We start from the raw sequence: 57,671 nt of genomic DNA on the forward strand, positions 1-57,671 counted from the left end.
CGTCACTTCGTGATGGCCTACGGCCACCCTTGACGGAACCCGTCCGCCGCTAAGTGCAGGTCTCGTCGGGGTCGGGGGGAGGAAGGTGGGGGAAGAACAGCGGCTACGCCGCACGCCCCAGCCGGTCACGGGGACCGCGCACCACGCGACCGCGGCCCAGCGCGCACGAGCCAAGATCCGGAGCATACGCGGAATCCGCCCGAGGTACGGCGAACGCTACCCGAGATCTTGTGCAGGTCAGCAGAGAAGTGGTGTCAGGATCCATGGCGGGCTGTAAATCCGTCGGCTTCGCCTACCCAGGTTCGAATCCTGGACCCGCCACCAGCAGCAAGGGGCCTTCCTACCAGGCAGAACATGCCGGAGGAAGGCCCTTCGCTTCTTGCCGCGAGCCCCCGTGAATGTCTTTGATTCACCGCCCTTACGGGCATGCGTTGGGCACGGCTGGGGCACGCCTAAGAGGCAGTGAGAAGCTCGCGTGGTTGGGCACGACGACCTGAGGGCCGCGGCTTCCCCATGCGCTAACAGGGCGGGGCCTGCCATGGGCCGGCCCCGTGGGCAGATTCCAGCTCAAGTGCCATCCCACGTAGAAGCCGCTGCCCGGCACTTGCCCACCCTGCCGGGGGTGTACCGGGCGTTGCGCTGCCGCGCCTGGCAGTACGGTCCGGAGTGCTCATCCGCGCGAACGGCGCGTCGTTGTGACAGACAGATTCGCGCGGATGAGTGCTCCGGTTCGCGGGGGGCTGGGGGCCGCGAGGCCCCCGCTTCGGGCACGTCCAACCCCGCCAGCGCGCAGGGCTGGCACCTGCGTGACCTGCCCCGGGGTGCTGAAACAGGGGCCCGGGCTCGTCGCCCTGGTGGTGCTTGTCGTACGGCCTTCATGGCGTTCCCTGCTGCTGGCGGGGCGGGCGCGCGGCGCGGCGCGGCGGGACCGGACCGAAGAGGCCGCACGCCCGGCGCCCCGCGGCGGGCGGCCGCCCGGTGGCCCGCGCAGCGGGGCGCCCTTGAAGACGTAGAGAAAGTTCTCATCCGGCAGCTTGAACATGTGGTGTCCTGCGGGCTCTGTGCACCTGCTTGCCCTGTCGGCTGGGCTGGGGGTGGTAGAACGCTCGGTTATGGGCGAGGAGCGGTTGCGGGAGATCGGCCGGGAGCTGCGGCGGCTGCGGGCTGCTGCGGGGCTGTCGGGTGCGCGGCTGGCTGCGCGGGCTGGTGTCCCTCAGCCGACGGTGTCTCGGGTGGAGACGGGGCGGCGGGTCTCTGATCCTGAGGTGGTGCTGCGGCTGTTCGCGGCGTTGGGGCTGGAGGGCGCGGAGGCTGAGCGGCTGGCGGCCTTGGTGCGGGAAGCGTATGCGGCGACGGCGGCTCGGCGGGTGGATGCGGGTGTCTCCTTCCGGCCTGGGGCCGCGCTGGAGTTCGCGCGGAATGTGGCGGCGGTTCGGGTGTTCGGGGCGTTGGTCATGCCGGGGCCGTTGCGGACGGCGGAGTACGCGGCTGAGTCCGGGTTGCCCGCCGGAGGTGCGGCGGACTGGGCTGCGGTCCTGGACGACGAGGGTCGGCAGTTCACGTTCGTGCTGGCTGAATCGGTGTTGCGGACGTGGCCGGGGTCGGGGGCGTGCATGGCCGGCCAACTCGCGCACATGCTGACGGTGGCCGGGCGGCCGAACGTGCGGTTGGGGGTCGTGCCGGGCTCGGTGCGTGGGTGGCCGCGGGTGCCGTTGCACGGCTTCACGGTGTTCGGGGATGCAGCCGCGGCGGTGGAGACGTTCACACGCGAGCTGACCGTGACCGATGCGGCCGAGGTGCGCCGGTATTCGGGGCTCTTCGCACAGTACGAGCGGGTTGCCGTATTCGGGGATGAGGCGCGCGGTTTGGTAGAGCGGGCCGCGCGTGAGGTTGCGGAGATCCTCGAATCTATTCAGTGAGCTGATTGAATCGACCATGGCGTCTGGCATACGCTGCGTGTCCCGCGTGCCGTATAGCCCCCTAGACGCATGGGTGGTGGTCGATGTGAGGCGTCTGTCTCGCCTGTTCGAGGGCCGACCGGAAGCAATCAGCGAGGCTCGGGCATTCGCTTGCGCGTTCATGGTCGGCCGGGTCCCTGAGGAGCTGGCCGAACAGGCCGCGCTGGTGGTGAGTGAACTGTGCACCAACGCTGTTGAGCACACGGCCAGTGGGGAGGTGGGCGGCACGTTCGTCTTGGAACTGGAGCTGTTCGCCGAACACGTGCGAGTGAGCGTCGTCGACATGGGCGCGCCATCTGTGCCGCAGCTGTCCTGCGAGGAAGCCGACCTGGAGGCGGTGAACGGTCGCGGGCTGTTCATCGTCGACGCCGTCTCGAAGGCATGGGGCTCGCAGGAGCTAAGGGTCGGGCGTCGGGTGTGGGCGGACGTCGTCGGGGTGTCGGTTTGAGCGGGCCGCCGATTCCGCGTCGTCGTCGGCGCCTGCGTACTGTGAGCTCCTCGACCGGCCGTGAGCTTTCTGTCTCGCTGTCTAGGGTCCTAGACTCGCTGGGAGGCACCGGAGGAGACGTCATGCCAGGCGAGTTGGAGCGGATCGCGCAAATCAAGGACCCCTTTGAACTGCTGCGTGCCGCTACTCAACGCCTGGCGGAGGCTCAGCAGGAGGTCACCGAGCTTGCTCGGCTGCGTCGGCGCCTGATTCAGGATCTACATGCGCAGGGCATGTCGTATGCGCAGATCGCGCAGGCCGCTGGGCTGAGCCGGGGGCGTATCCATCAGATCCGGCACACGGGGCCGGCGCCTGAGGGGGCGTTCCTCGGTTCGGGCGAGGTCATCGTTGTCACGCCGCTGCGTCCGGACCCGGCGAGTGATCGGACGTATGTCGCGTTGGACGACCTGACGACCGGTAAGCGGCTGGAAGAGCTGGCCCGGACGTTTGATCTGTCGGTCAGCTACGACCATGTGACGCTTGACGGCGAGATCGACCTGAACCGGCCGGGGATGCTGGTGATCTGCGGTCCTCGGATGTCCCCTGCGATGCGGGACGCCTACGGCAAAGACCCTGTGATCGCTTGGGATCGCGACGAGCGGGGTTGGCTGCTGCGCGACACTCGCACCGGGGCCGAGTATCGGTCGGGCCAGGAAGAGGAGCCGCAGCGCCCGTACGACGTGGGATACCTGGGCCGTCTGCCCCGGCCGGACGGCAAGGGCCACTTCTTGGCGATCGCGGGCATCCATCCTGAGGGCTCCTTGGGCGTGGTCCATCTGCTGACGACCGATATCGGCAGCCTGTGGGGGCAGGTGGGGGCCGACCGGTTCTCGGTCGTGATCGGTACCGAGTACGACCCGGACACCCATGAGCCCTTGCGGACGGAGTTGCTGACGCCGGTCTACCGGCATGACGAGGACAGCTAAGAGGAGGCCGTATGCGTGTGCTGCTCGCCAGCGAGCCAGGGAACCCGGAGCGGGCCAACGAGGACTTCGCGGCGGCGGCACCGGGCCTCCTGGTCGTCGTGGACGGTGCGGGCGCTCCGGCCGGTATCGCCTCGGGATGTTCGCACTCGGTGTCGTGGTACGCGCACAACCTCGGCGGCCTGCTGGTGGGCGCGGCCGTAGATCCGAGCGTCTCCCTGGCTGAGGCGTTGGCGGTGAGCATCGAACGCGTCAACGCATTGCACGGGGACGCGTGCGACCTTCGGCACCCCGGCTCTCCCTCGGCGACGGTCGCTCTCGCTCGGGTGCGCGCAGACCGCCTTGAGTACCTGGTGTTGTCAGACTCGGTCCTCATCCTCGACCAGGCCGACGAAGAGCCGACCGTCGTCACAGACGATCGGTTGGCCGAGGTGTACCGCAAAGTGAACGACCCGGGCGAGCGGCCGCCGCTGGGGACGCGGGAACACGCGGCCGACCAGCGCAACCGGGTGGAGCGGCTAGCCGCCTACCGCAACCAGCCCGGCGGCTTCTGGGTCGCCAGCACCAAGCCTGAGGCGGCCGACGAAGCGCTCGTAGGTGCGGTGCCGCTGGATGACCTGGACGCGGTCGCCGTGCTCAGTGACGGCGCGTCTCGCCTCGTCGACCGATTCGGCCTGATGAGCTGGCCTGACCTGCTGGCCGTCCTCCGCAAGGAGGGTCCGGCCGACTTGATCGCCCGGACCCGCGAGGCGGAAGCCTCGGACCCGGACGGCGCACGCTGGCCACGAGGTAAGGCGTCCGATGACGCCAGCGCCGTCTACTGGGCGCTTCGGGGATAGCCCGTCATCCTGTAGACCCCCCTAGACAGTCGAAGGGGTGGCGGTTACCTTTGGTTGTACACCCCCCTAGACAGTCGGTCTGCAAGGTGATCGACAGCGCTGTCTAGGGGGATCGACAGTCGGAGGTCTTCATGCGGAGCATCCCGGTGGATGTGTCGGCGCTGACGTTCGTGTGCGTGTCGGCGCCGCGTCCGAAGCTGAGTCGGGAGACGGGGGAGGTGAAGGTGGACCGTGACGGCAACACGGTGTTCACGGTGGGGTTGTCGGCGGCCGGCGAGTCGGGGCGGGTGGAGCTGCTGAACGTGGCGGTGTCGGGGGACCCGGGGGTCACGGTGGGTCAGGTGGTCCGGCCGGTGGGGCTGGTGGCCTTCCCGTGGGAGTGGCAGACGGGCGGGCGGGTGCGGTGGGGCATCGCCTACCGGGCCGCGCAGATCGTTCCTGTGGTCGCGGGGGCGGTGCCGGTGGCCGGTGAGGCGGGCGAGGCCCCGGCCGCGGTCGCCTGAGGGCAGGCAGTGATGGGCGACACGCTGACCCTTGCGCTCGGGGTCCTGACCGTTGGTGCGGTCGGGCTGGGGGCGTGGCGGCGGTGGCATCCCGCCTCGTTCTGGTACGGGGTGGGTTTCCCGTCGCGTGCGGCGCTGGTGTACCTGACGTGGCGTCATGTGGCGTCGGGATGCGGGCTGACGCGGCACCGTCGGCGGTGGCGGTGGACCCTGGACGCCGTCCCCATCGTCGGCCCTGCCGCCCGGGGCGCGGCGACGGTGGTCGAACAGAAGCGGCGGGTGCGCCGGGTGGATGTGGAGCGGGCGCCCCGGCTGGGGGTGCTGCGTCCGACCCGGCTGGGGTGGCGGATGCGGGTCCGCCTGCATGACGGCCAGGTGCCCGCCGACTATGAACGTGCGGCCGAGGGGATCGCACACGCCTGGCGGGTGCACTCGGTGCGGGTGGTGGACGTGCGGCCGGGCGTGGTGACGCTGTGGGCCACCATGCGCGACCCGCTCACCACCGTGACCGTCACCCCTGAGACGGGGGAGTTGCTGACGGTGCGGCCGGGGAAGCTGGAGAACGGCGCCGACTGGGTCATCAACCTGCGCACCGTGCCGCACTGGCTGATCGCCGGCGCCACGCAGTCAGGCAAGAGCAACCTTGCCAACGCCGTGATCAAGGGTTTGGCGCCGCAACCGGTCGCGCTGGTGGGGTTCGACCTCAAGGGCGGGGTGGAGTTCACCCCCTACGCCCCCCGGCTGTCGGCGCTGGCGACCACCCGTGCCGAATGCGTCGCGCTGCTCGGCGACTTGGTGGCCGAACTGGAAGAGCGCATGGTGCTGTGCCGCGAGGCGGGGGCGCGGAACGTGTGGACGCTGCCCGAAGGTTTGCGGCCGGTGCCGGTGGTGCTGCTGGTGGACGAGGTGGCCGAACTGTTCCTCATGGCCGACAAGAGCGAGAAAGACCAGGTCGCCAAGACCGCAACCGCTCTGCTGCGGGTGGCGCAGCTCGGCCGGGCCTTCGGCGTCCACCTGATCGTGTGCGGGCAGCGCATCGGCTCCGACCTGGGGCCGGGGGTGACGGCGTTGCGGGCGCAGCTGTCCGGGCGGGTGTGCCATCGGGTCAACGATCCGGAGACGGCGTCCATGACGCTGGGCGACCTGAACCCGGCCGCCCTGGAGGCCGCCCGCGCCATCCCCGCCGAGACACCGGGTGTGTGCGTGACGGCCGGTCAGGACGGCACCTGGCACCGCGCCCGGTCGGTGTACGTGAGCGAGGCCCAGGCCGAACAAGCCGCCCGTGACCATGCCCATCTGACCCCTGACTGGTCGGCCGTGGTCGGCTCCGCCCCGGTTACACGCCCGGCGGTCCCGGAAGCCGCATAACCGGCCCTCCTGCTCTCCCTGTGGCCTGGCGTGAGCCCTGATCACGCCAGGTCCCTACCCGATCCATGCCCGAAACCCCTTGGAGGCTGCCCGATGACCACTCGCCTGGTCGTCCTTCGTCCCCGGTCCGTCCCGTCCTCCCGTCCCCGCCCGGCCGTCCGTCCCGCCCCGTCCTCCCGGTCGTCCTCGTCCCGCCCATCGGCCTGGTCGTCGTCCTCGTTGTCCTGGTGGTCGTGGGTGCCGGTGGCGGTGGAGTGGGACGCCGTCCGGGGCCTGCACGTCGCCCGGTGCGGCAGGTGCGCGGAATGCTTCACCTCGTCCCGCGTGGACGAGGTGGAGGACTGGGCCGCCGCGCACCGGTGCGACGCCGAGTTGGCGGCGCTGCTGGCTGAGGTCTCCGGGCGGGCGGCGTGAGTCGGCTGCTGGGCCTGCTGGCCGACTCGGGGCCGGTCGTGGTGCTCGCCTCCATCGCGGCGGCCGGGTCGTTCACCCACATCCGCGACACGGCCGCCGAGCACGGGCAAGGCGGGTGGATGGCCTGGGCGATCGCGGTGTGCATCGATCTGACCTGCGTCATGGCCGCGCGGGAGCGGCAGCGGGACAAGCGGACCGGCCGCCGCACGGGGCGCCTGTCGTGGCCGACGCTGGTGCTGGTCGGCGGGATCCTGCTGTCGCTGGCGGCGAACCTGGCACAGGCCGAACCGTCCGCCTGGGGCTGGATCACCGCGGCCACACCGGCCGGAGCCTTCCTGGTCGCGGTGTCCATGCTCGAACGCCGCGCCACCGGGGCCGGCGCGCGGGCCCGTACGGCTGCGGCCGTCCTGACCGCCCCGCCGTCCTTCGGCAACCCGTCTTCGTCTGCTCCGTCCTCGTCCCCGTCCGGCGCGTCCTCGTCCCCGTCTGGCGCGTTGTCGGAACCGTCCGCGCCGCCGTCCTCGGCACCGCCGGTCCCGTCGTCCCCGGCGTCCTCGTCGTCTTCGGGCTCGACGGGGGACGAAACGGCTCGTCCCGGGCTGGCCCTCGTCGACGCGCCCCGTCCCCACGGCGACGAGCAGGACGACCAGGACGGCGACCAGGACGACGGCGGCCGCAGCGGTGGGCAGACGGTGCTTCCGGTGCCGTCCGCCGACCGGCGCGGCCGGTCGGCATCCCCGGCGGGGCCGCTGCTTGAGTTCGCCCGGCAGGTAGCGGCCGAACACCAGGCCACGCACGGACGCCCGATCACCCGTGACGCACTGCGCGCCCGGCTGGGCGTGTCCAACCAGCTCGCCTCAAACCTGCTCCGCCAAATCCGCAACCAGAACGCTGCGTGACACCAACGGAGGACACCATGACCACCCCCACCACCCCCGCCAACCCGGCCGACCCGGCCGCCTCGGACGTCCCGGCCGACCGGGGGGCGGCCCTGAACGGCCCCCTCCGACAGGACGAGGGCGGCCGCGCGCCCCTGGCGCCGCCGGTGCAGCGGTGGCGGTGCTGCCACTGCGGCGGGACCGGTGTCACCTCCGACGGCGGCACCTGCGCCCACTGCGACGGCTTTGGCCACAGCTGACAGGGAGCAAACCCGCCGTGTTCCTTCGCTGCTGCGCCTTCGCCGCCTGCTGGCTGGTGCTGGTGCTGTTCGTCGTGCGCCACCCGGGCGAGGCCGCCGACGCGGCCGGTGCCCTCGTTCACGCCCTGGCCGTGCTCGCCGACGCGGTCGCCCTGATCACCACCGCCCTCTAACCCCCCGGCCGCCCCCGGGCGTGGCACCTCTGCCAAGCACACGGCGCGCTACGCCCGGGGGCCATCCCCCGAACCGTCCCGCAACGGAGAGGAGACGCGCTCTACCGTGCCCGACACCCCCGCGTGGTTGACTCCGCTGGCGGTCCGCGACATGGCCGCTGTGCTCGACCGGCCGGACTTCCGCCGGTGGGCCGCCCGCACCCGAGCAACCGGCGGGTGCGCACAGCCGATCCACCTGCGCGGCTCGGTCGAATACCGCGACGCCCTGACCGGCGAGATCCTGCACCGGTACTCCACGGCGCGGGAGCCGGGCGGGGTGCTGCGGGTGGCGTGCAAGACACGCCGCGCCTCCCGCTGCCCCGCCTGCGCCGAGACCTACCGCGCCGACACCTACCAACTCGTGCGCGCGGGCCTGACCGGCGGCAAAGGCGTCCCCGAGACGGTGGCCGGGCACCCGGCCGCGTTCGTCACCCTCACCGCACCCTCGTTCGGCCCTGTCCACGCACACCGCCTCACCCTCGGCGGGGGCGTGGCGGCCTGCCACCCTCGACGCGACGCGCCCCGGTGCCCACACGGGCGGCCCCTGTCGTGCACCGCCCGGCATGCGGCCGACGATCCGCGTCTGGGGGAGCCGCTGTGCGCCGAGTGTTACGACTATGCGGGGTCGGTGCTGTTCAACGCGCTGGCGCCGGAACTGTGGCGCCGGTTCACCATGGCGCTGCGCCGCAGGATCGCCAAAGCCGCGGGCCTGACCCTGCGCGAACTGTCTGAGACGCTCACCGTCTCCTTCGCCAAGGTCGCCGAGTACCAGCGGCGCGGCGTGGTGCACTTCCACGCCGTGATCCGCCTCGACGGGCCCCAGGGGCCGGCGACGCCCCCGCCCGCCTGGGCGTCGTATGACCTGCTCGCCGACGCCGTCGGTCAGGCTGCTCGCGCGGTCACCGTGACCACCCCCGCCGCGCCCGGCGTCCCGTCCCGCCAGCTGGCCTGGGGGACGCAACTGGATGTGCGCCCGATCACCACGACCGGGGAGCTGACCGATTCGGCGGTGGCGGGCTACATCGCCAAGTACGCCACCAAAGCCGCCGAATGCACCGGAACCCTCGACCGGCGCATACGCGCCACCGACGACCTCGACACCCTCCCCGTCTCCCCGCACGCCCGGCGGCTGATCACCACATGCCTGGACCTGGGGCGCATGGCCGAGATGGCCGAACTCCGGCTCGCCGAGTGGGCGCACATGCTCGGCTTCCGCGGCCACTTCTCCACCAAGTCCCGCCGCTACTCGACCACCCTCGGCGCACTCCGCCAAGCCCGCATCGACCACAACCGGGACCACCACGACATCACAACCGGGCGCCTGCCGCTGACCGACGACGACCAAGTGCTCGTCATCTCGCACTGGCGCTACCTCGGCCAGGGCCTCACCCCCGGAGAAGCACTGCTGACCGCCGCCCTGACCGGCAAGCCACTACCGCCCATCACCCCCTACGAAGGGAGTACTGCATGAGCAATAAGCGCACGGAACCGATCCCCTTCGCCGCTGGTGACCGGCTGCTGACCGTCGCTGAAGCGGCCGAACTCCTGAACACGACCGAACGGTTCCCTCGGCGATTGATCGAAGAACGGCGCATCCGCTTCGTTCGCCTGGGAGAGCCGGGAAAGCGCGGCCTGGTCCGCATCCCCGAGTCTGCGCTTCGTGACTACGTTGCGGCCGGGATCGTCGAGCCCGTTACCGCCACTGGCGTTCGGAGGGCTGCGTGATGGCCAAGCGTGACTTCGGCAGTGTTCGGAAGTTGCCTTCTGGACGTTGGCAGGCAAGGTATCGCGGACCGGACGGGGTTCGTCGTAACGCTCCGAGTACCTTCGCGACCAAGACGGATGCCAATAGATGGCTGAGGCTCAAGGAAGCGGAGATCCTCAAGGGTGAGTGGGTGAATCCTGATGCAGGGAAGATCACTGTAAGCGAATGGGGGGCGCGTTGGCTGGAATCGGTCCGTCCGAGTCTCAAGCCCAAGACTTTTGCCTCCTACGTCTCGCTGTTTCGGACACAGATTGAACCGCGCTTCGGCGCAATGGCTCTCGCGACTGTCCGGCCGATCAGCGTGAGTGAGTGGGTGGCCGACATGCACTCGCGCGGTCTCAGTGCGTCCCGGATCCGACAGGCTCACGTCGTCCTCGCCCTGATGATGGAGACAGCAGTAACCAACGAACTCATTCGCGTCTCACCGTGCGTCGGGACCAAGCTGCCCCGCCTCGTGGTGCGCGAACCGGTGATTCTCACCCGGGACCAGGTCGAAAGCCTGGTTCGGGCGGCGGTGCCTCCGCATGACCTCCTTATCGAGATCATGGCCTACGCGGGGCTGCGCGTCGGTGAAGCGTTCGCGCTGCGGCGCAAGAGCGTCGATCTCGCTGCGGGGGCCATCCGCGTCACTGAGACCCTGGTTGAGATCTCGGGCAAGACCTCCTTCGGCACCCCCAAGAGTCACCAGGTCCGCGACGTACAGCTTCCGGCGTTCCTGCTGCGTCGCCTCCGGGCTCACCTCGACGAGATGGCGGATAAGTCGCCGGATGCCCTCCTGTTCGTGAACAAACGGGGGAACCCCCTGCACTACAACGCGTGGCGTACCTGGAGGTTCGACCCAGCGGTAGAGAAGGCTGGCCTGGACGGTGTAACGCCTCACGATCTGCGGGCGACTCATGCGTCGTGGGTGGCCGACGCGTTCGGCGTCCTTGCGGCTGGGCGCCGTCTCGGGCACTCCAACACCACGATCACAACCCGACACTACGCGCGAAGGCTGGAAGGCAAGGACAACGAGGTGGCGCGGGGCCTGGACGCGTTCCGAGACGGCAAGATCGGGCCTGGGGCACGTACGGGGCACGACCAGGACGACGACGACTCTCCGGGGGCCATGAACCCGGTGTGACCTGCGGTGGAACCGGTCCAGAACTTGAACCAGGCGTAGGACTGTAAATCCGTCGGCTTCGCCTACCCAGGTTCGAATCCTGGACCCGCCACCAGCAGCCGAGGGGCCTTTCTACCAGGCAAAACATGCCGGAGGAAGGCTCCTCGCTTTTTTATCGCCAGTCCCCGGGATTCCCTCGGGTGCGGTGCCTTCGCGGGTACGCCAAAAGAGGCCGCGAGGAGCTCGCTCCTCCCTTTCGCGCACTGCTGTCGGTGTTCGGTCCCGACGACCCGAGGGCCGCGGCTTCCCCGCGGGCCTCTCCCTTCAGCGCCTTCGCATGGACGAGCGCTTCCGCTCGCGGCGATGGGGGCCGCTGGACGTTCGCATGCTGCGGGCTTGTGCGGCTGCCTCGGCGGGGAGAGTGTTCGGGGTGGCATCCGTCGCGGGTTGAGCCCAGCGGCCGGTGGGAGGTGTGCCGCGTAGCGTTGGGCCGTGTCCGAGATGCCGTCACGAGTCGCACTGCGCCCCCTCACCCTCTCCGACCAGAACGAGTTCTGCTCGCTTGTGCGGGCCAGCGCCGAACTGCACCGGCCCTGGATACAGCTGCCCGCAACCGCGCAGGAGTTCCGGACCTGGATGCGCCGGTTCGAGGACGGCGCCAACCGGGGGTTCCTGGTCCGTGTCCGCGAGACGGGCGACGCCGCCGGGATGATCAGCATCAACTCGATCATCCGAGGCCGCTACCAGGGCGCCTCCCTCGGCTATGCCGCCTTCGCTCCGGCCGCCGGGCGGGGATACATGACCGAAGGGCTCATCCTCGCCCTGCGGTACGCCTTCCACGACCTCAGGCTCCACCGGCTGGAAGCCAACATCCAGCCGGAGAACAAGGCATCGCTGGCACTGGTGCAGCGTCTGGGCTTCCGCTACGAGGGGTTCTCGCCCGCCTACCTGTACATCGACGGAGCCTGGCGCGACCATGAGCGCTGGGCCATCACCGCGCCGGACCCTTGGACGCCCGATCCGTCGCTACCCGAGGCGTGAGCGGCACCCCTGCGGTTCACACCGCCCGTACGCCCTGGAGTGATGCGGTGGCCTGGGGTAGGGAGATGGTGATCAGTGTCACGCTGTCTCGGCGGAGGGTGCGCGGCGTCTTGTTGCGATTACCAGGCTTTCGCGTATGGCGTAGGGCGCGAGGCAACTGGACGCTTCCGGCAGGGGCACTTCGGCTCCGGAGAGCACGGTCGTCTGGGCCATCACTGTGCCGGAGCCTTGGGCGCGCCTGATGCGTCGCTTCCCGAGGTGTGAGTGGAAGCCCGTGCGCCGCCTAGCGGTGCGGTGGGGCCTGGTGGGGGAACTGTTGATCAGGTTCTGGCGTCTCAGCGTTATGAGCCTGTCAACGACGCTCCTGCCGTTGGCGGGAGTGGCTCTCGGTTCCGCCGGCACCCTGATCGGTCAGTACCTCTCCACACGGGTGGAGGCGCGGCGCGTACGGTTCGAGCAGTTCAGCGCGGAGCGCGCTGAACGCAAGGAAGCGCTCATGGAGTTCCTGTCCGCGGCCCAGCGGGTGGAGCTGTGCCTGGACCGCCTCTCCATGGGCGAAGAGCTCGAGGACTCCGAGAAGTGGGAGAGCCTGCACGCGCTCTGGCTCGCCAAGAAGGTCCCCGAGCTCGTGTGCACGCCTGCGGTCGCCCAGGCGGCCCACGACTACACCCTCGCCCTCCACAGGCTGCTTCGGGGACAGGCTCCCGAGGAGGGCGCACCGTCCAAGCGCGAACTCCGATACGCGTTCATCGAGGCCGCTCGCCGGGAGCTTGGTGTGGACGCGGACCCGCTGCGGCGGGATTTCCCTGCGGAAGAGCTCGGCCAGTCGTCGCCCTAGGGCGTGTTTAGGAAGTCTCGTCCCAGGTCGGCATGTCGTGTCTGGAGATGAGTGAGGTCTCCGGTAGATGGATCAACGACCAAGAAGACCATCTGCACGGAGACCTCGGTGGCCAGGGTATCGATTGGAACGCGTAAGGATCTGACCGACCGGCAGTGGCGGGTGCTGGAGCCGCTGCTTCCCCGGCCCCAGCGGCCGGGCCGGCCCCGTAAATGGACGCGCAGGCAGTTGGTGGACGGTGTGCGGTGGCGGGTGCGGGTCGGTGCGCCGTGGCGGGATGTGCCCGATCGGTACGGGCACTGGCAGTCGGTCTACGGGCTGTTTCGGTGCTGGCAGCGAGCCGGGGTGTGGGCGCTGATCTGGGCGAAGCTGATGGCCTTCGCCGACGCGGCGGGGCTGATCGGGTGGTGGGTGTCGGTGGACTCCACCATCTGCCGGGCGCACCAGCACGCGGCGGGTGCCCGCCGTGACGGCCGTGCTCAGGTCGAGCCACCGGGCGGGATCGGTGTCGCCGAGCCGCCTGATCATGGGCTGGGCCGCTCCCGTGGTGGGTTGACCACCAAGATCCATCTGGCTTGTGAGCAGGGCCGCAAGCCGATGGTGGTGGTGCTGACCGGCGGGCAGCGCGGCGACAGCCCGCAGTTCACCGTGGTGCTGGACCGGGTGCGGGTGGACAGGGTCGGACCGGGACGTCCCCGCAGGCGGCCGGACCGGGTGCTGGGCGATAAGGCCTATTCATCCCGTGGCAACCGCGCCTACCTGCGCTGTCGGGGCATCCGGGCGACCATCCCGGTCAAGGACGACCAGCGGGCCCACCGCAAGGCCAAGGGCTCGGCCGGAGGACGACCGCCTGCGTTCGCCCCCCAGGCCTACCGGCAGCGCCACTCCGTGGAATGCGGCATCAACCTGCTCAAGCAACACCGCGCGGTGGCCACCCGCTACGACAAACTCGCCGTCCGATACGAAGCCACCATCCAGGTCGCTGCCATCAACATCTGGCTACGAACCCTTGCCAACACCACTTTCTAAACACGGCCTAGCGGACGCGGGTCGAGCGTGTGGGCGGGGCAGGGGTAGACAGGCTGGGTGCGGATTACGTATGCGAGCGAGGCGACACCGGGGCGGCTGAACGAGGACTACGTCGTCGCCGGGCCGGAGTGGGTTGTGCTGCTGGACGGTGCCACGGCGGCACCCGGAGTGGACAGCGGGTGCGTGCACGGCCCGGCGTGGCTGGTGCGGCGGCTGGCGGGAGGGCTGGCGGCGCGGCTGGCCGCAGAGGACGGCGCACCGCTGCAGGACGTGCTGGCCGACGCCATCAAGGCGGCCGGGGAGGCCCACGCCGACACCTGTGACCTGGACAATCCCGACAGCCCGTCGGCGACCGTGGCGATGCTGCGGCGCCGCGGCGGCGTCCTGGACTGGCTGGTGCTGGCCGATTCGCCGGTGCTGCTGCAGATGGACGGTCAGGTGCGGGTCGTGTACGACGACCGGGTCGACGAACTGCCCTCGTACACGGTCGAGGCCGTGCGTGCGGCCCGCAACAGCCCGGGCGGGTTCTGGGTGGCGCAGACCCGTCCCGAGGCCGCCTACGAGGCGCTGACGGGCGAGGCGCCCGCGGAGCGGGTGCGGCGGGCGGCGCTGCTGAGCGACGGCGCGGCGCGGCTGGTGCAGATCTTCGGGCACGCCGACTGGGCGGGGCTGCTGGACCTGCTCGACGGCGCCGGCCCCGGGGAGCTGATCCGGCGGACGCGCGAGGCGGAGGCGGGCGCGACGATCCGGCGGGGCAAGCGCCATGACGACGCGACGGCGGTACTGGTCCGTCTCTGACCAATCTTGGAACGAGATTCTAGAATGGGTTCATGGAACCTCAGGACTTCGCCGATGTGCTGGCCGCCGTGCGGACGTTCGTCCGCGAGCAGGTGATCCCCCGCGAGGAGGAGATCGAGGAGACCGACGAGATCCCGGAGGACCTGCGCCGGGCCGCCCGCGACATGGGTCTGTTCGGGTACGCGCTGCCGGAGGAGTACGGCGGGCTCGGCATGTCGATCAGCGAGGAGGTGCGCCTGGCGTTCGAGCTGGGCTACGCCAGCCCCGCCTTCCGGTCGATGTTCGGCACCAGCAACGGCATCGCCGGGCAGGTGCTGGTGAACGCGGGCACCCGCGAGCAGAAGGAGGCGTGGCTGCCCCGGCTGGCGTCGGGGGAGGTCGTCGGGGCGTTCGCGCTCACCGAGGCCGAGGCCGGGTCCGACCCCAGCACCCTCACCACGCGCGCGGTCAAGGACGGCGACGAGTACGTCATCGACGGCGCCAAGCGGTTCATCACCAACGCCCCCGAAGCGGACGTGTTCATGGTGTTCGCCCGAACCGGCGGTCCCGGGTCGCGCGGCATCTCCACGTTCCTGGTGGGCGGCGACGCCCCCGGTCTCAAGGTCGGTCCGCCGGACGCCAAGATGGGCCAGCGCGGCGCCCACACCGCCGAGGTGTTCTTCGACGGGGTGCGCGTGCCCGCGTCCGCGATGGTCGGCCCCGAGGGGACCGGCTTCCGCACGGCCATGGCCTCGCTCGCACACGGCCGGCTGAGCATCGCCGCCGTCTGCGTGGGGCTGGCCCAGCGGATCCTGGACGAGACCGTCGCATACGCCAAGGAGCGCAGGCAGGGCGGGCGCGCGATCGGCGAGTACCAGCTGATCCAGGCGCTCATCGCCGACTCCCAGGCCGAGCTGTATGCGGGGCGGTCCATGGTGCTGGAGGCGGCGCGCGCGTACGACGCGGGGGAGGACACCAAGCTCGGCCCGTCGTGCGCCAAGTACTTCTGCTCGGAGATGGTCGGCCGCGTCGCCGACCGGGCGGTGCAGGTCTTCGGGGGCATGGGCTACATGCGCGGCGTCCCGGTCGAGCGCTTCTACCGCGACGTCAGGCTGTTTCGGATCTACGAAGGCACCAGCCAGATCCAGCAGCTGGTCATCGGCCGCCATCTCCTGCGCTGACCTGCGCGAACGTGGGCCGGACCGGTTCGTGCGGGTGCCGGTGGCGGGGGCCCGGCGGGCGGTCCGGCCAATCGATTTCCTATCCGGCCCGCGAGCCGTGTATGGTTACAACGCGTCGAGAGGACGCAGGCCCCTTTAGCTCAGTCGGCAGAGCGTCTCCATGGTAAGGAGAAGGTCTACGGTTCGATTCCGTAAAGGGGCTCCAGCAGAGACGGTCAGGAGTGGCGGTCTGCGAGAGCAGACGTCACTCCTTCGTTGTGTTGGAGGCCGGGTCGCCGGGCCGTCCCGGAAAACGGGTTGGACAGGTCACCGATCCGCAGCGGTATCCTGTTACCCGATGGCGTCGGCCACCGGAACGCACGTGCCGGATCCCCGGGCCGGGCCCGGCGTTTTCAGACGCCGGTGAACATCCGGTATCCTTGCTTTCCGGTCGACACCGACCATCGTGGCGGGGTAGCTCAGTCTGGCAGAGCAAGCGGCTCATAATCGCTGTGTCGCCGGTTCAAGTCCGGCCCTCGCTACTACCCGAGCGACTCTCGCCCCCGGCAAGGGGGCGAGAGCGCGCTGGGTCCTTCGCGCCGCACCGGCCGCCCGTTCGGGCGCGGCCGCGCGGCCCGTCGTAGAACGTCCTTGTCCCCAGCTCAGAAAGGCACTCCAACGTGGCTGCCACCGACGTCCGGCCGAAGATCACGCTGGCCTGCCAGGAGTGCAAGCACCGCAACTACATCACGCGCAAGAACCGGCGGAACGACCCGGACCGCCTGGAGCTCAAGAAGTACTGCCCCAACTGCCGGACGCACCGTCCGCACCGCGAGACCCGCTAGCAGGCCCGCGGCGGGCGGTACCGCCGCCGCGGCCCGACCGCACGACCGGACCCGCTGACCAGCGCGCGTCTTCCGCCGCATCCGGCGACCGCGACGCGCCCGGCGGCGCCGCTCGGGCGACCGCCGAGATCCCGCGGAAACACGCGAGGCTTGCCCAACCGTCCAGCCCGTTCCCGCCCGCCCGGCGAGGACGGGCTGAACGTCGTTCTGTTACCGTCCGAGCGAGACCGCATGAGGGGCGGGCCCGTCGGCGCCCCGACGGGCAGGGGCGGGGCGGCCCCCGTTCGACCTGGAGGGAGCGGATCGCATGGCGATCAACCGTGATTTCATCGGGCGGAGCTTCCCGCCCACCGAGCCGTACGAGGTCAGCCGGGTGAAGATCCGGGAGTTCGCCGACGCGATCGGCGACCCCAGCCCGCTCTACCGGGACGCCGAGGCCGCCAAGGCCGCCGGCTACCCCGACGTCATCGCGCCGCCCACCTTCCCCATCGTGGTCTCCCTCGGCAACCCGGCGCTGGCCGACCCCGAGCTCGGTATCGACTTCTCGATGGTCGTGCACGGCGAGCAGCGCTTCGCCTACACCCGGCCGATGCGCGCCGGCGACGTGGTGACCTGCACGTCCACCATCACCGAGATCAAGTCGATCGGGAACAACGAGAAGATGACGGTGGAGACCGAGATCCGCACCGTCGAGGGCGAGCTGATCTGCACGACCTACAACACGCTGGTGGAGCGGGGGGCCTGATGACCGCGCAGGTGAAGTACGCCGACGTCGAGGTCGGCACCGAGATCCCGGAGCGCACCTTCACGATCGACCGAGCCAACCTGGTGATGTACGCGGGGGCCTCGGGCGACTTCAACCCCATCCACTGGCGGGAGAGCTTCGCCAAGGCCGTCGGCCTGCCGGACGTCATCGCGCACGGCATGTACACCATGGCCCAGGCCGGCCGCTTCGTCACCGACTGGGCGGGCGACCCGGGCGCCGTCGTCGACTACGGCGTACGCTTCTCCGCCCCCGTCGTGGTGCCGGACGAGGGCGGCGCGACCCTCCAGATCAGCGGCAGGGTCGAGGAGAAGCTCGACGACAACAAGGTCGTCGTGGCGCTCACCGCGCGCGCCGCCGACCACAAGGTCCTCACCCGGGCCAAGGCCGTCGTCCGCCTCGCCTGACCGGGCCGGCCCCGCCGGCCCCGGGTACCGCTCTCAGCGCGGCACGTGCCCGCTGGACGCGTCGGGTCCGCGGCGCTCCGGCGGGCACCCGGCCGAACGTCTGTTCGGACGACCGGAGATGGCACGCTGGAGCGCGGGCGTCCCGCCGCACGGGACGGACAGCGGCCCAACGACGGGAGGGGAGAGCGCGTGGCGGTGTTCGCTGAAGAGGTGAACCTGGCCGGATACACCACGCTGCGGCTCGGCGGTCCGGCGCGCCGGTTCGTGGAGGCGACGACCGAGGACGAGCTGGTGTCCGTGGTGCGCGCGGCGGACCGGGACGGCGAGCCGGTGCTGGTGCTCGGCGGCGGCAGCAACGTGGTGGTCTCCGACGACGGCTTCCCCGGCACCGTGGTGCACGTCGGCACGCGCGGCACCGAGCACCTGCCGGACGAGCCCGGACGGGTGCTGGTGCGCGTCCAGGCGGGCGAGGAGTGGGATCCCTTCGTCGCGCGCTGCGTCGCCGACGGGCTGGCCGGAGTGGAGTGCCTGGCGGGCATCCCCGGACGCGTCGGCGCCACCCCCATCCAGAACGTCGGCGCCTACGGCCAGGACGTCAGCGAGACGATCACCGAGGTGCGCGCCTACGACCGCACCACCGGCAGGGTCGTCACGCTGGACGCGGAGGCGTGCCGGTTCAGCTACCGCCACAGCGTCTTCAAGGGCGGCGACCGGTACGTGGTGCTGGAGGTCACCTACGCGCTGCGCGAGTCGGAGGAGTCGCAGCCGGTCGCCTACGCCGAGCTGGCGCGCGCGCTCGGGGTCGAACTCGGCGCCCGGGTGCCGCTGAAGGAGGCGCGCGACGCCGTCCTGGAACTGCGCCGCGCCAAGGGCATGGTGCTCGACCCCTCCGACCCCGACACCCGCAGCGCCGGCTCCTTCTTCACCAACCCGATCCTGGACCCCGCCCAGCTCGCCGAGCTGGAACGCCGTGTCGCCGAGCGGCTCGGGCCGGACGTGGTATTCCCGCGCTACCCCGAGCGCCCGGGGCCGGACGGCTCGCCGCGCGTCAAGACGTCCGCGGCGTGGTTGATCGACCGGGCGGGGTTCGCCAAGGGGCACGCGCTGGGGCCCGTCCGCATCTCCGGCAAGCACACCCTCGCGCTGACCAACCCCGACGGGGCCAGCACCGCCGACCTGCTCGCGCTGGCCCGCCAGGTCCGCGACGGCGTCCGCGAGGCGTTCGGGATCGAGCTGGTCAACGAGCCGGTGCTCGTCGGCGTCACCCTCTGAACCGCACCCCGCCCGCACCGCGCCGGACGTACGGGCGCCGGGACACGTCCCGGTTCCCGGTTCCCCCCTGGGCGGTTCGCACGCATCATGAGATTCTCAGGCCCTTGGCTCCCGCGACCCCTGACGCGGGAGGGCCTCGATGGGGCGGAGATGAACGGTGGCGACTCTGCGAACCCAGCGGGGGCTCGGCCTGCGCCCCCAGCTCAGCGACGAGGTGGCGGCGCGGATCCGCGAGCTCATCCTGGACGGCCGGGTGCGGCCCGGGGAGTTCCTGCGGCTGGAACGGCTGGCACTGCAGTTCGGTATCAGCGTCACCCCCGTTCGCGAGGCGCTGCAGTCGCTGCGCAGCGAGGGGTTCGTGCACCTGGAGCCCCGGCGCGGCTTCGTGGTCGCCTCGCTGTCCAAACGGGATGTCGCGGACCTGTTCTGGGCGCAGGCCGCGATCGGCGCCGAACTGGCCGCGCGCACCGCCGAGCGCATGGGCCCCGAGCTGCTGGAGCAGCTGATCGGGCATCAGCGGGCACTGGAACAGGCGACGGACGCGGGCCGGCTCGACCTGGTCGAGGAGCACAACCACGCCTTCCACCGGACGATCAACCTGGCCGCCGACTCGGCCAAGCTCGCCTGGACGCTCGGCTCGGTGGTGCGGTACGTGCCGCGCGGGGTGTGGACCCGCCTGCCCGAGTGGCCGGAAGTGGCCAGGGCCGACCACCGGCGCATCCTGCGCGCGCTGCGGCGCAAGGACGGCCCCGCGACCGGCGCCGCCATGCGCCAGCACATCACCCGGTCGGGCGAGCTGCTGGTCGCCCACCTGGAGCGGCAGGGCCTGTGGAGCTCCTTCCTCGACGACGCCGACGACTAGCGGCCGACGACTAGCGGCCGACGACTAGCGACCGGCGACGGCGGCCGGCGGCTAGCTCGAGGTCGAGGCGGCCGCGCGGCGGGCTCCGGCCCCGTCCGCCCGGGGCGCGTCGCCGACGGGCAGGCGCAGCCAGTCGTCGATGCCCGCCAGGAGCCGTTTGCGGACGTCCTCGGGGGCGGCCGAGCCGAGCACCGACTGGCGGGCCAGCTCGGCCAGCTCGGCGTCGGAGAACCCGTGCACGGTGCGGGCCAGCTCGTACTGCCGCGCCAGCCGCGCGCCGAACAGCAGCGGGTCGTCGGCGCCCAGGGCGATGCGCGCGCCGGCCTCGAACAGCGTACGCACCGGGACGTCCGCCGCCGTCGCCGCCACCCCCAGCCCCACGTTGGACGCCGGGCACACCTCCAGCGTCACCTGGCGCCGCACGATCTCCTCCAGCAGCCGCGGGTCCTCCACCGCCCGCACGCCGTGGCCGATGCGGTCGGCCCGCAGCGCCTCCAGGCACTCGCGCACGCTCTGCGGGCCGAGCAGCTCGCCGCCGTGCGGGGCCGCCAGCAGGCCGCCGCGCCGCGCGATGCGGAACGCGCCGTCGAAGTCGTAGGCCCGGCCGCGCCGCTCGTCGTTGGACAGCCCGAACCCCACCACGCCCTGGCCGGTGTAGCGGATGGCCAGCCGCGCCAGCGTCCTGGCGTCCAGCGGGTGCCGGGTGCGGTTCGCGGCGATCACCACGCCGATGCCGACCCCGGTGGCGGCGGACGCCTCCCGCGCGGCGTCCAGCACCAGCTCCACGGTCGGCGTCAGCCCGCCGAAGCGTCCCGCGTAGCCGCTCGGGTCCACCTGGATCTCCAGCCAGCCCGACCCCTCGGCGGCCTCGTCCTCGGCCGTCTCGCGCAGCAGCCGCCGCATGTCCTCGGGGGTCCGCAGCACCGAGCGCGCGATGTCGTACAACCGCTGGAACCGGAACCAGCCGCGCTCGTCGGTGGCGTGCAGCTTCGGCGGCCAGTCCTCCACCAGGGCGTCCGGCAGGTGCACCCCGTGCCGCGCCGCCATCTCGACCAGGGTGGAGTGGCGCATCGAGCCGGTGAAGTGCAGGTGCAGGTGCGCCTTGGGCAGGGCGCGAATCGGACGCTCTGAAACTGGACGGGGCTCCATGCACAAATGTTGCCTGATCGTCGCCCGGTTCGCCTCGCACCACCCGCGAGATCACCCGGCGAGGCCATGCCGCATGGCCCCAAACGACCACTTCGGACGCCCCTCACCTGCACTTTCGGGCCAGCGGCCACACCGTGCACGCCAGGTTTCCGTCCGGTCCCGGGAACCGGGCGGCGGCGCAGAAGCGCCCCGGCGGGGCGTGCGCTGGAGGCCCCCGCCGGGGCGTCGTGTCATGCGGTGCGGTCGGCTCAGTGCGCCTCGGCCAGCAGCTTGGCGACCCGGGACACGCCCTCCACCAGGTCGTCGTCGCCGAGCGCGTACGACAGCCGGAAGTAGCCCGGGGTGCCGAACGCCTCACCCGGCACCAGCGCGACCTCGGCCTCCTCCAGGATGAGCGAGGCCAGCTCCACCGACGTCTGCGGGCGGCGGCCCCGGATCTCCTTGCCGAGCAGCGCCTTGACCGACGGGTAGGCGTAGAACGCGCCCTCCGGCTCGGGGCACACCACGCCGGGGATCTCGTTGAGCATCCGCACCATCGTCTTGCGGCGCCGGTCGAACGCCGTACGCATTTCCGCCACCGCCGACAGGTCGCCGGTCACCGCGGCCAGCGCCGCCGCCTGCGACACGTTCGCGACGTTGGAGGTGGCGTGCGACTGCAGGTTGGCGGCGGCCTTCACCACGTCCTGCGGGCCGATCAGCCAGCCGACCCGCCAGCCGGTCATCGCGTAGGTCTTGGCGACGCCGTTGAGCACCAGCGTGCGGTCGGCCAGCTCCGGCACCAGCACCGGCATGGAGTGGAACTCGGCGTCCCCGTACACCAGGTGCTCGTAGATCTCGTCGGTGACCACCCACAGGCCGTGCTCGTCCGCCCAGCGGCCGATCTCCTCGATCTGGTCGCGGGTGTAGACGGCGCCGGTCGGGTTGGAGGGGGACACGAACAGCAGCACCTTGGTGCGCTCGGTGCGGGCCGCCTCCAGCTGGTCGACGGTCACCCGGTAGCCGGTGGTCTCGTCGGCCACCACGGTCACCGGCACGCCCCCGGCCAGCTTGATCGACTCGGGGTAGGTGGTCCAGTACGGCGTGGGCACGAGCACCTCGTCGCCCGGGTCCAGCAGCGCCGCGAACGCCTCGTACACCGCCTGCTTGCCGCCGTTGGTGACGAGCACCTGCGCGGCCTCCACCCGCAGGCCGGAGTCGCGGGCCGTCTTCTCGGCGATGGCCGCGCGCAGCTCGGGCAGCCCGGCGGCCGGCGTGTACTTGTGGAACCGCGGCTCCCGGGCCGCGGCGACCGCGGCCTCGACGATGTAGTCGGGGGTCGGGAAGTCCGGCTCGCCCGCACCGAACCCGATGACCGGGCGGCCCGCCGCCTTCAGCGCCTTGGCCTTGGCGTCGACGGCCAGCGTGGCGGACTCGGAGATGGCGGCGATACGCCTGGACAGGCGAGGACGATCGATGCTCATGCCTCCTATCGTTACAGACCCGGGGTGCTGACTTCAGCGGTATCCCCGCCGGTGGGACGGGGGGCCGCGGCCGGGCCGGACGGCCGGTTCGCGACATGGCGCGCGCTCCGGTTCGACGCGGGCGCCTCGGCGACGTAGACTCACCGTCCTAGTGGCGGCTCACGGCATACGGCCCTGTCCACGGAAGGCCGTAAGCTATGAACGACACGACCCGGTCGGCGACGGTCGGGGCGTCTCCTTGCGTGGGAGAAAAAGTGAAGGGCAGTGGCTCAATTGGTAGAGCTCCGGTCTCCAAAACCGGCGGTTGGGGGTTCGAGTCCCTCCTGCCCTGCGAGGTGCGGTGCGCGCACCCGTGCCTGCCAGGCGATGGCACGCCGCACGGTGAGCGAGCGAGTCAACCACAGGGTGGTTGGTCACGACCTATGAGGTGAACGGCGGCACAATGGCGACTGAGACGCGCGGCGAGGCCGCGGCCAAGGACGAAGGCAAGGGCAAAGCCCAACGGAAGCGGACGTCTCCCGCTCTCTTCGTGCGCCAGATCGTCGCCGAGCTGCGCAAGGTCATCTGGCCGACCCGGCGCGAGCTGATCACCTACACGGCCGCGGCCCTGGTGTTCGTGCTGATCATGCTCGCCATCGTCTCCGGCCTCGACTGGCTGCTGCAGCGAGGCGTGTTCTGGGTCTTCGGCTGAGCCGCCGGCGCCGGGCGGCCGTCCGCGCCGCCGCCGGCGTACCGCCGAGGGCCGTCCGGGCCCCGCGGGGGCGTCCGCCCGCATCGCCCGGAAACTCCATCATCACCATTCGTACGAGGGAAAGAGTCGCCGTGTCCGAGTCCTCACAGCCCAACGACGAGGCCGTCGAACAGGCCCGGTCCGCCGAGGCTGCTGCGGCCGAGCCGTCGGGTGAGCCCGCCGGGGCGGATGCGCCCGCCGCCGGCGCCGAGCCGGTGGACACGGAGACCGAGGGCGACGCCGCCGAGTCCGGCGACGGCGCCGAGGCGGAGGAGTCCGCCGAGGCCGAGCCCCCGGCCGACCCGTACGCCGAGTTCAAGATGCAGCTGCGGATGCAGCCGGGCGACTGGTACGTCGTGCACTCCTACGCGGGGTACGAGAACCGGGTCAAGACCAACATCGAGACCCGCACGCAGACCCTGAACATGGAGGACTACATCTTCCAGATCGAGGTCCCCCAGCACGAGGTGACCGAGATCAAGGGCGGCAAGCGGCAGAAGGTCAACGAGAAGGTCCTGCCCGGCTACATCCTGGTCCGCATGGAGCTGACCGACGAGTCGTGGGCCGCCGTCCGCAACACGCCCGGCGTCACCGGCTTCGTCGGCCTGTCCAACAAGCCGTCCCCGCTCAGCCTGGACGAGGTCGCCGCGCTGCTCGCGCCCGAGCCGGAGGAGCCCGCCAAGGCCAAGGAGCAGGTCAAGGCCGCGCCGTCGGTGGACTTCGAGGTCGGCGAGTCGGTCACCGTCATGGACGGCCCGTTCGCCACCCTGCCCGCCACCGTCAACGAGATCAACGCCGAGCAGCAGAAGCTGAAGGTGCTGGTCAGCATCTTCGGCCGGGAGACGCCCGTCGAGCTGTCGTTCAACCAGGTCTCCAAGATCTGACCGGGACGCGGCGTCCGGCCGGGACGCGTATCCTGGACGGGTCGGCATAGCGCGCGGGGAGGGTCCGCTCGGATGTTCGCGCCGGTCTCCGGCCGCACGTCCGCGGGTCGTCCCCGCGCCGTGTGAAGACGGCCGGTGTCCGGCACGGCGCCGGGTGCGAGAGCCCCGGCTCCGTGCCTTCCGGACCGGCCGCGGACGCGAGGCACCGGCCCGCCCGAGGAGACGGCTCCGTCCACGGCTCCACGCCGATCAGGCCATATCGTCAGGCCGCATCGCGTCGTTCCCGCGTCCGCGGGGATGACCGGGCACAGCGGTTCCTACGTCGCGGTTAAGTCCCGGCCGCGACGTTGCCCGTGGAACGCGGGAACCGGAACCGAAGCAAACGGGACGTAGGGGTGCAGATGCCTCCGAAGAAGAAGGTCGCCGCGATCGTCAAGGTGCAGCTGCAGGCCGGGCAGGCGACCCCGGCGCCGCCGGTCGGTACCGCGCTCGGTCCGCACGGCGTCAACATCATGGACTTCTGCAAGCAGTACAACGCTGCCACGGAGTCCCAGCGCGGCAACGTCATCCCCGTAGAGATCACCATCTACGAGGACCGCTCGTTCAGCTTCGTCACCAAGACCCCGCCGGCCGCGCAGCTGATCCTCAAGGCCGCGGGCGTGGAGAAGGGCAGCGGCGAGCCGCACAAGAACAAGGTCGGCTCGGTCACCCGCGACCAGATCCGGGAGATCGCGCAGACCAAGATGCCCGACCTGAACGCCAAGGACATCGACGCCGCCGAGAAGATCATCGCCGGCACCGCCCGGTCCATGGGCATCGAGGTCAAGTAGAACTCTCGTACGGGACGTCCGTACGACCGTGGAAGGGCCTGGCGCGGCCCGTACCACGACCTCCTTTCACACCAGGGAGACAGACATGAAGCGCAGCAAGGCGTACCGCGCCGCGGCCGAGAAGATCGACCGCGAGCGCCTGTACAGCCCGGCCGAGGCCATGCGGCTGGCCAAGGAGACCAGCGTCACCAAGTTCGACGCGACCGTGGAGGTCGCGCTGCGGCTCGGCGTGGACCCGCGCAAGGCCGACCAGATGGTGCGCGGCACGGTCAACCTGCCGCACGGCACCGGTAAGACCGCCCGCGTGCTGGTGTTCGCGGGCGGCGCCAAGGCCGAGGAGGCCCGCGAGGCCGGGGCCGACATCGTCGGGTCCGACGACCTGATCGAGAAGATCCAGGGCGGCTTCCTGGACTTCGACGCCGTGGTGGCCACCCCCGACCAGATGGGCAAGGTCGGCCGGCTGGGCCGGGTGCTGGGTCCGCGCGGCCTGATGCCCAACCCCAAGACCGGCACGGTCACCATGGATGTGGCCAAGGCGGTCACCGACATCAAGGGCGGGAAGATCGAGTTCCGGGTGGACCGGCACGCGAACCTGCACTTCATCGTCGGCCGGACCTCCTTCGGCGAGCGGCAGCTGGTGGAGAACTACGCCGCCGCGATCGAGGAGGTGCTGCGGCTCAAGCCGTCGGCGGCCAAGGGCCGGTACATCAAGAAGGCCGCGGTGACCACCACGATGGGGCCGAGCGTTCCGATCGACCCGAACGCCGTGCGGAACCTGACCGCCGAGCTCGACGAGGCCTGATCGGCGACTCGCGGCAGACGTGCAGGGCGTCCCCCTCGGGGGGCGCCCTTTTGCCGTGTACGTTCCGTCCGAAATGCCGCGTCTGTGGTGCGGGCGGGGGCGGTGGTGTTGAATCGGTCTCCGCCCGCGCAGGCTCGTCGACGCAAGGGGACGGAGGACCGTGGACCGTCGTGCCGAACACCTGGCCGTGATGGCCGCCGTCACGGCCGCGGCCGTGGTGCCCGCCGCGATCGCGGCCGTCGTCAAGGCGGGGCCGGAGGAGTCCCGCGGCACTCCGCGGACGCCCGTGGCGGCCGTCAAGAGCGCCCCCGCCGCCCCGGTCCCCGAGGCGGCCGGAACGTCCCGCTCCCCGCTCCCTGAGAACACGCCCCGGGCGGCGCCCACGAGCGGCGCGCCGGCGACCGCTTCGGCCACGCCGGGGCGCACCTCCCGCGCGGCCGCCGCCGACACCCCCGCCCCTCGCGCCTCCGCCGAGCGGACGCCGCTGCGCTCGTACGTCCGCGTGACCGAAGTGCGGCTGTCCGGGGCGGCCAACGGCGACTACGAGCACGCCGCCGAGACCGCGCGTTTCACCCTGGCGCCCCGGTTCGCGCTGGACGCCACCGGCGTGCGGACGAGCGTGCGCGGCGGCGAGAAGACCACTTTCACCCAGCGGGCGATCGTCAAGGGCCGGACGGTGTCGGGCTTCGACGGCACCGCATGGCGGCACCGCACGCTGACCGGCGTCCAGCTCGCCGGGCTGCGGGAGGGGGCCGACCCGCGGCGGCTGACCGACCTGGTCCGGTCGCTGCCGGGCGTGCACAGGTCGGCGCCCGACGGGGCCGGCTCGGTGCGCTACACGGCCGGGGTGTCGGTCGGCACCCTGCTGTCCCTGCTGCCGGAGGCGGAGACCGGACCGGCGGGGCGGGCGCTCAGGTCGGTGCCGTCCGGCATCGGGGTCTCCCTGGACATGCGGGTGGACGCCGACGGCCGCCCCACCCTGATCGGCCTGCGGGCGGCGGTGCCGGGCGGGCGGTTCAGCGGCTCGATGGCGTTCCGCTCCTACCGCTGAGAACGCCCGGGCAGGCCGCGGCCGCCGTGTCGCGCAGTCCCGTACGGGTACGCCGCGGGTCGTACCGCTGAGCGAGGCATTCGTACCAATGGGGGATGTCCGTCCCCCTTGGCCGGACGAGACTGTGGTCATCGGTAGGCAACCAGGGAGGCTCGATCCTCATGAATCGCCGATTCGCCGTGGCCGCGGGAGGCACCGCCGTGGGCGCCGCGCTGCTGCTGTCCGGCTGCGCCGGTGACGGTTCGCGGCAGGTGTCCACGGGCGCGATGAAGCTGAGCGCCGCCGAGGCCGTCCTGCAGTCGTCGCAGAAGACCGGGCAGGCCGACTCGTTCAAGGCCGACCTGACCGTGACCGACGCGCGCAGCGGCGCGCACGTGCAGGCCACCGGCCGGTTCCGGCTGCGGCCGGAGCTGACGTTCAGCGCGCAGCTGCAGAAGGCCGAGGGCGCGGGGCCGGCGGGCGCCGGCGGGCAGGCGATCTACACCGGCGGCGTGCTGTACGCCAAGGTGCCGCAGCTCGCCCGGTTCACGGCCGACGGCAAGCCGTGGGTGAAGGTGGACGTGGCCCAGGCGGGGCGGCGGGCGGGCGTCGACGTCGCCGGCCTGGTCGAGCAGGTGCAGCGGGTCGACCCGGCCGAGCAGACCAAGATGTTCACCGCGTCCAAGGACGTGCGCAGGGTCGGCGAGGAGACCGTCGACGGGGTGCGCACCGTCCACTACACCGGGACGGTGACCGTCCGGGAGGCGCTGGACCGGCTCGACCCCGACGCGCGGCAGCGGGTGAGCCGCTGGTTCCCGCAGGGCGCGTCCGACGAGAAGATCGCCTTCGACCTGTGGGCGGACGCCGACCAGCTGCCCCGCAAGATCGTGTCCAAGGGGGCGAGCGGCGACACCGGCTCGGTGACCGTGCGCTACAGCGACTACGGCAAGTCGTTCAGCGTCAACCCGCCCCCCGCCGACCAGGTCGGCGAGCTGCCGCTGACCGGCCTGTTCGGCAACTGACCGCCGGGCCGCCCGGCATCCGCCGGGGGCGCGCCGCGAGCCCGCCCCGCGGGCCGGCGCACCTCCGGCGAATCGGGATGAACCGAAAGGATCTTCTCGGCGTCTGAGTATGCGGCCTGCGGTGGTCGGCAGGCCGTCCGTCTCACGAACCGAGGAGAGATCCATGATTCGTCGCTTCGCCGCGGGCACCGCGGTGGCCACCGGCCTCGCCCTGTCCCTGACCGGATGCCTGGGCGGGGCGGAGCGGGCCGAGGACGCCATCAAGCTCACCGCGGCACAGGTGCTGGGCAAGGCGGCGGAGAAGACGGGGCAGACCGACTCGTTCAAGGCCACCGTGTCGATGCGGATGAACGATTCGCAGACCGGGGCGGTCAGCGCGGACGGCGAGATGCAGTACCGCACCAAGCCGGACCTGGCCTACTCGATGGACTTCAGCCGGATGAGCGTGGGCGGCCAGTCCATGGGCGGCATCCAGCAGGTGTTCATCGGCGACGCGATGTACATGAAGATGCCGATGCTCAGCCAGATGGCCGGCGCGCTCGGCGGCAGCGGCGCGCAGCTGGGCGCCAAGCCGTGGCTGAAGATCTCGCTGTCGGAGATCGGCCGGCAGTCGGGCATCAACGTCGAGCAGCTGCTGGAGCAGTCGCGGCAGCTCGACCCCGTCCAGAACACCAAGATGCTCACCGCCTCCAAGGACGCCCGCGAGGTGGGCAAGGAGACGGTGGAGGGCGTGGAGACCACCCACTACACCGGCACCTACCGGATGCAGGACGCGGTGGCCAAGCTGCCGGCCGAGCAGCGCGAGGCGTACCAGAAGTCGCTGGCGCAGACCGGCATGGACTCGATGACCTTCGACCTGTGGGTCGACAAGGACCAGCTGCCGCGCAAGCTGGCGATGAAGAGCACCCAGGGCGGCCAGGGCGACATGACGATCACGATGACCTACCGGGACTACGGCAAGCCGGTGCAGATCAGCGCCCCGCCCGCCGACCAGGTCACCGACTTCAGCGAGCTGATGAAGAACCTGCCCAACGTGCCCACCGGCAGCTGACCGCTCGGCCGCTGCGAGGCCGCACCCTTCGGCGGGGTGCGGCCTCGCCGCATGTCGGGGCCGCGCACTTCCCCGGTCGTCGGGTGAAGGATTTTGTGCGCGGCCGGACCACCGCGTAGTCTTGACGATTGCCGAAGACCGCCGGTCGTCGCCCCGTCCGGGGCGGCCGAAGGACCCGCGCCCGCCAGGGCGCCGGGCGGCCCGCGTAGGTGAGACGAGAGCTTCCGTGCGACCTCCGCGTCGTGCCGACGCCCCGTGCGCCTACGCCGGGGCGTTTCTGTGTTTCTGGCAGAGCCTTTCGCCCCGGCGGCTTCCACCCAGGTAATCGGAAGGAGGCCCATGGCAAAGGCCGACAAGGCCGCGGCGATCGCCGAGCTCACGGAAGAGTTCCGGAGCTCCAGCGGCGCCGTGCTGACCGAGTACCGCGGGCTGACGGTTGCAGAGCTGAACAAGCTGCGCACCAATCTCGGCGAGCACGCCCGGTTCGCCGTGGTGAAGAACACGCTGACCAAGATCGCCGCGTCCGACGCGGGTCTGGACGAGGAGTTCCGGAACCTGCTGCAGGGCCCGTCCGCGATCGCCTTCGTCAAGGGCGACGTGGTCGAGGCGGCCAAGGGGCTGCGTGACTTCGCCAAGGAGAACCCGCTCCTGGTGATCAAGGGCGGTTACATCGACGGCAAGCCGATGGACGCCGCCGAGGTCACCAAGCTCGCCGACCTGGAGTCTCGCGAGGTGCTCCTCGCGAAGCTGGCCGGCGCGATGAAGGGCTCCATGGCCAACGCGGCCGCCCTGTTCAACGCGCTGCCGACCCAGGCCGCCCAGCTCGCCGAGGCGCTGCGCGCCAAGCGCGAGGAGGCCGGCGAGACCGCCGAGGCCCCGGCCGCCCAGGCCGACGCCGACGCGTCCGCCGAGTGACCGGGGTCCCGCCCGGACCGACCACCCGCGGTCGTATCGACGACCCATCTGCCAAGCCCTAGCGGAGGAAAGACACCATGGCGAAGCTCAGCACCGAAGAGCTGCTCGACGCGTTCAAGGAGATGACCCTCCTGGAGCTGTCGGAGTTCGTCAAGCAGTTCGAGGAGACCTTCGACGTCAAGGCCGCCGCCCCGGTGGCCGCCGTCGCCGCCCCCGGCGCCCCGGCCGCCGGCGGCGAGGCCCCGGCCGAGGAGGCCAAGGACGAGTTTGACGTCATCCTCGAGGCCGCCGGCGACAAGAAGATCCAGGTCATCAAGGAGGTCCGCGCCCTCACGAGCCTCGGCCTGAAGGAGGCCAAGGACCTGGTCGACAGCGCGCCCAAGCCGCTGCTGGAGAAGGTCAACAAGGAGCAGGCCGACAAGGCCAAGGAGGCCCTGGAGAAGGCCGGCGCGACGGTCACCGTCAAGTAAGGCTTCTCACGGCATCGCGAGGCGCCTCTGGCGCGCTTCGGCTCGCTTCGTACGAGGCGGCCGTCCCACGTGGGTGGGGCGGCCGCCTCGTCGCGTTCCGGCGCCGCCGGCCCGGCCGGTGCGCGGGCCCACCGTCGGCGCGGGCGCCCGCGGCGGGTGCACGGCGGGACGGAAGGCGTCTCGTCATGGTGTTGTGACGGATCGTCCCGGACCAGTAGTCTCACCAGGCACGTAAGTAACGATTCTCTTACGACCTCACTGGACGGCGGGTCCAATTCCGCCCACCCTCTTCCATTTCCGCGCCGGGCCGCTACGGTAGTGACACCCGCCACAGCTACCCGGCGGTAGCAACGGGAGTGGTCCGCTGAGTGACGACGACGCACGGAGTGCTACGACCACACAGCTGCTCGGTCTTTGGTTCCGGATTCCCCCCGGCCTGGACGAAAGGTGACGAGTGGGCGTCGAGATCAGGGTTGAGGGACTGACCAAGTCCTTCGGCCGCCAGACCATCTGGCAGGACGTGTCGCTGACGCTGCCCGCGGGAGAGATCAACGTGCTCCTCGGGCCCTCCGGCACGGGCAAGTCGGTGTTCCTGAAGTCGCTTGTCGGGCTGCTCAAGCCGGACCGCGGCCACATCTGGATCGGCGACCGCGACCTGCCGCGCCTGCCCGAGGCGCAGCTGTACGAGACCCGCAAGCTGTTCGGGGTGCTGTTCCAGGACGGCGCGCTGTTCGGGTCGATGAACATCTACGACAACATCGCCTTCCCGCTGCGCGAGCACACCCGCAAGACCGAGGCGGAGATCCGGCGGATCGTCCTGGAGAAGATGGACATGGTCGGCCTGCTCGGGGCCGAGCACAAGCTCCCCGGCGAGATCTCCGGCGGGATGAAAAAGCGCGCCGGCCTGGCCCGCGCGCTGGTGCTGGACCCGGAGATCCTGCTGGTGGACGAGCCGGACTCGGGTCTGGACCCGGTCCGCACCGCCTACCTCAACCAGCTGATCGTCGATCTGAACGCGCAGATCAACGCGACGTTCCTGATCGTCACCCACGACATCAACACCGCGCGGACCGTGCCGGACAACATCGGCCTGCTGTTCCGCCGCGAGCTGGTGATGTTCGGGCCGCGCGAGATGCTGCTGTCCAGCGAGGAGCCGGTCGTCCGCCAGTTCCTCAACGCCCGCCGGGTCGGCCCGATCGGGATGTCGGAGGAGAAGGACGTCTCCGAGCTGGAGGCCGAGGCCAGGATGGGCCACGACCCCGGCAAGCTGCCGCCGATCCCGCCGCAGCTGATGCCCAGCGACGGGCGGGTGCGCGCGGGCCAGCACGCCCCGGGCGCCTGGTGCGCCGCCAACGGCGTGACGCCGCCGCCCGGATCGTTCATCGACGACCAGGGCCGCAACTGGGTCGAGGAGTGGCCGCGTTACGTCGCGGCCATGTCCGGCGCGCCCGCGGGCCAGGGGGCGCCCCCGCCCCCGGCGCAGGGCCGGTCGGCGCCGCCCCCGCAGCCCGGCCAGGGTGCGCCGCCGCCCCCCGGCGCCTGGCCGCCGCCGCCCACCTCGCCGCCCCCCGGAGGCCGGCGCTGATGTCGTCTCCTGGTATCGGCGCGAACCAGCGAGAGGGCACCCGCAAAAGCAGCGCCTCCGACGTGTTCCGCAAGGTCGGGGACGGGGCGGTCAACGTCGCCGTCAAGGAGCCCGGCCGGTTCTTCGCCCTGTGCCTGGACACCGTCCGGGCGATGTTCGTGTGGCCGTTCCAGTGGCGGGAGTTCATCCAGCAGTCCTGGTTCATCGTGTCGGTCACGGTGATCCCGACGATGCTGGTGGCCATCCCGTTCGGCGGGATCCTGTCGCTGCAGGTCGGCGGGCTGATCCGGCAGCTGGGCGCGCAGTCGTTCACCGGCGCGACCGCGGTGGTGGCGATCGTGCGCGAGGCCAGCCCGCTGGTCACCTCGCTGCTGGTGGCGGGCGCGGCGGGCTCGGCCATGTGCGCCGACATCGGCTCCCGCAAGATCCGCGAGGAGATCGACGCGATGGAGGTGCTGGGCATCAACCCGCTGCACCGCCTGGTGGTCCCGCGCATGCTGGCCTGCGCGTTCATCGCCCTGTTCCTCAACGGCCTGGTGTCGGTGGTCGGGCTGGTCGGCGGCTACACCTTCAACGTGCTGCTGCAGGACGGCACGCCGGGCGCCTACCTGGCCTCGTTCAACGCCATCGCGCAGCTGCCCGACCTGGTGCAGGCCGAGATCAAGGCGTTCGTGTTCGGCATCACCGCGGGGCTGGTCGCCGCCTACAAGGGGCTGAACGCCAAGGGCGGCCCGAAGGGCGTGGGCGACGCGGTCAACCAGACGGTCGTGATCACCTTCATGCTGCTGTTCCTGGAGAACTTCCTGATCACCACCCTGTACTTCCAGTTCGTCCCGCAGAAGGGCATGTAGGAGATGGCGGCGCCAGGCAAGACGGGCAGGGCCGTCTCCCGGATGGTCAACGCCCCGCTGGAGCGGCTGGACGACTTCGGGCACCAGCTGTCGTTCTACGCGCGTGCCTTCGCGTGGGTGTTCCGCGTGCTGCGCCGCTACCGCACCGAGGTGCTGCGGCTGCTGGCCGAGGTCAGCCTCGGCACCGGCGGGCTGGCGGTGATCGGCGGCAGCGTGGTGATCGTCGGGTTCATGACGTTCTTCACCGGCAGCCAGGTCGGCATGCAGGGCTACAACTCGCTGAACCAGATCGGCACGGCCGCGTTCACCGGGTTCGTGGCGTCCTACTTCAACACGCGCGAGATCGCCCCGCTGGTGTCGGCGCTGGCGCTGTCGGCCACGGTGGGCTGCGGGTTCACCGCCCAGCTCGGCGCGATGCGGATCTCCGACGAGATCGACGCGCTGGAGGTCATGGCCGTCCCGTCCATGCCGTTCCTGGTGACCACCCGGCTGCTGGCCGGGATGATCGCGGTGATCCCGCTGTACGTGGTCGGCCTGCTGGCCTCCTACGGCGCCACCCGGCTGATCGTGACGATCTTCTACGGGCAGTCCACCGGCACCTACGACCACTACTTCCATCTGTTCCTACCGCCGTACGACATCCTCTGGTCGTTCGGCAAGGTGATCGTCTTCTCGATGCTCGTGATGCTGATCCACTGCTACTACGGCTACAACGCCAGCGGCGGACCGGCCGGCGTGGGCGTGGCGGTGGGCCGCGCCGTGCGCACCAGCATCGTCGTCGTCAACGTGGCGGACCTGCTGCTCGGCATGGCCATCTGGGGCGCCACCACGACCGTGCGGATCGCGGGGTGAACCGGGGATGACGTCGCTTCCGCAGAGCCCGTCGCGTCCGTTCGGCGGCATGTCGCAGCGGATCCGCCACCGGCTGCTCGGGCTGTCCATGCTGCTGGTGCTCGCGCTGCTGCTGGCGCTGGTCGTGGCGCTGTACAACAAGGCGTTCACCCCCGTGGTCCGGGTGCAGGTGGCCACCGAGCGGGCCGGACTGCAGCTGCTGCCCCGCTCCGACGTCAAGGTGCGCGGGCTGATCGTGGGGGAGGTGCGCGGCACCCGGGCGACGCCCGACGGCGCGATCCTCGACCTGGCCATCAACCGGGACAAGGCCGAGCTGATCCCGCGCAACGTGCAGGCCCGGCTGCTGCCCAAGACGCTGTTCGGCGAGAAGTACGTCGATCTGCAGGTCCCGGCGCAGCCCGGACCGGTCGGGCTGCGCGCCGGCCAGGTGATCCGGCAGGACCGCTCGCAGGCCGCGGTGGAGATCGACCAGGTGCTGGACAACCTGCTGCCGCTGCTGGAGGCGGTGCCGCCGGCCAAGCTGAACGCCACGCTGAACGCCCTGGCCACCGCGCTGCAGGGGCGCGGCGACCAGATCGGCCGCAACCTGGAGCAGGCCGACGCGCTGCTGAAGAAGATCAACCCGGAGCTGGACACGCTGGTCTACGACCTCAAGGCGCTGGCCGACACCGCCGACGTCTACGACCAGGCCGCCCCGGACCTGCTGCGGACGCTGCGCAACCTCAACGTCACCAGCGACACGGTCACGCAGAAGCGCGCCACGATCGAGGACCTCATCCCGCAGATCACCGGGCTGGCCGACAAGGGCGACCGGTTCATGCGCAACAACGGCCCCAAGATCATCGGCTTCAACATCGCCAACCGGGACGGGCTGGCGCTGGTCGCCCGGTACTCGCCCGAGCTGCCCTGCGTCACCGAGGGGATCATGAAGCTCAAGCCGCGCGCCGAGGAGGCGGGCGGCGGCCGCACCCCGACGTTCAACCTCACCATCGAGATCGTCAAGCCGCGGCCGGGCTACAAGCACCCGTTGGACCTGCCCGAGGTGAAGGACTACCGCGGGCCGCGCTGCTACGGCCTGCCCAACCCCAAGGTGCCCTTCCCCGACTACCTGGCGCTGGACGGCACGCAGGACGACCTGTGGTGGAAGGACGCCCAGAGCAGCGGGCAGGCCGGCTCCCGCGGCCGGGCCGCCTCGGGCGTGCTGGTCGATCCCGGCACCCGGATGAGCGACAAGGAGAAGGTCAAGGCCATGGTGGGCCCGCTCACCCGGACCCCGTCCGACCAGGTCCCCGACGCGGCCCAGCTGCTGTTCGGCCCGCTGCTGGACGGAGCGGTGGTGGAGGTCAGGTGAGCGCCGTGGGCAAGACGACCAGTGCCGCGATCAAGCTGGGCATCTTCATCGCCCTCACCTCTCTGGCGACCGGCGTGCTGGCGATGACGATCGCCAACGTGCGGTTCGCCGACACCCGCACCTACAAGGCCGTGTTCTCCGACGCGACCGGGCTGCTGGAGAACGACGACGTGCGGATCGCCGGGGTGCGGGTCGGCCAGGTCGACGACGTCAAGCTGTACTCCGACCGCTCCGACGGCGGGAAGATGAAGGCGCTCGTCACCTTCAGCGTGCAGCGCGACGGGGTGCTGCGCGCCGGGCTGCCGGAGTCGACCGGGGTGCAGCTGCGCTACCGCAACCTGATGGGGCAGCGGTACCTGTCGCTGAGCCAGGAGCAGCCGGGCCGGGTCAACGGCTACCTGCGGCCGGGCGCGGTGATCCCCGACGCCAAGACCGAGGAGGCCCTCGACCTCACCGCGCTGTTCAACGGGTTCCGCCCGCTGTTTCGTGCATTGGAGCCGCAGGACGTCAACAAGCTGGCCATGGAGATCGTCCAGGTCCTGCAGGGTGAGTCCGGCACCGTCAACAGCCTGCTGGCGCACCTGGCGTCGCTGACCGACACGCTCGCCGACCGGGACCGGGTGATCGGCAACGTGATCACCAATCTGAACAACGTGCTGGGCGCGATCGACTCCCGGCACACCGAGATCAACAAGCTGATCACCGACCTGCGCGGCCTGGTCAGCGGGGTCGCGGCGGACCGGGACGCGATCTTCGACTCGGTGTCGGCGCTGAACGGGCTGAGCTCCACCACCGCGGCGCTGCTCAAGGACGTGCGCCCCGACGTGCGCGACGACATCGCGGGCCTGCGCCGGCTCACCGCGACCCTCAACGCCAACGAGAAGGACCTGGAGAACGCGCTCGAGCGGACCCCGGACCGGATGGCGGGGCTGGTCAACATCTCCTCGTACGGGTCGTGGTTCAACATGTACCTCTGCGGCCTCGACGCGCGGGTGCGGCTGCCGGGCGGACCGGTCTACCAGACCCCGGCGATCGTGAACGAGAACGCGAGGTGCAAGTAGATGAGGATCCCGTTCCGGGAGCGCAACCCGGTCCCCATCGGCCTCACCGCGTTCGCGGTCATCGCCGCCGCGCTGCTGGTGGCGCTGAACCTGGAGAGCCTGCCGCTGGTCAACGGGCAGCGCACGTACACCGCGGACTTCGCCGAGGCCGCCGGGCTGCGGGCCGACGAGGAGGTGCGCATCGCGGGGGTCAAGGTCGGCAAGGTCACCGGGCTGGAGCTGGCCGGCGACCACGTCAAGGTCACCTTCCGGGTGGACGACCAGGTGCGGCTGGGCTGGAAGACCCAGGCCGCCATCAAGATCAAGACCCTGCTCGGCTCGCACTACCTGGAGCTGAAGCCGGACGGCACCGGACGGCTCAAGCACATCCCGCGCGAGCGCACCAGCACCCCGTTCGAGGTCGTCCCGGCGGTCAGCGAGCTGAGCGAGCGGGTCGACAAGATCGACACCCAGCAGCTGGCCAAGTCGTTCGACGTGCTGTCGGACACCTTCCAGAACTCCCCGGACGAGATCCGGGCGGCGCTGCAGGGGCTGCGGCGGCTGTCGCACACGGTCGCGTCCCGCGACGACGAGCTGCACGAGCTGGCCGACCGCGCCAAGGACGTCTCGCAGCTGCTGGCCGACCGCAACCAGGACTTCGTCAAGCTGCTGCAGGACGGCGACAAGATCCTGCAGGAGGTGCGGGCCCGCCGCGCGGTGATCCACCAGCTGCTGGTCAACACGGTCGCGCTGACCCAGCAGGTGAACGCGCTGATCAAGGAGAACGAGGCGCAGCTGAGGCCGATGCTGGACAACCTGGAGCGGGTCAACAAGATCCTGCTGCGCAACCAGGACAACCTGGACCGCATCATCAAGCTGTACGCGCCGTTCGCCCGGCAGTTCGCCGACGTCACGGGCAGCGGCCGCTGGTTCGACGCCTACCTGCAGAACCTGCTGCCGATCCCGGCGTCGATCCAGAACCCGCAGACGCAGAACGGCGCCGGCACCCAGAGCGGCACCGGCACGCGGCAGGGGGGCCGGTCAGGACAGTCAGGCAACGGCCAGGGCAACAGCGTGTTGCCGTTCCTCCCGTGAGCGAGCACCAGGCAGGCATCCGTGCGTAACAAAGGAACCATCCTCCGCGTCGGCGGCGTCGTCCTCGTCGTCGCCGTGCTGGCGGCCGTGCTCGTGTCGGTGTTGCGAGAGCCCGAGCAGAAGCACCTGACCGCGTACTTCACCCGGACGGTCGGCCTGTACCCCGGCGCCGACGTGCGGATCCTCGGCATTCCCGTCGGGGAGGTCACCGACGTCACCCCGGTCGGCGGCTCGGTGCGGGTGAAGATGCGCTACGACGCCAAGTACAAGGTGCCCGCCGACGCCCAGGCCGTCATCGTCAACCAGACGCTGGTGTCCGACCGGTACGTGCAGCTCACCCCCGTCTACAAGGGCGGTGCGGTGATGGCCGACGGGGCGACGCTGGCGGTCAACCGCACACAGGTGCCCGTCGAGGTCGACCAGGTCGGCTCCAGCCTGAACGAGCTGTCCAAGGCGCTCGGCCCGCAGGGCGCCAACTCGCAGGGCGCCCTGACGCGGCTGCTGCAGGTCGGCGCGGACACCCTGGAGGGCCAGGGCGAGGACATCCGGCAGACGATCTCCGACACCTCCGAGCTGCTGAGCACGCTCAGCGAGGACCGCGAGGACGTGGCCAAGACCATCGAGAACCTGCGGATCATCACCCGCGCGCTCAAGGACAACGACGCGCAGGTCAGGCAGTTCACCCAGCATCTGAGCGGGGTGTCGGCGCAGCTGGCGGCCGAGCGCGAGGAGCTGAGCGCGGCGCTCAACACGCTCGGGCCGACGCTGCGCAACGTCCAGCGGTTCGTCAAGGACAACCGCGAGCAGCTGTCGGACAACGTGCGGCAGCTCGCGCAGATCACCGGCGTGCTGGTCAAGGAGAAGGACGCCCTGGCCGAACTGCTGCAGACGGCGCCGCTGGCCATCAACAACCTGGGCCGCGCCTACGACCCGATCAGCGGCACCATCCACAACCGGGTGAACTTCCTGCAGTTCGACAACCTGGCCGACTGGCTGTGCTCGCTGGCCTACTCGGTCGGCACCCCCGCCAAGCAGTGCCTGGACTTCGTCACCCCCTACAACGGCATCGGCAAGGCGCTCAGCGGACTGAGCCTGGACCTGTCCTGGATCACGGCGCTGACCACGCACTACGACCCCGAGCCGATCCCGCCGGACGCCTACGGCCCGAACGCCGGCTCGGGCTCGGCCAAGAGCTCGTCGAGCTCGTCGGCCAAGACGAACGCCAAGACGAACGCCGAGACGAACGCCAGGACGAACAAGGCCAAGACCGCGAGCACGCGCAGGGACTTCACGGCCCTGCTGCCAGGAGGTGGCCGATGAGCAGGCGCCGGACCGACGAGCACGCGCCCCGGGCGGGCCGCCGGACGGGCGCCGCGCCCGTCCGCAGGCTGGGCGCCGTAGCGCTGGCCGCCGCGGCGGCGCTGTCGGGCTGCTCGTTCCGCGGCGTGGACTCGCTCCCGCTGCCGGGCGGCCCCGACCTGGGCGCCGCCCCCCGCACCGTCAAGATCGAGTTCGCCAATGTGCTGGATCTGGTGCCGCAGTCGGTGGTGAAGGTCAACGACGTGTCGGTCGGCAAGGTCGAGAAGGTGGACCTGGCGGGCGGCCCCGGCGGCTGGCACGCGGTCGTCACCGTCAAGCTCCGCCGGGACGTGAAGCTGGCCGACAACGCCGTCGCCTCGATCAACCAGACCAGCCTGCTGGGCGAGAAGTACGTGGCGCTGGCCAACCCCGCGAACGAGACGCCGCGCGGCGAGCTCGGCACCGGCGATGTGATCCCGCTGTCGCGCACCCGGCAGGGCACCGAGGTCGAGACGGTGCTGTCGGCGATGTCGATGCTGCTCAACAACGGCGGCCTGGAGCAGATCTCCACGATCACCCACGAGCTGAACGCGGCGATGAGCGGCCGCGAGCCGCAGATCCGGTCGGTGCTGAACCGCGTCAACACCTTCGTCGGCACCCTGGACCGCAACCGCACCGCGATCACCCGGGCGCTGGACAGCATCGACCGGCTGTCGGCCAAGCTGTCGGCCGAACGGCGCACCATCACCGACACCGCCGACCGCACCGGTCCGGCCATCGAGATCCTGCGCCGCAACCGCGCCGACCTGACGAAGATGCTGGTCAGCCTCGACAAGCTCAGCCGCACCACCACCGATGTGCTGAACAGGTCGCACGCCGACATGGTGGCCAACCTCCGCGACATCGACACGATCCTGCGCAACCTCAACAAGGCGGGCGAGAACCTGCCCAAGTCGCTGGAGACCCTGATGACGTTCCCGTTCCCGCCCACCTTCAGCAACGTCATCCGCGGCGACTACGGCAACGTCCGGCTGACCCTCGACCTGGACTTCGAGAGCATCGCCAAGAACCTGTTCGGCGGCACCGAGCTGGAGAAGCTGGCCGACAGCGGCCGCCAGATGCGCGACATGCTCACCGTCCCGAACGTGACCCTGCCGCAGACGCCGCTCGGCGTGCTGCCGCAGACGTCCGGCGGCACCGCCGGCACCGGCGGCGGGCTGCCCGGGCTGCCGTCCTTTGGGAACAGCGGCCAGAACGGCCAGAACGGCCGGAACGGCGGCGGGCAGAGCCGGCCGGGGGCCATGGCCCCGCACCAGCGCGATCTGGAGACCCTGATGACGGGGGGCCTGTCGTGATCCTCAAAACCGGCGTCAAGATCCAGCTGCTGGTCTTCGCGGTCATCACCGTGATCGGCGTGTACGTGGTGACGGTCGACTACATCGGGCTGGGCCGCCAGGTGTTCAACCGGCAGTACACCGCCTACGTCGACCTCACCGACTCCGGCGGCGTGTTCACCGGCGCCGAGGTGACCTACCGGGGCGTGGCGGTCGGCCGGGTCGGCCCGATCCAGCTCACCCGCGACGGCATCCGCGTCCGGCTGGACCTGGAGCGCGGCCGCGCCATCCCGCGCGCCGGGCTGATCGCCGTGGTGGCCAACCGGTCCGCGGTCGGCGAGCAGTACATCGACCTGCAGCCCGCCCGCGGCGGCCGCCCCTACCTGCACGAATACGTCGACGGCAAGCCGTACACGATCCCCCGGCAGAACACCCGGCTGCCGGTGTCCACCGCCGAGCTGCTGCGCAACGTCAACACGCTGATCGAGCGCAACAACCTCAAGCCGGAGAACCTGCGCACGATCGTCGACGAGCTGGACAAGGCGTTCTCCGGCTCGGCCGCCGACCTGCAGCGGATCCTGGACGACACCGACCGGCTGCTGAAGACCGCCGACAAGTCCTTCCCGGCGACCAAGGAGCTGCTGGACAACAGCCGCACCGTGCTGAACACCCAGCGCTCCCAGGGCGCCGACATCCGCGCCTTCGCCCGCGACCTCGACCGGCTCACCACCCAGCTGCGCCGCGACGACCCGGCCCTGCGCTCCGCCATCGACGCGGCCCCGTCCACGGTCGGCCGGCTCGACGCGACGATCGACGACCTGGCGCCGACCCTGCCGGTGCTGCTGGCCAACATGACCAGCACCGGGCAGGTCATCGCGTCCCGCCAGGACGGGCTGCGGTCGCTGTTCATCCTCTACCCGATCGCGGTGGCCGGGGCGTTCACCGTGACCCCGGGCGACGGCACCCAGCACCTCGGCCTGGCGCTCAACATCAACGCCCCCGCGCCCTGCACCAAGGGCTACGAGGTGACGCAGCGGCGCTGGCCGCAGTTCACCGAGTCCAAGGAGCCGCCGCTGACGGCCGGGTGCAAGGAGCCCGCGAACTCCGACAAGGCCGTCCGCGGCAGCCGCAACTTCCCCAAGGACGGCATCCGCCCGTACCCGAAGGTCCCCGCGGGCGCCACCGACGGCGCCGGGTTCCCGCCCGGCGGCGCGGACGGCGGCTCCGGCGGCTCGGACGGGGCCAAGGCGTCCGGCGAGGACGAGACCCGGAAGAAGTCCGAGGACGAGCAGACCGGGGAGACCAAGCAGGCCGCCGCGGGCGGCGACGCCGGCGTCCAGACGCAGAGCGCCGTGACCGTTCCGCTGGGCTCCACCCGGGTGGAACTGGCCGGGTACGATCCATCGACCGGATGGGTCTACGGGCCCGACGGCAAGCGTTACGGCATGGGCTGGACGGGCGACCAGGCGCGCCTGCTCGGCGAGGCGGGCTGGAAGATGCTCCTGCTGGGCCCCCTGGGGCTGAACTGAACGGCCGGACCGACCACGGGCCCGCACCGACCACCGAGGCCGGGCCGAAGCCTGCGAAGGAGGCGACGCGATGAGGTACGGCGCGACCGACGCGATCGACGCCGAGGCGTCGCGCGGCCGCCGGACCACCCTGTCCGTGCTCGGCGTGCTGGCCGTGGCGCTGGCCGTGGCGGCGGGGGTGTTCGGCTACCGGTACTGGCGGGCGCAGGAGGAGGAGAAGCAGCGCGCGGCCGCCGCCCAGGCCGCCCGGCAGACCGCCGTCAACCTGTCCAGCCTCGACTACCGCGACATCCAGAAGGGCATCGACCGGGTGCTGGCGGGGCTGACCGGCGACATCCGCAACCAGTGGGCCACCCAGGCCAAGACCGTCGCCGACGTCGCCACCAAGAACCAGTCGATGTCCCAGGTGCAGCAGGTGCGGGCCGGCGTGGTGTCGATGGACGGCGACTCCGCCGAGGTCATCGTGGCGATCACCTCGACCACCACCAGCCCGAAGGTGCCGCAGGGCGCGCCCCGGTACTACCGCTACTCGATGGATCTGACCCGTACCGACGGGCGCTGGCTCGTCTCGAACTTCGGGATTGTCCCATGACGATGCTCGGACGCAGGAAGCGCGACGCCGCCGAGAAGGCCAAGAAGGCGGAGAAGGCGCGGCAGCGCGCCGAGGCGGCCGCGCGCAAGGCCCGTGAGGCCGCCGAGGCGGCCGAGCGCGCGGCCCGCGAGGCGGCCGAGGCGGAGGCCGAGCAGGCGGCGGCCGAGGGCGGGACCGAGACCGGGTCCGAGTCCGGCGCCAAGCCCGAGCCCGACTCCGGCTCCAAGGCCGAGGGCAGGAAGGCCCCGGAGGCCGAGGACGGCTCCGAGACGTCCGAAGAGCCGGAAAAGCCCGCTGAGGCGTCCGCGACCGAGGGCGGCTCCGAAGGCGGCGGCGACGCCTCCGAGGGCGCTGAGGACGCCGACAGCGCCGGGGAAACGCACAAGAGCGGGCCGCGGGATGCCGACGCGGCCGAGGCCGGCGACGCGGCGGCCGGCGGGCGGGAATCCGGGGACGAGGGATCCGGGGACGACGGCAAGCCCGCCCTCACCAAGACCGCGACCGAGACGAAGACGGCCGAGACCGAGACCGTCGCCGAGCCGGACGGCGCCGAGCGGGCCGGGGACGACGCGGCCGACGGCGACGAGGAGGGCGACGGCGAGCGCGCCCCCGGACGGGCGCGGCGGTTCTTCCGGGCGGTGGCGTCCGCCGGTGTGCCCGGATACGTGCTGATCGCCGTCAACGTGGCGCTGGTGGCGGGGCTGGCGTGGCTGGTGCCGGCCGTGAACCGGGCCGGCGACCAGAAGGCGGCCGCCGACCAGGTGAAGTTCGCCGCGTCCCGGGCCGCCGAGGACCTGTCGTCGTACGACTACCGCACGATCGACGCCGACCTGAAGCGGGCCACCGAGCAGACCACCGGCGCGTTCAAGGCCGAGTTCCAGCGGCTGACCGGGTCGGTGCGGACGTCGGCCACCCAGCAGCAGGCGGTGGTGGAGGGCACCGCGGTCAAGACGGCCGTGGAGAGCGTCGACGGCGATCGGGCCGTCGCGCTGGTGTTCCTCAACCAGCAGACCGCCAAGGAGAGCAGCGGCCAGCGCACGCCGAGCCAGTTCTCGATGCGCCTGGTGATGCGCAAGGTCGGCGACCGCTGGCTGGTCTCCGAGCTGCAGATGCTCTGATCCCGGACCCGCCCGCGGCCGGACGCGTCGTCCGGCCGCGGGCCCGGCATGCCCCTGCCGCCCGCCTCCGCCGGGGCGCGAGTTTGCTCTTGGCCGGGCTCGGTGGTTTCCTGGATCGCCGATCGGGACCCGCAGGGGTGCGGACGCGCCCGGGCTACCGGCGGGTAGGGGGCCGAATCCTAAACTATGGCCTTCCTCACTGCAGGTCAGAGCCCGAAAAGTCCAAGTCCGCTCTTGACTCGGGGCCGCTGAGGAGCGATGCTCCATGGCAGTTGTGATGCATACAGCGGCGCTAGACTTGCATGCGGTGTAGTGGTCGGCTACACTGCCCCTTTGCGCTGCCCTCTGACTATCCATGTGCTGAACATCCCCGTCATGTCCCGCTTGCGGGCGGTTCGTTGGGGTGTCCGGTACCTGGATCGTCTGGCGTGCGCGTCATCTGTTACGCCGCGAGCCCTCGGAAGGACCACTCTTGGCAGCCTCGCGCAACGCCTCGAATACCGCAACCGGTCCGCACCGCGTCTCCTTCGCGCGCATCAAGGAGCCGCTCGAAGTCCCGGACCTCCTCGCGCTGCAGACCAACTCGTTTGACTGGCTGCTGGGCAACGAGAGGTGGAAGGCCCGGGTCGAGGCGGCCCAGAAGGCCGGTAGTAAGAGTGTCCCGACGCAGTCGGGCCTTGAGGAGATCTTCGAGGAGATCAGTCCCATCGAGGACTTCTCCGGGACCATGTCGCTGTCGTTCCGGGACCACCGCTTCGAGCCGCCCAAGTACTCCGTCGAGGAGTGCAAGGACAAGGACATGACCTACTCCGCCCCGATGTTCGTCACGGCGGAGTTCATCAACAACACCACCGGTGAGATCAAGAGCCAGACGGTGTTCATGGGCGACTTCCCGCTCATGACCCCCAAGGGCACCTTCATCATCAACGGCACCGAGCGGGTGGTGGTCTCCCAGCTGGTCCGCTCGCCCGGCGTGTACTTCGACCGCGCCCTGGACAAGGCGTCCGACAAGGACATCTACGGGTGCAAGGTCATCCCCAGCCGCGGCGCCTGGCTGGAGTTCGAGATCGACAAGCGCGACAACGTGGGCGTGCGCATCGACCGCAAGCGCAAGCAGCCGGTGACCGTGCTGCTCAAGGCGCTGGGCTGGGACGAGGCCCGCATCCGCGAGCGGTTCGGCGGCTACGAGTCGATCAACGTCACCCTGGAGAAGGACCACACCTCCGGCCAGGACGACGCGCTGCTGGACATCTACCGCAAGCTGCGGCCGGGCGAGCCGCCGACCAAGGAGTCGGCGCAGACCCTGCTGGAGAACCTGTACTTCAACCCCAAGCGCTACGACCTGGCCAAGGTCGGCCGCTACAAGGTCAACAAGAAGCTCGGTCTGGACCTGGACATGAACACCGGGACCCTGACCGAGGACGACATCGTGGCCACCATCGAGTACCTCGTCCGGCTGCACGCCGGCGAGGAGGAGGCCACCGTCGGCGTGGTGCCGGTGCCGATCGAGGTCGACGACATCGACCACTTCGGCAACCGCCGCCTGCGCACCGTCGGCGAGCTGATCCAGAACCAGGTCCGGCTGGGCCTGGCCCGCATGGAGCGGGTCGTCCGCGAGCGGATGACCACCCAGGACGTCGAGGCGATCACGCCGCAGACGCTGATCAACATCCGGCCGGTCGTCGCCTCCATCAAGGAGTTCTTCGGCACCAGCCAGCTGTCGCAGTTCATGGACCAGACCAACCCGCTGGCCGGGCTGACCCACAAGCGGCGCCTGAACGCCCTGGGGCCGGGCGGTCTGTCCCGTGAGCGCGCGGGCATGGAGGTCCGCGACGTCCACCCGTCGCACTACGGCCGCATGTGCCCGATCGAGACGCCGGAAGGCCCGAACATCGGCCTGATCGGCTCGCTGGCCGCCTTCGGCCGGGTCAACCCGTTCGGCTTCGTCGAGACCCCGTACCGCCGGGTGGTCGACGGCCGGGTCACCGACGACATCGACTACCTGACCGCCGACGAAGAGGACCGCTACGTCATCGCGCAGGCCAACTCGCCGATGACCGAGGACGGCCACTTCGCCGAGGACCGCGTCCTGGTCCGCAAGAAGGGCGGCGAGGTCGAGCTGGTGCCGCCGGGCGAGGTCCAGTACATCGACGTGTCGGCGCGGCAGATGACCTCCGTGGCCACCGCCATGATCCCGTTCCTGGAGCACGACGACGCCAACCGGGCGCTGATGGGCTCCAACATGCAGCGCCAGGCGGTGCCGCTGCTGCGCAGCGAGGCGCCGCTGGTCGGCACCGGCATGGAGTACCGCGCCGCGACCGACGCCGGCGACGTGATCCTGGCCGAGAAGGCCGGCGTGGTCGAGGAGGTCTCCGCCGACTACGTCACCGTCATGAACGACGACGGCACCCGCACCACCTACCGGGTCGCCAAGTTCAAGCGGTCCAACCAGGGCACCTGCTTCAACCAGAAGCCCATCGTCGACGAGGGGCAGCGGGTCGAGGCCGGGCAGGTCATCGCCGACGGTCCGTGCACCGACAACGGCGAGATGGCGCTCGGCAAGAACCTGCTGGTGGCGTTCATGCCCTGGGAGGGGCACAACTACGAGGACGCGATCATCCTGTCCCAGCGCCTGGTGCAGGACGACGTGCTCAGCTCGATCCACATCGAGGAGCACGAGGTCGACGCCCGCGACACCAAGCTGGGCCCCGAGGAGATCACCCGGGACATCCCGAACGTCTCCGAGGAGGTGCTGGCCGACCTCGACGAGCGCGGCATCATCCGCATCGGCGCCGACGTCGTCCCCGGCGACATCCTGGTCGGCAAGGTCACCCCGAAGGGTGAGACCGAGCTGACCCCCGAGGAGCGGCTGCTGCGCGCCATCTTCGGCGAGAAGGCCCGCGAGGTCCGCGACACCTCGCTGAAGGTGCCGCACGGCGAGCAGGGCAAGGTCATCGGCGTCCGGGTGTTCTCCCGCGACGAGGGCGACGAGCTGCCCCCGGGCGTCAACGAGCTGGTCCGGGTGTACGTCGCGCAGAAGCGCAAGATCACCGACGGGGACAAGCTGGCCGGCCGGCACGGCAACAAGGGCGTCATCTCCAAGGTGCTGCCGGTCGAGGACATGCCGTTCCTGGAGGACGGCACCCCGGTCGACATCATCCTCAACCCGCTGGGCGTGCCCGGCCGGATGAACGTCGGCCAGGTGCTGGAGACCCACCTCGGCTGGGTCGCCAGCCAGGGGTGGAAGATCGAGGGCGACGACGCCGAGTGGAAGCGGACGCTGCGGGCGCTGGGCGCCGCGGAGGCGCCGCCGTGGACCAAGACCGCCACGCCGGTGTTCGACGGCGCCCGCGAGGACGACGTCACCGGGCTGATCGAGAGCACCCTGCCCAACCGGGACGGCATGCGCCTGGTCGGTCCGGGCGGCAAGGCGCGGCTGTTCGACGGCCGCACCGGCGAGCCGTACAAGGACCCGATCTCGGTCGGCTACATCTACATCCTCAAGCTGCTCCACCTGGTCGACGACAAGATCCACGCGCGGTCGACCGGCCCCTACTCCATGATCACGCAGCAGCCGCTGGGCGGTAAGGCGCAGTTCGGCGGCCAGCGCTTCGGGGAGATGGAGGTCTGGGCGCTGGAGGCGTACGGCGCCGCCTACGCCCTGCAGGAGCTGCTGACCATCAAGTCCGACGACGTCCTCGGCCGGGTCAAGGTCTACGAGGCCATCGTCAAGGGCGAGAACATCCCCGAGCCCGGCATTCCCGAGTCCTTCAAGGTGCTCATCAAGGAGATGCAGTCGCTCTGCCTCAACGTCGAGGTGCTGTCCAGCGACGGCATGTCCATCGAGATGCGCGACACCGACGAGGACGTCTTCCGCGCCGCGGAGGAGCTCGGCATCGACCTGTCCCGGCGTGAGCCGAGCAGTGTCGAAGAGGTCTGATCAACTCAAGGGGAAAACTGTTGCTTGACGTCAACTTCTTCGACGAGCTTCGCATCGGTCTGGCGACCGCCGACGACATCCGCCAGTGGTCCCACGGCGAGGTGAAGAAGCCGGAGACGATCAACTACCGGACCCTCAAGCCGGAGAAGGACGGGCTCTTCTGCGAGAAGATCTTCGGCCCGACCCGGGACTGGGAGTGCTACTGCGGCAAGTACAAGCGCGTCCGGTTCAAGGGCATCATCTGTGAGCGCTGCGGCGTCGAGGTGACCCGCGCCAAGGTGCGGCGCGAGCGGATGGGCCACATCGAGCTGGCCGCTCCGGTCACCCACATCTGGTACTTCAAGGGCGTCCCGTCGCGGCTGGGCTACCTGCTGGACCTGGCCCCCAAGGACCTCGAGAAGATCATCTACTTCGCCGCGTACATGATCACCAGCGTGGACACCGAGCGCCGCGAGCGCGACCTGCCCACGCTGGAGGCGCACATTTCGGTGGAGCGCCAGCAGATCGAGCAGGCCCGCGACGCCCAGATCGAGGCCCGCCAGCAGAAGCTGGAGGCCGACCTGGCGGAGCTGGAGGAGGCCGGCGCCAAGGCCGACCAGAAGCGCAAGCTGCGCGACAGCGCCGAGCGGGAGATGAAGCAGCTGCGCGACCGGGCGCAGCGCGAGCTGGACCGCCTGGAGGAGGTCTGGACGAGGTTCAAGAACCTCAAGGTCCAGGACCTGGAGGGCGACGAGCTGCTCTACCGCGAGATGCGCGACCGCTTCGGCAAGTACTTCGAGGGCGGCATGGGCGCCGCGGCCATCCAGGCCCGGCTGCAGAACTTCGACCTGGAGGCCGAGGCCGAGAAGCTGCGCGAGACCATCCGCACCGGCAAGGGGCAGAAGAAGGCCCGCGCGCTCAAGCGGCTGAAGGTCGTCTCGGCGTTCCTCAACACCCGCAACAGCCCGCTGGGCATGGTGCTGGACTGCATCCCGGTGATCCCGCCGGACCTGCGTCCGATGGTCCAGCTGGACGGCGGCCGGTTCGCCACGTCCGACCTGAACGACCTGTACCGGCGCGTCATCAACCGCAACAACCGGCTCAAGCGGCTGCTCGACCTGGGCGCGCCCGAGATCATCGTCAACAACGAGAAGCGGATGCTGCAGGAGGCCGTCGACGCGCTGTTCGACAACGGCCGCCGCGGCCGCCCGGTCACCGGGCCGGGCAACCGTCCGCTCAAGTCGCTGTCGGACATGCTCAAGGGCAAGCAGGGCCGGTTCCGCCAGAACCTGCTGGGCAAGCGCGTCGACTACTCCGGCCGTTCGGTCATCGTGGTCGGCCCGCAGCTGAAGCTGCACCAGTGCGGCCTGCCCAAGCAGATGGCGCTGGAGCTGTTCAAGCCCTTCGTGATGAAGCGCCTGGTCGACCTGAACCACGCGCAGAACATCAAGTCCGCCAAGCGGATGGTCGAGCGCGCCCGCCCGGTGGTGTGGGACGTGCTGGAAGAGGTCATCACCGAGCACCCGGTGCTGCTCAACCGCGCGCCCACCCTGCACCGCCTGGGCATCCAGGCGTTCGAGCCGCAGCTGGTGGAGGGCAAGGCCATCCAGATCCACCCGCTGGTCTGCACCGCGTTCAACGCCGACTTCGACGGCGACCAGATGGCGGTGCACCTGCCGCTGTCGGCCGAGGCGCAGGCCGAGGCGCGGATCCTGATGCTGTCCACCAACAACATCCTCAAGCCGTCGGACGGCAAGCCGGTCACCATGCCCACCCAGGACATGGTCATCGGGCTGTACTGGCTGACCACCGACGCCGAGGGCGCGCTCGGCGAGGGCCGCGCGTTCTCCTCGGTCGCCGAGGCGATCATGGCCTACGACCGCGGCGAGCTGGACCTGCAGGCGAAGATCTCGGTGCGGCTGAAGGACGTCCCGCCGCCGCGCGGCTGGCAGGCGCCCGAGGGCTACGAGCCGGGCCGCCCGTACCGGCTGGAGACCACGCTCGGCCGGTGCCTGTTCAACGAGACGCTGCCGAACGACTTCCCGTTCGTCAACTACGAGGTCGGCAAGAAGCAGCTGTCGGCGATCGTCAACCAGCTGGCCGAGAACTACCCCAAGGTCGAGGTGGCGGCGGCGCTGGACGAGCTGAAGAGCACCGGCTTCCACTGGGCGACCCGGTCCGGCACGACCATCGCGATCGAGGACGTGGTGGTCCCGCCGAACAAGCAGGAGATCCTGGTCACCTACGAAAAGCGCGCCGACAAGGTGCAGCGGGAGTTCAACCGCGGCCTGATCACCGACGACGAGCGCCGGCAGGAGCTCATCGAGATCTGGAACAAGGCGACCGCGGACGTGGCCGCCGACATGGAGGCGGCGTTCCCCAAGACCAACCCGGTGTGGATGATGATCCAGTCGGGCGCCCGGGGCAACCCGCTGCAGCTGCGCCAGATCGCCGGCATGCGCGGCCTGGTCTCCAACCCCAAGGGCGAGACCATCCCGCGGCCGATCAAGTCGTCCTACCGCGAGGGCCTGTCGGTGGTGGAGTTCTTCATCTCCACCCACGGCACCCGCAAGGGTCTGGCCGACACCGCGCTGCGCACCGCCGACTCGGGTTACCTGACCCGGCGTCTGGTGGACGTGGCGCAGGACGTCATCGTCCGCGAGGAGGACTGCGGCACCGACCGCACCATCCCGTTCCGGGTGGCCGAGCGGGACGCCGCGGGCAACCTGGTCAAGCCGGCCAACGCCGAGACCAGCCTGATCGGCCGGACCATCGCCGAGGACGTCGAGGTCGACGGCACGGTGATCGTGCAGGCCGGCGCCGACCTGTCGGACGCGGTGCTGACCCGGCTGATCGAGGCCGGCGTGGAGGAGGTGCGCACCCGCAGCGCCCTGGTCTGCGAGGCCAAGATCGGCGTGTGCGCCGCCTGCTACGGCCGCAGCCTGGCCACCGGCAACCGGGTGGACGTCGGCGAGGCGGTCGGCATCATCGCCGCCCAGTCCATCGGCGAGCCCGGCACCCAGCTGACCATGCGCACCTTCCACACCGGTGGTGTCGCCGGTGCGGACATCACGCACGGTCTGCCGCGTGTGCAGGAGCTGTTCGAGGCCCGCATCCCCAAGGGCGTGGCCCCGATCAGCGAGGTCGCCGGCCGCGTCAAGATCGACGAGACGGAGAAGACCCGCAAGGTCGTCATCGTCCCCGACGACGGCTCCGACGAGATCGCCTACCCGGTGCCGATGCGTTCGCGCCTGCTGGTCAAGGAGGGCGAGCACGTCGAGGTCGGCCAGAAGCTGATCGCCGGTGTGGTCAACCCGCACGAGGTGCTGCGCATCCTCGGCCCGCGCGCCGTGCAGCTGCACCTGGTGCAGGAGGTCCAGAACGTCTACCGCTCGCAGGGCGTGTCGATCCACGACAAGCACATCGAGGTGATCGTCCGCCAGATGCTCAAGCGGGTGAACATCCTGGAGTCGGGCGACACCGAGTTGCTGCCCGGCGACCTGGTGGAGCGTCCGCTGTTCGAGGAGACCAACCGCAACGTGGTCGCCGAGGGCGGCACGCCCGCCGCGGGCCGTCCCGTCCTCATGGGCATCACCAAGGCCTCGCTGGCCACCGAGTCGTGGCTGTCGGCGGCCTCCTTCCAGGAGACCACCCGGGTCCTCACCGAGGCGGCCATGCACGCCAAGAGCGACCCGCTGCTGGGCCTGAAGGAGAACGTCATCATCGGTAAGCTCATCCCGGCCGGTACCGGCATGCCGCAGTACCGCAACGTCCGGGTCGAGCCGACCGAGGAGGCCAAGGCGGCGGTGTACTCCGTCGGCTCCTACGACGACGGCGCCGAGTACGCCTTCGGCCAGGGCTCCGGCGAGGCCGTCCCGCTGGAGGAGTACGACTTCGGCCAGTACAACCGGTAACGGCCGCACGGTCGTCGGAGGCCGCCCCGATCGCGGATCGGGGCGGCCTCCGCCTTTTCCGGGGCGCGCCGGTGGGCGGGGGAGGCCGGTGGGGCGCGGGCGGGGATAGGATCGTGAGTCTCCGGTGCGCGACCGGAATCCGGGGCGCCGTCTGCTCGCGGCGCGGTGCTCCGGTGCTGTTGTCGCGAAGGCCGTCTCGCCGGGCTCCGGCGGGGCGGTCTTCCCGCGTCCGCCGCCGCCTCCGGTGGCGGTGCGCGATGCCGCCGCCACGGTGCGTGCCGGTGATTTGCGATAGACCGGCCGATCGGGGCAGGCTGGGGCAAGAAAGGACCGGGCGCGGTCGAGCGGCCACGTCCGGGAGCGCGGAGAGGTCCGGGCGTGGAGAGGTCCGGGACGACGGCACTGAAGGAGCCCCCACGATGACCGAGCATGACGGCACGCAGGGACCGCAGCCGCCGTCGCCGGGCGACGAGGAGTCGCCCGAGGCGCCGGGCGGGCGGTCCGCAGGGCAGCAGCCGGGGCGGCCGATGGGCGACCGGACCGTGGTGTTCGGCGCACCGCAGCTCGGCGGCGCCGCCGGAGGCGGCCGCCACGCCGCGCCCCAGGACCAGGGGCAGCAGCCCCCGGCGCAGCAGCCGCAGCCCCAGCAGCCGCAGCAGGGCGGCACGCCCCCGCCTCCGCCGCCGACCATGGTCGAGTCGCTGTCGCAGTTCGGGCAGGGGCAGGAGCCGCCGCAGGGGCCGTACGGCCAGCAGCAGCCCGCGCCGGGCCAGCAGCAGGCTCCCGGTCAGCAGCAGGCGCCGTACGGGCAGCAGGCCCAGGGGCCGGGTGGGTTCACTCCGCCTCAGGCGCCGCCGCAGCCTCCCTACGGCCAGCAGCCGTATCCGCAGCAGCCGTACACCCAGCAGCAGGGCCTCGGGCAGCAGCCCGAGCAGCAGCAGTACGGGCAGCCCCAATACGGCCAGCCGCAGCCGGCGTACAACCCTGCGCAGGACCTCTACTCCCCGCCGCCGCAGGTGCAGCAGCACCAGCAACAGCAGCAGGCCCAGCAGCAGCCGCAGCAGCAGGCCGAGGGCGGCGAGGGCGGCGAGCGCACCCTGATCGTCCCCGGTCCGGGGGCCGGTGCGCCCGAGGCCGACAGGGCCCGGCCCGTCGCCGGCGACCAGGCCACCACCGCGTGGTCGCCCGGCACCGACATCCCCGTGGCCACGGGGCCCGAGCGCAAGCAGCCGGAGGCGCAGGGCGAGCCGTGGCAGGCCCCGACGCCCCCGGCCACCCCCGAGCCGTGGGCGCCCCAGGACGACAAGCAGGGCGTCGACTCCGCCCGCACCCTGATGGTGCCGCCTCCCGAGGCCGGGGCGGGCACCGCCTCCTCGGGTGAGGAGCACCCGCCCGCGCCGTACGGCGCCGCCCAGGGGCAGCACGAGCAGCCCGGCGGCGAGGACGCGCGGTCGACGCAGGCGTTCAGCAACCCCGCCGGAGCCGGCACCGACGGCGCCACGCGCATGGACATCGGCCAGCAGCAGTGGGGCCAGCCGGGTCAGCAGGGCCAGGCCCAGCAGGGGCAGTTCGGCCAGCAGGGCTACGGGCAGGGCGAGCAGCAGCAGTACGGCCAGCAGGCCCCGTACGGCCAGCAGCAGAGTCCGTACGGCGGTCAGCAGCAGAACCCCTACGGGCAGCCCGAGGGGCAGCAGCAACAGCAGTACGGTCAGCAGGTCTACGGCCAGCAGCAGGGGCAGCAGGGCCAGTACGGTCAGCAGGCCCCGGCCCAGTACGGGCAGCAGGGGCAGTTCGGCCAGCAGCAGGGCGGCTACCCCGGCTACGGCGCCGCGGCCGGTTCGGACGACAAGGGCGGCAAGGGCGGTAAGACGCTCTACATCGTCGGCGGTGTGGCCGCCCTGGTGATCCTCATCGTGGTGATCGTCGCCTTCGTGATGTAGCGGCCGCGGCCGGGAGGCCGGCGCGGTCGGCCGCGGCCGCCGCGCCGCCCGATAGGGCGCCCATTCCGGGCGTCGGGGACAAAACAAACACTCAACAAAAATCCGTCGGCATTCCGGCGTTTCACCCGCGCTCGGACGGTTACTCATAACGAGCGCGGCCGTGCACGTCAGGCCGGTTCCAGCGGGCCGGTACTTGCGCCGGAGGGGGCCGGCGCGATAGTGCGGAACTCGCTTTGCACTTTGGCGCGGGGCTGGGTAGTCTCTTGCTTCGCGCCCGCCGGTGTGCGGGCCGATCCGCGTGCGCACCGGCAAGGCCCAGGTGCCAGGGCCGGCGCCGCGAAACACTCCCCGGCTTGTTTCGGCCCCCTGGGGCCGGGCGGTCGTGTGTGGCCAAGCAGAGTGCGACACGCCCGACCGCGTGGGTCGGAGAGGTCGGGAAACCGGCAGGTCACAGCCTCGTCAGAGGTGGTGATGACGGGTTCCGTGCGAGCGGAATCCACCCCAGAACGAACACATACCGGCTCGGTACGAGGAAGACGGAGACGCGGTGCCCACGATCCAGCAGCTGGTCCGCAAGGGCCGCCAGGACAAGGTGACCAAGAACAAGACGCCCGCGCTGAAGGGCAGCCCGCAGCGCCGGGGTGTCTGCACGCGCGTCTACACCACGACGCCCAAGAAGCCGAACTCCGCGCTTCGCAAGGTCGCTCGTGTCCGGCTGACCAGCGGGATCGAGGTCACCGCCTACATCCCCGGGGTCGGCCACAACCTGCAGGAGCACTCCATCGTGCTCGTGCGCGGCGGTCGTGTGAAGGACCTCCCGGGCGTTCGGTACAAGATCATCCGCGGTTCGCTGGACACCCAGGGCGTGCGGAACCGCAAGCAGGCGCGCAGCCGCTACGGCGCGAAGAAGGAGAAGAGCTGATGCCGCGCAAGGGCCCTGCTGGCAAGCGCCAGCTCATCGCCGACCCGGTGTACAACTCGCCGCTGGTCACCGCGCTCATCAACAAGGTGCTCCTGGACGGCAAGCGCTCGCTGGCGCAGCGCATCGTCTACGACGCCCTGGAGGGGTGCCGCGAGAAGACCGGCAACGACCCTGTCGTCACGCTCAAGCGCGCCCTCGACAACGTCAAGCCGACCATCGAGGTCAAGAGCCGCCGCGTCGGTGGTGCGACCTACCAGGTCCCGGTGGAGGTGCGGCCGGCGCGCAGCACCACGCTGGCGCTGCGCTGGCTGGTGCAGTACGCCCGGCAGCGCCGCGAGAAGACCATGACCGAGCGGCTGATGAACGAGCTGCTGGACGCGAGCAACGGCCTCGGCGCCTCGGTGAAGAAGCGCGAGGACACGCACAAGATGGCGGAGTCCAACAAGGCGTTCGCCCACTACCGCTGGTGACCGCGGTCACCGACCCACTACGACTTACGCGAGGACGACAGTGGCTACCAAGACCGGTGTAGACCTGGCCAAGGTCCGCAACATCGGGATCATGGCCCATATCGACGCGGGCAAGACCACGACGACCGAGCGGATCCTGTACTACACGGGCATCAGCTACAAGATCGGCGAGGTCCACGACGGCGCCGCCACCATGGACTACATGGAGCAGGAGCAGGAGCGGGGGATCACCATCACCTCCGCCGCGACCACCTGCACCTGGCCGGTCGACGACGTCAAGCACACCATCAACATCATCGACACGCCGGGCCACGTCGACTTCACCATCGAGGTCGAGCGGTCGCTGCGCGTCCTGGACGGCGCGGTCGCGGTGTTCGACGGTGTCGCCGGCGTCGAGCCGCAGTCGGAGACCGTCTGGCGTCAGGCCGACCGCTACGGCGTCCCGCGGATCTGCTTCGTCAACAAGCTCGACCGGGTCGGGGCCGAGTTCCACCGCTGCGTCGACATGATCCGTGACCGGCTGCAGGCCACCCCGCTGGCCATGCAGCTGCCGATCGGCGCCGAGGCCGACTTCCGGGGCGTCGTCGACCTGGTCACGATGAAGGCCCTCCTCTGGAACGAGGAGGCCAAGCTCGGCGAGATGTACGACGTCGTCGACATCCCCGACACCCACGTCGAGATCGCCCGCGAGTGGCACGACAAGCTGATCGAGACCCTCGCCGAGAACGACGACGAGATCATGGAGCTGTACCTGGAGGGCACCGAGCCCACCGTGGAGCAGCTCTACCCGGCGATCCGGCGCGCCACCATCGCGGGCAACGTGACCCCGGTGCTGTGCGGCACGGCGTTCAAGAACAAGGGCGTGCAGCCGCTGCTGGACGCGATCGTCCGCTACCTGCCCTCGCCGCTGGACGTGGAGGCCATCGAGGGGCACGCGGTCCGCGACGAGGAGACCTCGCTGGCCCGCAAGCCCAGCGAGGAGGAGCCCTTCTCCGCGCTGGCCTTCAAGATCGTGTCCGACCCGCACCTGGGCAAGCTGACCTTCATCCGCGTCTACTCGGGCGTCCTGGAGTCCGGCTCCCAGGTCCTGAACTCCGTCAAGGAGCGCAAGGAGCGGATCGGCAAGATCTACCGGATGCACGCCAACAAGCGTGAGGAGATCGACCGGGTCGGCGCCGGCGACATCGTCGCGGTGATGGGTCTCAAGCAGACCACCACCGGCGAGACGCTGTGCGACGAGAAGGACCCGATCGTCCTGGAGTCGATGACCTTCCCGGCTCCGGTCATCCACGTGGCGATCGAGCCGAAGACCAAGGCCGACCAGCAGAAGCTGTCCACGGCGATCCAGCGGCTGGCCGAGGAGGACCCGTCCTTCCAGGTCCGCACCGACGAGGACACCGGCCAGACGGTGATCTCCGGTATGGGCGAGCTGCACCTGGAGATCCTGGTCGACCGCATGAAGCGGGAGTTCAAGGTCGACGCCAACGTCGGCAAGCCGCAGGTGGCCTACCGGGAGACGATCACCAAGAAGGTGGAGAAGGTCGAGTACACCCACAAGAAGCAGACGGGTGGCTCGGGCCAGTTCGGCCGCGTGATCATCGACCTGGAGCCGCTGGGCGAGGGCAACGACGGCTACGAGTTCGAGAACAAGGTCACCGGTGGGCGCATCCCGCGGGAGTACATCCCGTCGGTGGACGCCGGCTGCCAGGAGGCGGCCGAGTTCGGCGTGCTCGCCGGTTACCCGATGGTGGGTGTGAAGGTCACCCTCCAGGACGGCGCCTACCACGAGGTCGACTCCTCGGAGATGGCCTTCAAGGTCGCCGGTTCCATGGCGTTCAAGGAGGCCGCCCGCAAGGCGGCGCCGACGCTGCTGGAGCCGCTGATGGCGGTCGAGGTCACCACGCCCGAGGACAACATGGGCGATGTCATCGGTGACCTCAACAGCCGGCGCGGTCAGGTCCAGGCCATGGACGAGCGCGCGGGGATGCGGGTCGTCAAGGCGCTCGTGCCCCTCTCGGAGATGTTCGGCTACGTGGGCGACCTGCGCAGCAAGACCCAGGGCCGGGCGGTCTTCACGATGCAGTTCGACTCCTACGCGGAGGTGCCCAGCAACGTCGCGCAGGAGATCATCGCCAAGGCGCGGGGCGAGTAGCACCCGAGCCCGAGGTCACCAGCCAGCAGCATCAGGCGGCCGGTCCAGCCGGCCGACGATCGCAACAAGGAGCAACCAGTGGCGAAGGCCAAGTTCGAGCGGACCAAGCCGCACGTAAACATCGGCACCATCGGGCACATCGACCACGGTAAGACCACCCTTACCGCGGCGATCACCAAGGTGCTGCACGACGAGTACCCCGACCTCAACCCGTTCACGCCCTTCGAGGACATCGACAAGGCCCCCGAGGAGCGCGAGCGCGGTATCACCATCTCCATCGCGCACGTCGAGTACCAGACCGAGGCTCGGCACTACGCGCACGTGGACTGCCCGGGTCACGCGGACTACATCAAGAACATGATCACCGGTGCCGCCCAGATGGACGGCGCGATCCTGGTCGTGGCCGCCACCGACGGCCCGATGCCGCAGACCAAGGAGCACGTGCTGCTGGCCCGCCAGGTCGGCGTGCCCTACATCGTCGTCGCCCTGAACAAGTGCGACATGGTCGACGACGAGGAGATCCTGGAGCTGGTCGAGCTCGAGGTCCGCGAGCTGCTCAGCGAGTACGAGTTCCCCGGTGACGAGGTTCCGGTCGTCCGCGTCTCGGCCTTCCAGGCCCTGCAGGGCGACGCCAAGTGGGCCGAGTCCATCAAGGAGCTCATGAAGGCCGTGGACGAGAACGTCCCCGAGCCGCAGCGCGACACCGACAAGCCGTTCCTGATGCCGATCGAGGACGTCTTCTCGATCACCGGCCGCGGCACCGTGGTGACCGGCCGCATCGAGCGTGGCGTGATCAACGTCAACGAGGAAGTCGAGATCATCGGCATCAAGGAGGAGTCGCTCAAGACGACCGTCACCGGCGTCGAGATGTTCCGCAAGCTCCTCGACCAGGGCCAGGCGGGCGACAACGTCGGCCTCCTGCTGCGCGGTGTCAAGCGCGAGGAGGTGGAGCGCGGCCAGTGTGTCATCAAGCCGGGCACCAACACCCCGCACACCGAGTTCGAGGCGCAGGTCTACATCCTGTCCAAGGACGAGGGTGGTCGGCACACGCCGTTCTTCAACAACTACCGTCCGCAGTTCTACTTCCGGACCACGGACGTGACCGGCGTCGTGAACCTGCCCGAGGGTACCGAGATGGTCATGCCGGGCGACAACACCGAGATGCGCGTCGAGCTGATCCAGCCCGTCGCCATGGAGGAGGGCCTGAAGTTCGCCATCCGTGAGGGTGGCCGGACCGTGGGCGCGGGTCGCGTCACCAAGGTCATCAAGTAACACCTCTCGTCGACGCGGCGGCCCGGCCGCCAGAACCACAGGCCGGGCCGCCGCGTCACGATCGAACACCCAGCGGCACTACCAGCAAAGGACACCGAGGCCACCATGGCGGGACAGAAGATCCGCATCCGGCTCAAGGCCTACGACCACGAGGTCATCGACACCTCCGCGAAGAAGATCGTTGAGACGGTGACGCGGACGGGCGCCAAGGTCGCGGGCCCGGTGCCGCTGCCGACCGAGAAGAACGTGTACTGCGTCATCCGCTCGCCGCACAAGTACAAGGACTCGCGCGAGCACTTCGAGATGCGCACGCACAAGCGGCTGATCGACATCATCGATCCCACGCCCAAGACGGTCGACTCGCTGATGCGGCTCGACCTTCCGGCCGGC

53 protein-coding genes and 3 tRNA genes (1 of these 56 running past the window's edge) are annotated in these 57,671 nt (G+C 70.6%); 54 read left to right on the forward strand and 2 right to left on the reverse strand.

Features of this window, described 5'->3' with window-relative positions; genetic code table 11:
• Positions 1 to 1,112 precede the first annotated feature (1,112 nt).
• From ABD879_RS12785 to ABD879_RS12905, 25 genes are all read left to right on the forward strand, one after another.
• The gene (locus tag ABD879_RS12785) at positions 1,113 to 1,919 is read left to right on the forward strand and encodes a Scr1 family TA system antitoxin-like transcriptional regulator (RefSeq protein ID WP_345020921.1); all 807 of its coding nucleotides are present in this window, start codon (positions 1,113 to 1,115) and stop codon (positions 1,917 to 1,919) included.
• Positions 1,920 to 1,992: 73 nt separating this feature from the next.
• A complete protein-coding gene (locus tag ABD879_RS12790; protein ID WP_345020923.1) occupies positions 1,993 to 2,406 on the forward strand; it encodes an ATP-binding protein in 414 nt (137 codons plus the stop codon).
• Positions 2,407 to 2,528: 122 nt separating this feature from the next.
• On the forward strand, positions 2,529 to 3,371 hold the full coding sequence (locus tag ABD879_RS12795; protein ID WP_345020925.1) for a sigma-70 RNA polymerase sigma factor region 4 domain-containing protein: 843 nt from the start codon (positions 2,529 to 2,531) through the stop codon (positions 3,369 to 3,371).
• Between the two features lie 11 nt (positions 3,372 to 3,382).
• On the forward strand, positions 3,383 to 4,207 hold the full coding sequence (locus ABD879_RS12800) for a protein phosphatase 2C domain-containing protein (RefSeq protein WP_345020927.1): 825 nt from the start codon (positions 3,383 to 3,385) through the stop codon (positions 4,205 to 4,207).
• A gap of 131 nt (positions 4,208 to 4,338) precedes the next feature.
• Positions 4,339 to 4,710, forward strand: coding sequence for an SCO3933 family regulatory protein (locus ABD879_RS12805; RefSeq protein ID WP_345020928.1), 372 nt, complete (start codon positions 4,339 to 4,341; stop codon positions 4,708 to 4,710).
• A gap of 12 nt (positions 4,711 to 4,722) precedes the next feature.
• The gene (locus tag ABD879_RS12810; protein ID WP_345020930.1) at positions 4,723 to 6,078 is read left to right on the forward strand and encodes an FtsK/SpoIIIE domain-containing protein; all 1,356 of its coding nucleotides are present in this window, start codon (positions 4,723 to 4,725) and stop codon (positions 6,076 to 6,078) included.
• 93 nt (positions 6,079 to 6,171) lie between these two features.
• Complete coding sequence (locus ABD879_RS12815; RefSeq protein ID WP_345020932.1) at positions 6,172 to 6,492, forward strand: hypothetical protein; 321 nt, start codon at positions 6,172 to 6,174, stop codon at positions 6,490 to 6,492.
• Entirely contained in the window at positions 6,489 to 7,391 is a 903-nt protein-coding gene (locus ABD879_RS12820; protein WP_345020935.1) for a DUF2637 domain-containing protein, read from the forward strand. The genes ABD879_RS12815 and ABD879_RS12820 overlap by 4 nt, the downstream gene beginning before the upstream one ends.
• Before the next feature lie 17 nt (positions 7,392 to 7,408).
• Positions 7,409 to 7,630 (forward strand): hypothetical protein, encoded by a 222-nt coding sequence (locus ABD879_RS12825; RefSeq protein ID WP_345020938.1) that lies wholly within the window; start codon positions 7,409 to 7,411, stop codon positions 7,628 to 7,630.
• 17 nt (positions 7,631 to 7,647) lie between these two features.
• On the forward strand, positions 7,648 to 7,803 hold the full coding sequence (locus tag ABD879_RS12830; RefSeq protein ID WP_345020940.1) for a hypothetical protein: 156 nt from the start codon (positions 7,648 to 7,650) through the stop codon (positions 7,801 to 7,803).
• A gap of 151 nt (positions 7,804 to 7,954) precedes the next feature.
• Positions 7,955 to 9,313 carry a replication initiator gene (locus ABD879_RS12835; RefSeq protein WP_378272643.1) on the forward strand — a complete coding sequence of 453 codons (1,359 nt, stop codon included), beginning with the start codon at positions 7,955 to 7,957 and terminating at the stop codon, positions 9,311 to 9,313.
• Positions 9,310 to 9,567 carry an excisionase family DNA-binding protein gene (locus tag ABD879_RS12840; RefSeq protein WP_345020945.1) on the forward strand — a complete coding sequence of 86 codons (258 nt, stop codon included), beginning with the start codon at positions 9,310 to 9,312 and terminating at the stop codon, positions 9,565 to 9,567. Before ABD879_RS12835 ends, ABD879_RS12840 begins: the two co-directional genes overlap by 4 nt.
• Positions 9,567 to 10,730: a tyrosine-type recombinase/integrase gene (locus ABD879_RS12845; RefSeq protein WP_345020948.1), complete on the forward strand. Its 1,164-nt coding sequence runs from the start codon at positions 9,567 to 9,569 to the stop codon at positions 10,728 to 10,730. Before ABD879_RS12840 ends, ABD879_RS12845 begins: the two co-directional genes overlap by 1 nt.
• A gap of 480 nt (positions 10,731 to 11,210) precedes the next feature.
• On the forward strand, positions 11,211 to 11,750 hold the full coding sequence (locus ABD879_RS12850; RefSeq protein WP_345021019.1) for a GNAT family N-acetyltransferase: 540 nt from the start codon (positions 11,211 to 11,213) through the stop codon (positions 11,748 to 11,750).
• A 304-nt stretch (positions 11,751 to 12,054) separates the two neighbouring features.
• Complete coding sequence (locus tag ABD879_RS12855; RefSeq protein WP_345020952.1) at positions 12,055 to 12,588, forward strand: hypothetical protein; 534 nt, start codon at positions 12,055 to 12,057, stop codon at positions 12,586 to 12,588.
• A 108-nt stretch (positions 12,589 to 12,696) separates the two neighbouring features.
• A complete protein-coding gene (locus tag ABD879_RS12860; RefSeq protein WP_378270571.1) occupies positions 12,697 to 13,617 on the forward strand; it encodes an IS5 family transposase in 921 nt (306 codons plus the stop codon).
• Between the two features lie 57 nt (positions 13,618 to 13,674).
• Complete coding sequence (locus ABD879_RS12865) at positions 13,675 to 14,415, forward strand: protein phosphatase 2C domain-containing protein (RefSeq protein WP_345020954.1); 741 nt, start codon at positions 13,675 to 13,677, stop codon at positions 14,413 to 14,415.
• 32 nt (positions 14,416 to 14,447) lie between these two features.
• The gene (locus ABD879_RS12870) at positions 14,448 to 15,575 is read left to right on the forward strand and encodes an acyl-CoA dehydrogenase family protein (protein ID WP_345020956.1); all 1,128 of its coding nucleotides are present in this window, start codon (positions 14,448 to 14,450) and stop codon (positions 15,573 to 15,575) included.
• 129 nt (positions 15,576 to 15,704) lie between these two features.
• A tRNA-Thr gene (locus ABD879_RS12875) sits at positions 15,705 to 15,780 on the forward strand.
• A gap of 242 nt (positions 15,781 to 16,022) precedes the next feature.
• A tRNA-Met gene (locus ABD879_RS12880) sits at positions 16,023 to 16,096 on the forward strand.
• Between the two features lie 138 nt (positions 16,097 to 16,234).
• On the forward strand, positions 16,235 to 16,399 hold the full coding sequence (gene rpmG / locus ABD879_RS12885; protein ID WP_285494312.1) for a 50S ribosomal protein L33: 165 nt from the start codon (positions 16,235 to 16,237) through the stop codon (positions 16,397 to 16,399).
• A gap of 307 nt (positions 16,400 to 16,706) precedes the next feature.
• Positions 16,707 to 17,144, forward strand: coding sequence for a MaoC family dehydratase N-terminal domain-containing protein (locus ABD879_RS12890; protein WP_345020958.1), 438 nt, complete (start codon positions 16,707 to 16,709; stop codon positions 17,142 to 17,144).
• Complete coding sequence (locus ABD879_RS12895; RefSeq protein ID WP_345020960.1) at positions 17,144 to 17,569, forward strand: MaoC family dehydratase; 426 nt, start codon at positions 17,144 to 17,146, stop codon at positions 17,567 to 17,569. Before ABD879_RS12890 ends, ABD879_RS12895 begins: the two co-directional genes overlap by 1 nt.
• Positions 17,570 to 17,758: 189 nt before the next feature.
• Complete coding sequence (locus tag ABD879_RS12900; RefSeq protein WP_345020962.1) at positions 17,759 to 18,841, forward strand: UDP-N-acetylmuramate dehydrogenase; 1,083 nt, start codon at positions 17,759 to 17,761, stop codon at positions 18,839 to 18,841.
• 157 nt (positions 18,842 to 18,998) lie between these two features.
• The gene (locus ABD879_RS12905) at positions 18,999 to 19,703 is read left to right on the forward strand and encodes a GntR family transcriptional regulator (protein ID WP_345020963.1); all 705 of its coding nucleotides are present in this window, start codon (positions 18,999 to 19,001) and stop codon (positions 19,701 to 19,703) included.
• Positions 19,704 to 19,754: 51 nt separating this feature from the next.
• On the opposite strand, the gene ABD879_RS12910 is transcribed toward ABD879_RS12905, so the two are convergent.
• Together ABD879_RS12910 and ABD879_RS12915 are read right to left on the reverse strand one after the other, a co-directional pair.
• The gene (locus tag ABD879_RS12910) at positions 19,755 to 20,852 is read right to left on the reverse strand and encodes an adenosine deaminase (RefSeq protein WP_345020964.1); all 1,098 of its coding nucleotides are present in this window, start codon (positions 20,850 to 20,852) and stop codon (positions 19,755 to 19,757) included.
• Positions 20,853 to 21,100: 248 nt separating this feature from the next.
• Positions 21,101 to 22,312: a pyridoxal phosphate-dependent aminotransferase gene (locus ABD879_RS12915; protein WP_345020965.1), complete on the reverse strand. Its 1,212-nt coding sequence runs from the start codon at positions 22,310 to 22,312 to the stop codon at positions 21,101 to 21,103.
• A gap of 258 nt (positions 22,313 to 22,570) precedes the next feature.
• Here ABD879_RS12915 and ABD879_RS12920 point away from each other — a divergent pair.
• The 29 genes from ABD879_RS12920 to rpsJ form a co-directional block, all read left to right on the forward strand.
• Positions 22,571 to 22,643 (forward strand) — tRNA-Trp (locus ABD879_RS12920).
• 111 nt (positions 22,644 to 22,754) lie between these two features.
• Complete coding sequence (secE, locus tag ABD879_RS12925; protein ID WP_345020966.1) at positions 22,755 to 23,003, forward strand: preprotein translocase subunit SecE; 249 nt, start codon at positions 22,755 to 22,757, stop codon at positions 23,001 to 23,003.
• A 131-nt stretch (positions 23,004 to 23,134) separates the two neighbouring features.
• Entirely contained in the window at positions 23,135 to 23,926 is a 792-nt protein-coding gene (nusG, locus tag ABD879_RS12930) for a transcription termination/antitermination protein NusG (RefSeq protein ID WP_345020967.1), read from the forward strand.
• 401 nt (positions 23,927 to 24,327) lie between these two features.
• On the forward strand, positions 24,328 to 24,756 hold the full coding sequence (gene rplK, locus ABD879_RS12935) for a 50S ribosomal protein L11 (RefSeq protein ID WP_285494304.1): 429 nt from the start codon (positions 24,328 to 24,330) through the stop codon (positions 24,754 to 24,756).
• 85 nt (positions 24,757 to 24,841) lie between these two features.
• A complete protein-coding gene (rplA, locus tag ABD879_RS12940) occupies positions 24,842 to 25,558 on the forward strand; it encodes a 50S ribosomal protein L1 (protein ID WP_345020969.1) in 717 nt (238 codons plus the stop codon).
• Between the two features lie 160 nt (positions 25,559 to 25,718).
• Complete coding sequence (locus ABD879_RS12945) at positions 25,719 to 26,609, forward strand: hypothetical protein (protein WP_345020971.1); 891 nt, start codon at positions 25,719 to 25,721, stop codon at positions 26,607 to 26,609.
• Between the two features lie 161 nt (positions 26,610 to 26,770).
• A complete protein-coding gene (locus ABD879_RS12950) occupies positions 26,771 to 27,610 on the forward strand; it encodes an SCO4651 family lipoprotein (RefSeq protein ID WP_345020974.1) in 840 nt (279 codons plus the stop codon).
• A 163-nt stretch (positions 27,611 to 27,773) separates the two neighbouring features.
• A complete protein-coding gene (locus ABD879_RS12955; protein WP_345020976.1) occupies positions 27,774 to 28,661 on the forward strand; it encodes an SCO4651 family lipoprotein in 888 nt (295 codons plus the stop codon).
• Between the two features lie 339 nt (positions 28,662 to 29,000).
• The gene (gene rplJ, locus ABD879_RS12960) at positions 29,001 to 29,576 is read left to right on the forward strand and encodes a 50S ribosomal protein L10 (protein ID WP_345020978.1); all 576 of its coding nucleotides are present in this window, start codon (positions 29,001 to 29,003) and stop codon (positions 29,574 to 29,576) included.
• A gap of 77 nt (positions 29,577 to 29,653) precedes the next feature.
• Positions 29,654 to 30,046 (forward strand): 50S ribosomal protein L7/L12, encoded by a 393-nt coding sequence (gene rplL, locus ABD879_RS12965; protein WP_345020980.1) that lies wholly within the window; start codon positions 29,654 to 29,656, stop codon positions 30,044 to 30,046.
• 454 nt (positions 30,047 to 30,500) lie between these two features.
• Positions 30,501 to 31,631, forward strand: coding sequence for an ABC transporter ATP-binding protein (locus tag ABD879_RS12970; RefSeq protein WP_345020982.1), 1,131 nt, complete (start codon positions 30,501 to 30,503; stop codon positions 31,629 to 31,631).
• A complete protein-coding gene (locus ABD879_RS12975) occupies positions 31,631 to 32,482 on the forward strand; it encodes an MlaE family ABC transporter permease (RefSeq protein ID WP_425549631.1) in 852 nt (283 codons plus the stop codon). Before ABD879_RS12970 ends, ABD879_RS12975 begins: the two co-directional genes overlap by 1 nt.
• Positions 32,483 to 32,485: 3 nt before the next feature.
• A complete protein-coding gene (locus ABD879_RS12980) occupies positions 32,486 to 33,334 on the forward strand; it encodes an MlaE family ABC transporter permease (protein WP_378270554.1) in 849 nt (282 codons plus the stop codon).
• Positions 33,335 to 33,341: 7 nt separating this feature from the next.
• A complete protein-coding gene (locus ABD879_RS12985) occupies positions 33,342 to 34,685 on the forward strand; it encodes an MCE family protein (protein ID WP_345020984.1) in 1,344 nt (447 codons plus the stop codon).
• The gene (locus ABD879_RS12990; protein WP_345020986.1) at positions 34,682 to 35,746 is read left to right on the forward strand and encodes an MCE family protein; all 1,065 of its coding nucleotides are present in this window, start codon (positions 34,682 to 34,684) and stop codon (positions 35,744 to 35,746) included. Before ABD879_RS12985 ends, ABD879_RS12990 begins: the two co-directional genes overlap by 4 nt.
• Positions 35,747 to 36,820: an MCE family protein gene (locus ABD879_RS12995; RefSeq protein ID WP_345020988.1), complete on the forward strand. Its 1,074-nt coding sequence runs from the start codon at positions 35,747 to 35,749 to the stop codon at positions 36,818 to 36,820.
• A gap of 21 nt (positions 36,821 to 36,841) precedes the next feature.
• Positions 36,842 to 38,140: an MCE family protein gene (locus ABD879_RS13000; RefSeq protein WP_345020990.1), complete on the forward strand. Its 1,299-nt coding sequence runs from the start codon at positions 36,842 to 36,844 to the stop codon at positions 38,138 to 38,140.
• A complete protein-coding gene (locus ABD879_RS13005; RefSeq protein WP_345020992.1) occupies positions 38,137 to 39,474 on the forward strand; it encodes an MCE family protein in 1,338 nt (445 codons plus the stop codon). Before ABD879_RS13000 ends, ABD879_RS13005 begins: the two co-directional genes overlap by 4 nt.
• Complete coding sequence (locus ABD879_RS13010) at positions 39,471 to 40,982, forward strand: MCE family protein (protein WP_345020994.1); 1,512 nt, start codon at positions 39,471 to 39,473, stop codon at positions 40,980 to 40,982. The genes ABD879_RS13005 and ABD879_RS13010 overlap by 4 nt, the downstream gene beginning before the upstream one ends.
• A gap of 70 nt (positions 40,983 to 41,052) precedes the next feature.
• Positions 41,053 to 41,574 carry a hypothetical protein gene (locus tag ABD879_RS13015; protein WP_345020996.1) on the forward strand — a complete coding sequence of 174 codons (522 nt, stop codon included), beginning with the start codon at positions 41,053 to 41,055 and terminating at the stop codon, positions 41,572 to 41,574.
• A complete protein-coding gene (locus ABD879_RS13020) occupies positions 41,571 to 42,692 on the forward strand; it encodes a hypothetical protein (RefSeq protein ID WP_345020998.1) in 1,122 nt (373 codons plus the stop codon). Before ABD879_RS13015 ends, ABD879_RS13020 begins: the two co-directional genes overlap by 4 nt.
• 472 nt (positions 42,693 to 43,164) lie before the next feature.
• Positions 43,165 to 46,632, forward strand: a complete 3,468-nt coding sequence (gene rpoB, locus ABD879_RS13025) for a DNA-directed RNA polymerase subunit beta (RefSeq protein ID WP_345021000.1) — start codon at positions 43,165 to 43,167, stop codon at positions 46,630 to 46,632.
• 20 nt (positions 46,633 to 46,652) lie between these two features.
• Entirely contained in the window at positions 46,653 to 50,525 is a 3,873-nt protein-coding gene (locus ABD879_RS13030) for a DNA-directed RNA polymerase subunit beta' (protein WP_345021002.1), read from the forward strand.
• 419 nt (positions 50,526 to 50,944) lie between these two features.
• A complete protein-coding gene (locus ABD879_RS13035; RefSeq protein WP_345021004.1) occupies positions 50,945 to 52,465 on the forward strand; it encodes a hypothetical protein in 1,521 nt (506 codons plus the stop codon).
• Between the two features lie 547 nt (positions 52,466 to 53,012).
• Positions 53,013 to 53,387 carry a 30S ribosomal protein S12 gene (gene rpsL / locus ABD879_RS13040; RefSeq protein ID WP_019632621.1) on the forward strand — a complete coding sequence of 125 codons (375 nt, stop codon included), beginning with the start codon at positions 53,013 to 53,015 and terminating at the stop codon, positions 53,385 to 53,387.
• On the forward strand, positions 53,387 to 53,857 hold the full coding sequence (gene rpsG, locus ABD879_RS13045; RefSeq protein WP_285494283.1) for a 30S ribosomal protein S7: 471 nt from the start codon (positions 53,387 to 53,389) through the stop codon (positions 53,855 to 53,857). Before rpsL ends, rpsG begins: the two co-directional genes overlap by 1 nt.
• A gap of 40 nt (positions 53,858 to 53,897) precedes the next feature.
• Positions 53,898 to 56,009, forward strand: coding sequence for an elongation factor G (gene fusA, locus ABD879_RS13050; RefSeq protein ID WP_345021008.1), 2,112 nt, complete (start codon positions 53,898 to 53,900; stop codon positions 56,007 to 56,009).
• Between the two features lie 78 nt (positions 56,010 to 56,087).
• Positions 56,088 to 57,281, forward strand: coding sequence for an elongation factor Tu (gene tuf, locus ABD879_RS13055; RefSeq protein WP_285494281.1), 1,194 nt, complete (start codon positions 56,088 to 56,090; stop codon positions 57,279 to 57,281).
• A gap of 105 nt (positions 57,282 to 57,386) precedes the next feature.
• Positions 57,387 to 57,671, forward strand: partial view of a 30S ribosomal protein S10 gene (gene rpsJ, locus ABD879_RS13060; RefSeq protein WP_018657599.1) — the 5' portion only. Its footprint extends 24 nt past the window's final position; the window shows 285 of its 309 coding nt (coding positions 1-285); the start codon lies at positions 57,387 to 57,389; the stop codon falls past the right edge of the window.

Origin of the sequence: Actinomadura keratinilytica (assembly GCF_039539665.1) — a bacterium.
Lineage (GTDB): Bacteria > Actinomycetota > Actinomycetes > Streptosporangiales > Streptosporangiaceae > Spirillospora > Spirillospora keratinilytica.

What these genes read in the sequence shown, in the direction of transcription:
- ABD879_RS12785 (WP_345020921.1), top strand. Translation starts at nt 1,113, where the DNA reads ATGGGCGAGGAGCGGTTGCGGGAGATCGGCCGGGAGCTGCGGCGGCTG.
- ABD879_RS12795 (WP_345020925.1), top strand. Translation starts at nt 2,529, where the DNA reads ATGCCAGGCGAGTTGGAGCGGATCGCGCAAATCAAGGACCCCTTTGAA.
- ABD879_RS12800 (WP_345020927.1), top strand. Translation starts at nt 3,383, where the DNA reads ATGCGTGTGCTGCTCGCCAGCGAGCCAGGGAACCCGGAGCGGGCCAAC.
- ABD879_RS12805 (WP_345020928.1), top strand. Translation starts at nt 4,339, where the DNA reads ATGCGGAGCATCCCGGTGGATGTGTCGGCGCTGACGTTCGTGTGCGTG.
- ABD879_RS12810 (WP_345020930.1), top strand. Translation starts at nt 4,723, where the DNA reads ATGGGCGACACGCTGACCCTTGCGCTCGGGGTCCTGACCGTTGGTGCG.
- ABD879_RS12815 (WP_345020932.1), top strand. Translation starts at nt 6,172, where the DNA reads ATGACCACTCGCCTGGTCGTCCTTCGTCCCCGGTCCGTCCCGTCCTCC.
- ABD879_RS12825 (WP_345020938.1), top strand. Translation starts at nt 7,409, where the DNA reads ATGACCACCCCCACCACCCCCGCCAACCCGGCCGACCCGGCCGCCTCG.
- ABD879_RS12835 (WP_378272643.1), top strand. Translation starts at nt 7,955, where the DNA reads ATGGCCGCTGTGCTCGACCGGCCGGACTTCCGCCGGTGGGCCGCCCGC.
- ABD879_RS12840 (WP_345020945.1), top strand. Translation starts at nt 9,310, where the DNA reads ATGAGCAATAAGCGCACGGAACCGATCCCCTTCGCCGCTGGTGACCGG.
- ABD879_RS12845 (WP_345020948.1), top strand. Translation starts at nt 9,567, where the DNA reads ATGGCCAAGCGTGACTTCGGCAGTGTTCGGAAGTTGCCTTCTGGACGT.
- ABD879_RS12850 (WP_345021019.1), top strand. Translation starts at nt 11,211, where the DNA reads ATGCCGTCACGAGTCGCACTGCGCCCCCTCACCCTCTCCGACCAGAAC.
- ABD879_RS12870 (WP_345020956.1), top strand. Translation starts at nt 14,448, where the DNA reads ATGGAACCTCAGGACTTCGCCGATGTGCTGGCCGCCGTGCGGACGTTC.
- ABD879_RS12890 (WP_345020958.1), top strand. Translation starts at nt 16,707, where the DNA reads ATGGCGATCAACCGTGATTTCATCGGGCGGAGCTTCCCGCCCACCGAG.
- ABD879_RS12895 (WP_345020960.1), top strand. Translation starts at nt 17,144, where the DNA reads ATGACCGCGCAGGTGAAGTACGCCGACGTCGAGGTCGGCACCGAGATC.
- ABD879_RS12910 (WP_345020964.1), bottom strand. Translation starts at nt 20,852, where the DNA reads ATGGAGCCCCGTCCAGTTTCAGAGCGTCCGATTCGCGCCCTGCCCAAG.
- ABD879_RS12915 (WP_345020965.1), bottom strand. Translation starts at nt 22,312, where the DNA reads ATGAGCATCGATCGTCCTCGCCTGTCCAGGCGTATCGCCGCCATCTCC.
- secE (WP_345020966.1), top strand. Translation starts at nt 22,755, where the DNA reads ATGGCGACTGAGACGCGCGGCGAGGCCGCGGCCAAGGACGAAGGCAAG.
- rplK (WP_285494304.1), top strand. Translation starts at nt 24,328, where the DNA reads ATGCCTCCGAAGAAGAAGGTCGCCGCGATCGTCAAGGTGCAGCTGCAG.
- rplA (WP_345020969.1), top strand. Translation starts at nt 24,842, where the DNA reads ATGAAGCGCAGCAAGGCGTACCGCGCCGCGGCCGAGAAGATCGACCGC.
- ABD879_RS12950 (WP_345020974.1), top strand. Translation starts at nt 26,771, where the DNA reads ATGAATCGCCGATTCGCCGTGGCCGCGGGAGGCACCGCCGTGGGCGCC.
- ABD879_RS12955 (WP_345020976.1), top strand. Translation starts at nt 27,774, where the DNA reads ATGATTCGTCGCTTCGCCGCGGGCACCGCGGTGGCCACCGGCCTCGCC.
- rplJ (WP_345020978.1), top strand. Translation starts at nt 29,001, where the DNA reads ATGGCAAAGGCCGACAAGGCCGCGGCGATCGCCGAGCTCACGGAAGAG.
- rplL (WP_345020980.1), top strand. Translation starts at nt 29,654, where the DNA reads ATGGCGAAGCTCAGCACCGAAGAGCTGCTCGACGCGTTCAAGGAGATG.
- ABD879_RS12975 (WP_425549631.1), top strand. Translation starts at nt 31,631, where the DNA reads ATGTCGTCTCCTGGTATCGGCGCGAACCAGCGAGAGGGCACCCGCAAA.
- ABD879_RS12980 (WP_378270554.1), top strand. Translation starts at nt 32,486, where the DNA reads ATGGCGGCGCCAGGCAAGACGGGCAGGGCCGTCTCCCGGATGGTCAAC.
- ABD879_RS12985 (WP_345020984.1), top strand. Translation starts at nt 33,342, where the DNA reads ATGACGTCGCTTCCGCAGAGCCCGTCGCGTCCGTTCGGCGGCATGTCG.
- ABD879_RS12995 (WP_345020988.1), top strand. Translation starts at nt 35,747, where the DNA reads ATGAGGATCCCGTTCCGGGAGCGCAACCCGGTCCCCATCGGCCTCACC.
- ABD879_RS13005 (WP_345020992.1), top strand. Translation starts at nt 38,137, where the DNA reads ATGAGCAGGCGCCGGACCGACGAGCACGCGCCCCGGGCGGGCCGCCGG.
- ABD879_RS13015 (WP_345020996.1), top strand. Translation starts at nt 41,053, where the DNA reads ATGAGGTACGGCGCGACCGACGCGATCGACGCCGAGGCGTCGCGCGGC.
- ABD879_RS13020 (WP_345020998.1), top strand. Translation starts at nt 41,571, where the DNA reads ATGACGATGCTCGGACGCAGGAAGCGCGACGCCGCCGAGAAGGCCAAG.
- ABD879_RS13035 (WP_345021004.1), top strand. Translation starts at nt 50,945, where the DNA reads ATGACCGAGCATGACGGCACGCAGGGACCGCAGCCGCCGTCGCCGGGC.
- rpsG (WP_285494283.1), top strand. Translation starts at nt 53,387, where the DNA reads ATGCCGCGCAAGGGCCCTGCTGGCAAGCGCCAGCTCATCGCCGACCCG.